49 protein-coding genes and 4 pseudogenes (2 of these 53 only partly in view) are annotated in these 57,671 nt (G+C 63.2%); 34 read left to right on the top strand and 19 right to left on the bottom strand.

From position 1 onward, the window contains the following. Positions 1-210, bottom strand: the 5' end (the start) of a protein-coding gene (gene rph, locus ACGHX3_RS16290; RefSeq protein WP_062357532.1) for a ribonuclease PH. It extends 516 nt beyond the left edge of the window; 210 of the gene's 726 nt are visible here — the first part of the coding sequence; its start codon is at positions 208-210; the stop codon falls past the left edge of the window. A 110-nt stretch (positions 211-320) separates the two neighbouring features. Here rph and ACGHX3_RS16285 point away from each other — a divergent pair, with 110 nt between their 5' ends. From ACGHX3_RS16285 to ACGHX3_RS16265, 5 genes are all read left to right on the top strand, one after another. Beyond that, positions 321-1,181 carry a YicC/YloC family endoribonuclease gene (locus tag ACGHX3_RS16285; protein ID WP_162336754.1) on the top strand — a complete coding sequence of 287 codons (861 nt, stop codon included), beginning with the start codon at positions 321-323 and terminating at the stop codon, positions 1,179-1,181. A gap of 132 nt (positions 1,182-1,313) precedes the next feature. Next, complete coding sequence (gene gmk / locus ACGHX3_RS16280; RefSeq protein WP_213605294.1) at positions 1,314-1,928, top strand: guanylate kinase; 615 nt, start codon at positions 1,314-1,316, stop codon at positions 1,926-1,928. 222 nt (positions 1,929-2,150) lie between these two features. Next, the gene (gene rpoZ, locus ACGHX3_RS16275) at positions 2,151-2,450 is read left to right on the top strand and encodes a DNA-directed RNA polymerase subunit omega (protein WP_162108735.1); all 300 of its coding nucleotides are present in this window, start codon (positions 2,151-2,153) and stop codon (positions 2,448-2,450) included. 125 nt (positions 2,451-2,575) lie between these two features. Beyond that, positions 2,576-4,747, top strand: coding sequence for a RelA/SpoT family protein (locus tag ACGHX3_RS16270; RefSeq protein WP_394695585.1), 2,172 nt, complete (start codon positions 2,576-2,578; stop codon positions 4,745-4,747). Positions 4,748-4,907: 160 nt separating this feature from the next. Then, positions 4,908-5,291: a RidA family protein gene (locus ACGHX3_RS16265; RefSeq protein WP_213605295.1), complete on the top strand. Its 384-nt coding sequence runs from the start codon at positions 4,908-4,910 to the stop codon at positions 5,289-5,291. Between the two features lie 144 nt (positions 5,292-5,435). Here ACGHX3_RS16265 and ACGHX3_RS16260 read toward each other — a convergent pair whose 3' ends face one another. Then, positions 5,436-6,473 (bottom strand): AraC family transcriptional regulator, encoded by a 1,038-nt coding sequence (locus ACGHX3_RS16260; RefSeq protein ID WP_213605296.1) that lies wholly within the window; start codon positions 6,471-6,473, stop codon positions 5,436-5,438. A gap of 119 nt (positions 6,474-6,592) precedes the next feature. Here ACGHX3_RS16260 and ACGHX3_RS16255 point away from each other — a divergent pair, with 119 nt between their 5' ends. The 9 genes and pseudogenes from ACGHX3_RS16255 to ACGHX3_RS16215 all read left to right on the top strand — a co-directional run bounded on the left by ACGHX3_RS16255 (position 6,593) and on the right by ACGHX3_RS16215 (position 21,359). After that, entirely contained in the window at positions 6,593-7,828 is a 1,236-nt protein-coding gene (locus ACGHX3_RS16255; RefSeq protein WP_213605297.1) for a parallel beta-helix domain-containing protein, read from the top strand. An 11-nt stretch (positions 7,829-7,839) separates the two neighbouring features. Next, entirely contained in the window at positions 7,840-9,012 is a 1,173-nt protein-coding gene (locus ACGHX3_RS16250; RefSeq protein WP_213605298.1) for an SO2930 family diheme c-type cytochrome, read from the top strand. Between the two features lie 44 nt (positions 9,013-9,056). After that, complete coding sequence (locus ACGHX3_RS16245) at positions 9,057-11,528, top strand: TonB-dependent receptor (protein ID WP_213605299.1); 2,472 nt, start codon at positions 9,057-9,059, stop codon at positions 11,526-11,528. Positions 11,529-11,614: 86 nt separating this feature from the next. After that, positions 11,615-12,544 (top strand): annotated as a pseudogene (locus ACGHX3_RS16240) (OB-fold nucleic acid binding domain-containing protein); the annotation flags it as partial. 140 nt (positions 12,545-12,684) lie between these two features. Beyond that, a complete protein-coding gene (locus tag ACGHX3_RS16235; RefSeq protein ID WP_155944770.1) occupies positions 12,685-15,144 on the top strand; it encodes a hypothetical protein in 2,460 nt (819 codons plus the stop codon). A gap of 614 nt (positions 15,145-15,758) precedes the next feature. Beyond that, the gene (locus ACGHX3_RS16230) at positions 15,759-17,420 is read left to right on the top strand and encodes a hypothetical protein (protein WP_155944769.1); all 1,662 of its coding nucleotides are present in this window, start codon (positions 15,759-15,761) and stop codon (positions 17,418-17,420) included. A 53-nt stretch (positions 17,421-17,473) separates the two neighbouring features. Beyond that, the gene (locus ACGHX3_RS16225; protein ID WP_056881692.1) at positions 17,474-18,013 is read left to right on the top strand and encodes a hypothetical protein; all 540 of its coding nucleotides are present in this window, start codon (positions 17,474-17,476) and stop codon (positions 18,011-18,013) included. Continuing rightward, the gene (locus ACGHX3_RS16220; protein WP_056881691.1) at positions 18,014-20,050 is read left to right on the top strand and encodes a DEAD/DEAH box helicase; all 2,037 of its coding nucleotides are present in this window, start codon (positions 18,014-18,016) and stop codon (positions 20,048-20,050) included. A gap of 70 nt (positions 20,051-20,120) precedes the next feature. Continuing rightward, positions 20,121-21,359, top strand: a complete 1,239-nt coding sequence (locus ACGHX3_RS16215; RefSeq protein ID WP_213605301.1) for a hypothetical protein — start codon at positions 20,121-20,123, stop codon at positions 21,357-21,359. A 29-nt stretch (positions 21,360-21,388) separates the two neighbouring features. Here the strand turns inward: ACGHX3_RS16215 and ACGHX3_RS16210 are convergent, their stop codons facing one another. Continuing rightward, positions 21,389-21,493 carry an SEC-C metal-binding domain-containing protein gene (locus ACGHX3_RS16210; RefSeq protein ID WP_394697314.1) on the bottom strand — a complete coding sequence of 35 codons (105 nt, stop codon included), beginning with the start codon at positions 21,491-21,493 and terminating at the stop codon, positions 21,389-21,391. A gap of 389 nt (positions 21,494-21,882) precedes the next feature. Between ACGHX3_RS16210 and ACGHX3_RS16205 the strand changes: the two genes are divergently transcribed. Beyond that, positions 21,883-22,389: a hypothetical protein gene (locus ACGHX3_RS16205; RefSeq protein WP_394695584.1), complete on the top strand. Its 507-nt coding sequence runs from the start codon at positions 21,883-21,885 to the stop codon at positions 22,387-22,389. Further along, positions 22,361-22,618, top strand: a pseudogene (locus tag ACGHX3_RS16200) (transposase); the annotation flags it as partial. The gene ACGHX3_RS16205 and the pseudogene ACGHX3_RS16200, both read left to right, overlap by 29 nt. A 9-nt stretch (positions 22,619-22,627) precedes the next feature. Here the strand turns inward: ACGHX3_RS16200 and ACGHX3_RS16195 are convergent. Beyond that, entirely contained in the window at positions 22,628-23,782 is a 1,155-nt protein-coding gene (locus ACGHX3_RS16195) for an IS30 family transposase (protein ID WP_054663587.1), read from the bottom strand. A 58-nt stretch (positions 23,783-23,840) separates the two neighbouring features. On the opposite strand from ACGHX3_RS16195, the pseudogene ACGHX3_RS16190 reads away from it, so the two are divergent. Then, positions 23,841-24,734 (top strand): annotated as a pseudogene (locus tag ACGHX3_RS16190) (IS3 family transposase); the annotation flags it as partial. Here ACGHX3_RS16190 and ACGHX3_RS16185 read toward each other — a convergent pair. Both ACGHX3_RS16185 and dmeF read right to left on the bottom strand, forming a co-directional pair. Beyond that, on the bottom strand, positions 24,713-24,832 hold the full coding sequence (locus ACGHX3_RS16185) for a DUF1289 domain-containing protein (RefSeq protein ID WP_213605398.1): 120 nt from the start codon (positions 24,830-24,832) through the stop codon (positions 24,713-24,715). The pseudogene ACGHX3_RS16190 and the gene ACGHX3_RS16185 sit on opposite strands and share 22 nt — an antisense overlap. After that, on the bottom strand, positions 24,829-25,809 hold the full coding sequence (gene dmeF / locus ACGHX3_RS16180; protein WP_056881678.1) for a CDF family Co(II)/Ni(II) efflux transporter DmeF: 981 nt from the start codon (positions 25,807-25,809) through the stop codon (positions 24,829-24,831). The genes ACGHX3_RS16185 and dmeF overlap by 4 nt, the downstream gene beginning before the upstream one ends. A gap of 53 nt (positions 25,810-25,862) precedes the next feature. Here dmeF and ACGHX3_RS16175 point away from each other — a divergent pair, with 53 nt between their 5' ends. The 15 genes and pseudogenes from ACGHX3_RS16175 to ACGHX3_RS16105 all read left to right on the top strand — a co-directional run bounded on the left by ACGHX3_RS16175 (position 25,863) and on the right by ACGHX3_RS16105 (position 40,757). Further along, positions 25,863-26,135, top strand: a complete 273-nt coding sequence (locus tag ACGHX3_RS16175) for a metal/formaldehyde-sensitive transcriptional repressor (RefSeq protein ID WP_056881807.1) — start codon at positions 25,863-25,865, stop codon at positions 26,133-26,135. A gap of 123 nt (positions 26,136-26,258) precedes the next feature. Next, entirely contained in the window at positions 26,259-26,585 is a 327-nt protein-coding gene (locus ACGHX3_RS16170; RefSeq protein ID WP_155944765.1) for a hypothetical protein, read from the top strand. A 66-nt stretch (positions 26,586-26,651) separates the two neighbouring features. Further along, on the top strand, positions 26,652-27,902 hold the full coding sequence (locus ACGHX3_RS16165) for a TolC family protein (protein WP_081420489.1): 1,251 nt from the start codon (positions 26,652-26,654) through the stop codon (positions 27,900-27,902). Then, positions 27,899-29,134 carry an efflux RND transporter periplasmic adaptor subunit gene (locus ACGHX3_RS16160; protein WP_056881675.1) on the top strand — a complete coding sequence of 412 codons (1,236 nt, stop codon included), beginning with the start codon at positions 27,899-27,901 and terminating at the stop codon, positions 29,132-29,134. The genes ACGHX3_RS16165 and ACGHX3_RS16160 overlap by 4 nt, the downstream gene beginning before the upstream one ends. Before the next feature lie 10 nt (positions 29,135-29,144). Then, a complete protein-coding gene (locus ACGHX3_RS16155) occupies positions 29,145-32,333 on the top strand; it encodes an efflux RND transporter permease subunit (protein WP_056881674.1) in 3,189 nt (1,062 codons plus the stop codon). A gap of 106 nt (positions 32,334-32,439) precedes the next feature. Beyond that, positions 32,440-33,141 carry a HupE/UreJ family protein gene (locus ACGHX3_RS16150; RefSeq protein WP_056881673.1) on the top strand — a complete coding sequence of 234 codons (702 nt, stop codon included), beginning with the start codon at positions 32,440-32,442 and terminating at the stop codon, positions 33,139-33,141. Between the two features lie 24 nt (positions 33,142-33,165). Beyond that, complete coding sequence (locus ACGHX3_RS16145) at positions 33,166-33,810, top strand: hypothetical protein (protein ID WP_056881672.1); 645 nt, start codon at positions 33,166-33,168, stop codon at positions 33,808-33,810. 120 nt (positions 33,811-33,930) lie between these two features. Beyond that, on the top strand, positions 33,931-34,191 hold the full coding sequence (locus ACGHX3_RS16140; RefSeq protein WP_056881671.1) for a hypothetical protein: 261 nt from the start codon (positions 33,931-33,933) through the stop codon (positions 34,189-34,191). Positions 34,192-34,257: 66 nt separating this feature from the next. Continuing rightward, positions 34,258-35,121: a methyltransferase, TIGR04325 family gene (locus ACGHX3_RS16135; RefSeq protein WP_081420488.1), complete on the top strand. Its 864-nt coding sequence runs from the start codon at positions 34,258-34,260 to the stop codon at positions 35,119-35,121. 39 nt (positions 35,122-35,160) lie between these two features. Continuing rightward, the gene (locus ACGHX3_RS16130; RefSeq protein WP_056881669.1) at positions 35,161-36,486 is read left to right on the top strand and encodes an MFS transporter; all 1,326 of its coding nucleotides are present in this window, start codon (positions 35,161-35,163) and stop codon (positions 36,484-36,486) included. 34 nt (positions 36,487-36,520) lie between these two features. Then, the gene (locus tag ACGHX3_RS16125; RefSeq protein ID WP_155944764.1) at positions 36,521-37,273 is read left to right on the top strand and encodes a hypothetical protein; all 753 of its coding nucleotides are present in this window, start codon (positions 36,521-36,523) and stop codon (positions 37,271-37,273) included. A gap of 164 nt (positions 37,274-37,437) precedes the next feature. Then, positions 37,438-37,803 carry a helix-turn-helix transcriptional regulator gene (locus tag ACGHX3_RS16120; protein WP_056881667.1) on the top strand — a complete coding sequence of 122 codons (366 nt, stop codon included), beginning with the start codon at positions 37,438-37,440 and terminating at the stop codon, positions 37,801-37,803. Between the two features lie 60 nt (positions 37,804-37,863). Then, positions 37,864-39,300 (top strand): annotated as a pseudogene (locus tag ACGHX3_RS16115) (FTR1 family protein); the annotation flags it as partial. Positions 39,301-39,387: 87 nt separating this feature from the next. Beyond that, positions 39,388-39,798 carry an FTR1 family protein gene (locus ACGHX3_RS16110; RefSeq protein ID WP_394697313.1) on the top strand — a complete coding sequence of 137 codons (411 nt, stop codon included), beginning with the start codon at positions 39,388-39,390 and terminating at the stop codon, positions 39,796-39,798. Then, the gene (locus tag ACGHX3_RS16105) at positions 39,795-40,757 is read left to right on the top strand and encodes an arsenic resistance protein (RefSeq protein ID WP_056881665.1); all 963 of its coding nucleotides are present in this window, start codon (positions 39,795-39,797) and stop codon (positions 40,755-40,757) included. The genes ACGHX3_RS16110 and ACGHX3_RS16105 overlap by 4 nt, the downstream gene beginning before the upstream one ends. A gap of 108 nt (positions 40,758-40,865) precedes the next feature. Here ACGHX3_RS16105 and ACGHX3_RS16100 read toward each other — a convergent pair whose 3' ends face one another. The 13 genes from ACGHX3_RS16100 to ACGHX3_RS16040 form a co-directional block, all read right to left on the bottom strand. Then, positions 40,866-41,501, bottom strand: a complete 636-nt coding sequence (locus ACGHX3_RS16100; RefSeq protein WP_162108746.1) for a phosphatase PAP2 family protein — start codon at positions 41,499-41,501, stop codon at positions 40,866-40,868. Between the two features lie 127 nt (positions 41,502-41,628). Beyond that, positions 41,629-42,012, bottom strand: a complete 384-nt coding sequence (locus ACGHX3_RS16095) for a lipid-A-disaccharide synthase N-terminal domain-containing protein (protein ID WP_056881664.1) — start codon at positions 42,010-42,012, stop codon at positions 41,629-41,631. Next, a complete protein-coding gene (locus tag ACGHX3_RS16090) occupies positions 42,009-42,743 on the bottom strand; it encodes a glycosyltransferase family 2 protein (protein ID WP_056881663.1) in 735 nt (244 codons plus the stop codon). The genes ACGHX3_RS16095 and ACGHX3_RS16090 overlap by 4 nt, the downstream gene beginning before the upstream one ends. Before the next feature lie 75 nt (positions 42,744-42,818). Then, positions 42,819-43,973: an IS30 family transposase gene (locus ACGHX3_RS16085; RefSeq protein WP_054663587.1), complete on the bottom strand. Its 1,155-nt coding sequence runs from the start codon at positions 43,971-43,973 to the stop codon at positions 42,819-42,821. Positions 43,974-44,036: 63 nt separating this feature from the next. Then, positions 44,037-45,740, bottom strand: coding sequence for a glycosyltransferase family 39 protein (locus tag ACGHX3_RS16080; protein WP_081420486.1), 1,704 nt, complete (start codon positions 45,738-45,740; stop codon positions 44,037-44,039). A gap of 63 nt (positions 45,741-45,803) precedes the next feature. Further along, the gene (locus ACGHX3_RS16075) at positions 45,804-46,544 is read right to left on the bottom strand and encodes a hypothetical protein (RefSeq protein ID WP_155944762.1); all 741 of its coding nucleotides are present in this window, start codon (positions 46,542-46,544) and stop codon (positions 45,804-45,806) included. A 22-nt stretch (positions 46,545-46,566) separates the two neighbouring features. Next, positions 46,567-46,938 carry a diacylglycerol kinase gene (locus ACGHX3_RS16070; RefSeq protein ID WP_056881660.1) on the bottom strand — a complete coding sequence of 124 codons (372 nt, stop codon included), beginning with the start codon at positions 46,936-46,938 and terminating at the stop codon, positions 46,567-46,569. Positions 46,939-47,046: 108 nt separating this feature from the next. Then, positions 47,047-48,666: a phosphoethanolamine transferase gene (locus ACGHX3_RS16065; RefSeq protein ID WP_255357667.1), complete on the bottom strand. Its 1,620-nt coding sequence runs from the start codon at positions 48,664-48,666 to the stop codon at positions 47,047-47,049. 91 nt (positions 48,667-48,757) lie between these two features. Continuing rightward, positions 48,758-49,654, bottom strand: coding sequence for a cation diffusion facilitator family transporter (locus tag ACGHX3_RS16060; protein ID WP_394695583.1), 897 nt, complete (start codon positions 49,652-49,654; stop codon positions 48,758-48,760). Between the two features lie 81 nt (positions 49,655-49,735). Beyond that, complete coding sequence (locus ACGHX3_RS16055; RefSeq protein ID WP_056881657.1) at positions 49,736-52,924, bottom strand: efflux RND transporter permease subunit; 3,189 nt, start codon at positions 52,922-52,924, stop codon at positions 49,736-49,738. An 11-nt stretch (positions 52,925-52,935) separates the two neighbouring features. Next, on the bottom strand, positions 52,936-53,973 hold the full coding sequence (locus ACGHX3_RS16050) for an efflux RND transporter periplasmic adaptor subunit (RefSeq protein WP_162108751.1): 1,038 nt from the start codon (positions 53,971-53,973) through the stop codon (positions 52,936-52,938). 10 nt (positions 53,974-53,983) lie between these two features. After that, positions 53,984-55,252 carry a TolC family protein gene (locus ACGHX3_RS16045; RefSeq protein ID WP_162108752.1) on the bottom strand — a complete coding sequence of 423 codons (1,269 nt, stop codon included), beginning with the start codon at positions 55,250-55,252 and terminating at the stop codon, positions 53,984-53,986. 54 nt (positions 55,253-55,306) lie between these two features. Next, complete coding sequence (locus ACGHX3_RS16040) at positions 55,307-55,711, bottom strand: hypothetical protein (protein ID WP_056881654.1); 405 nt, start codon at positions 55,709-55,711, stop codon at positions 55,307-55,309. Between the two features lie 152 nt (positions 55,712-55,863). On the opposite strand from ACGHX3_RS16040, the gene ACGHX3_RS16035 reads away from it, so the two are divergent. Then, positions 55,864-56,226: a hypothetical protein gene (locus tag ACGHX3_RS16035; RefSeq protein ID WP_056881653.1), complete on the top strand. Its 363-nt coding sequence runs from the start codon at positions 55,864-55,866 to the stop codon at positions 56,224-56,226. A gap of 137 nt (positions 56,227-56,363) precedes the next feature. Then, positions 56,364-57,671 carry the 5' portion of a heavy metal translocating P-type ATPase gene (locus ACGHX3_RS16030; protein WP_056881652.1) on the top strand. Its footprint extends 1,185 nt past the window's final position, so only the first 1,308 of its 2,493 coding nucleotides appear in the window; its start codon is at positions 56,364-56,366; the stop codon falls past the right edge of the window.

Here is a 57,671-nt window from a genome sequence, read left to right as displayed (position 1 = left end):
CGGCAACATGCCGTATTCCGCGGTCACCCAGCCTTCGCCCTTGCCGCGCAGGAAGCCCGGCACCTTGTTCTCCACCGTCGCCGTGCACAGCACGCGGGTGTGGCCGAAGCTGACCAGCACCGAGCCTTCCGCGTGGCGGGTGTAATTGCGCAGGATGCTCACATCGCGCATCTGGTCGGGCAGGCGGCCGCTGGGGCGGGAAAAGGACATGGGGGCATCCGCAATGAGGGGGGCGAAGTCTACCAGTCCGCCCCGCCGGGCCCGGTCCCCGGGGCAGGGGCTGCTAAGATGCGCCGCTCGTTGACCCGATGGGCTTCCACATGATCCGCAGCATGACGGCGTTCGCCACCGCCGAACGCGCCACCGACGGCGGCACGCTGGGGGCCGAACTGCGCGCGGTCAACCACCGCTTCCTGGAACTGGGCGTCCGCCTGCCGGACGAACTGCGCGTGCTGGAACCGGCGCTGCGCGAGCGCGTCGCCTCGCGCGTGTCGCGCGGCAAGCTGGACCTGACCCTGCGCCTGCGGGCGCCGGAAGGTGGCGGCGCGCTGCAGCTCAACCCGAACGTCGTGGGGCAGCTGTCGGAGCTGGCCGCGGACCTGGCCCTGCGCGTGCCCAACCTGCGCACCGAACTGACCGACCTGCTGCAGTTCCCCGGCGTGCTGCAGAGCAAGGGCGTGGACATGGAAGCGCTGCAGGCCGAGGCGCTGGCGCTGCTGGACACGGTGCTGGACCAGTTCGTCGCCGCGCGCGAGCGCGAGGGCGGCAAGCTGGTGGCGGCGATCCTGGAGCGCGTGGACGGCATCGCCGCGCTGGCGGCCGAGGTGCGCACGCTGATCCCGCAGATCCGCGCCGGCCAGCGGCAGAAGCTGGAGGCACGCCTGGCCGACGTGGCGCAGAACATGGAGCAGGGCCGGCTGGAGCAGGAACTGGTGCTGTGGCTGCAGAAACTCGACGTGGACGAGGAGCTCGACCGCCTCGACAGCCACGTGAAGGAGATCCGCCGCGTCTTCACCCAGAAGGAACCGCAGGGACGCCGGCTGGACTTCCTGCTGCAGGAGTTCAACCGCGAGGCCAACACGCTGGGCTCCAAGTCCGTCGACATCCGCACCACCAACATCGCGGTGGAGCTGAAGGTGCTGATCGACCAGATCCGCGAACAGGCGCAGAACATTGAATAAGACCGGGAATGGGGAATGGGGAGTGGGGAATGGGAGAAGCGAGAGCGCTTCCGTTCGCTATGCCTTCTGCGACGTGCGCATTGCGCTGCTTCTACAATTCCCCACTCCCCATTCCCCATTCCCGGTCCCCTGATGCGCGGAACCCTCTACATCGTCGCGGCACCCTCCGGGGCGGGCAAGAGCAGCATCGTCAACGCCGTGCTGGCGCGGGACACCGACATCGCGCTGTCCATCTCCTTCACCTCGCGCGCCGCGCGCCCGGGTGAACGGCATGCGCAGCACTACCACTTCATCAGCGCCGACGAGTTCAAGGCGATGATCCGCGCCGGCGACTTCTTCGAGTACGCGGAAGTGCATGGCGACTGGAAGGGCACCGCGCGCCAGTCGGTCGAGCCGCAGCTCGACGCCGGCAAGGACGTGCTGCTGGAGATCGACTGGCAGGGCGCACGCCAGGTGCGCGAGAAGGTGCCGGACGCGGTCAGCGTGTTCATCCTGCCGCCCTCGCGCGACGCGCTGGAGCAGCGCATGCGCAACCGCGGACAGGACAGCGAAGAGGTGATCCAGCGCCGTCTGGCCGCCGCCCGCGAGGAGATGTCGCACTACGACGAGTTCGACTACGTCATTGTCAATGACGTGTTCGACGAAGCGGTCGCCCAGATGCACGCCATCTTCACCGCCAGCCGCCTGCGCCGGGAGGCCCAGGACGTGCGCCATGCCGGCCTGATCGCGGCCCTGCTGGCGGAATAGCGCGCACCGCGGTAGAGCCGAGCTTGCTCGGCTCCGCATGCCTGGGTCGGTGGGGTCGGAGTGGAAACAGCGGAGCCCGCTCCGCTCTAAGGCGATCGGGGCCAGCAATCTCGCTTAAATCCTTGATTTGCAAGGAAAGGCTTGCAATGCCGGGGCCGGCTGCCTACAATCCCGGCCCCTTTCCGTATTCACTGGGCGGCCAGCCGGTCGCCGGGAGCCCGCATGGCCCGCATCACCGTCGAAGATTGCCTGGAAGTCGTCAACAACCGTTTCGAGCTGGTCACCATGGCCGCCAAGCGCGCCCGCCAGCTGGCCAACGGTGTGGACGCGCAGATCGACAACACCGAAGCGCAGGACAAGCCCACCGTGCTGGCGCTGCGCGAGATCGCCGCGCGCAAGATCGACAACGACCTGATCGACCGCGTCGAGAAGGCCGAGCGCGAGCGCGCCGAGCGCGAAGCGCTGGAGTGGGCCGCCGCGGAAGTGGTCGCCGACGACGACCTGTCGAAGGGCGACGACTGATCGCTTTCGACTAACGTTCCGATCGGAACGGATGATCGACGAAAGGCCCGCGCAAGCGGGCTTTTCGCGTTCCGGGGCCGCCGATCCGCGTTGCCGTGGCGACGTGACTGGCATAGTCTGGCGGCATGACTTCAGGCCGCAACGCCAAGGCGCTCCGCACCCCCGCTTCGTCGCGTGACGAGAGCGTGCCGGAGTACGTCAGCCAGTTCGAGCGGCTGGTGACGTACCTGCCGAAGGAGCAGCTGCCGCTGCTGCGGCGCGCCTGGGAAGTCGGTGCCGCCGCGCACGCGGGCCAGACCCGCAAGTCCGGCGAGCCCTACATCACCCATCCGGTGGCGGTGGCCGGCGTGCTGGCCGAACTGGGCATGGACGCCGAGACGCTGATCGCGGCGATCCTGCATGACACCATCGAGGACACGCCGCTGACCGGCGCCGACATCGCGGCCGAATTCGGCGAGTCGGTCGCGGAACTGGTCGAGGGCGTCACCAAGCTGGACAAGCTGAAGTTCCGTGACCGCCAAGAAGCGGCCGCCGAGAGCTTCCGCAAGATGCTGCTGGCCATGTCGCGCGACCTGCGCGTGATCATGATCAAGCTGGCCGACCGCCTGCACAACATGCGCACGCTGGGCGCGCAGAGCAGCGAAGCACGCGGGCGCATCGCACGCGAAACGCTGGAGATCTACGCGCCCATCGCGCAGCGACTGGGCATGAACCTGGTCAAGTCGGAGCTGCAGGATCTCGGCTTCCGCGCGCTGCATCCGTGGCGCCACGCGGTGATCGACAAGCACATCCGCAGCCAGCCGGTGATGCGTCGCGAATCCATGGCCCAGATCGAGGCCCACCTGTCGCAGCGGCTGGCGAAGGAAGGCATCGAGCATCGCCTGGTCAGCCGGGTCAAGACGCCCTGGAGCATCTACAACAAGATGCGCGGCGAAGGGAAAAGCTTCGACCGCGTGATGGACGTGTTCGGCTTCCGTGTCGTCGTCGATTCGGTGCCGGACTGCTACCACGCGCTGGGCGCGGTGCATGCGCAGTACAAGCCGCTCGACGGGCGCTTCCGCGATTTCATCGCCATTCCCAAGGCCAACGGCTACCAGTCGCTGCACACGGTACTGTTCGGTCCCTATGGTTCGCCGATCGAGGTGCAGATCCGCACCACCGAGATGGACCTGGTCGCCGAGCGCGGCATCGCGGCGCACTGGACCTACAAGTTCGGCACCGATGCGCCGAACAGCGCGCAGAACCGCGCGCACGCGTGGATCGTGGAACTGATCGACAACCAGCGCGCCGCCGGCTCGTCGCTGGAGTTCCTCGACAACGTCAAGGTCGACCTGTTCCCTGACGAGGTCTACCTGTTCACGCCGAAGGGCAAGATCCTGTCGCTGCCGCGCAATGCCACCGCGCTGGACTTCGCCTACGCGGTGCACACCGACGTCGGCAACCAGGCGGTGGCCTCGCGCGTCGACAAGAAGCTGGTGCCGCTGCGCACCAAGCTGGTCAGCGGGCAGAGCGTGGAGATCATCACCGCCAAGTCCGCGGCACCCAAGCCGCAGTGGCTGGAGTTCGTCGTCACCAGTAAAGCGCGCACCGCCATCCGCCACCAGCTGAAGCAGCTGGAGCACGAGGACGCCGTGCAGCTCGGCCACCGCATGCTCGACCGCGCGCTGGAGGACCTCGACAGCTCGCTGGAGCGCCTGCCGCAGCAGCGTCTGGAAGCCTTCCTCACCGAACACAAGTACCCGCGCCTGGAGGCCTTCCTGGCCGACGTGGCGCTGGGCAACTGGATGCCGGCGCAGGCGGCGCAGGCGCTGACTGCGTTCGCGGAACTGCGCGCCGGTGGGCACTCCAAGCATTCGCAGGAGAAGATCCTGATCACCGGCGGCGAGCGCGGCGTGGTCAGCTTCGCGCAGTGCTGCCAGCCGATCCCGGGCGACGAGATCATGGGCTACCACACCGCCGGCAAGGGCATCGTGGTGCATCGGCTGGATTGCCCCAACGTCACCGAGTTCCGCAAGTCGCCGGAGCGCTGGGTGCCGATCGCATGGGATGCCAAGGTCACCGGCGACTACGATGCCGCGCTGCTGATCGACGTGGAGAACCGACCCGGCGTGCTGGCGCAGGTCGCCGCCGCGGTCGCCAAGAGCCAGTCCAATATCGAGCGCGTCGAGTATCTGGAGCGCGACATCAACGTCGCCGTGCTGCGCTTCTCGATCCAGGTGCGCGACCGCAACCATCTGGCGGAAGTGATGCGCCGGCTGCGGCGCCTCAACGTCGTGCACGGCGTGCGCCGGCAGTGACGTAGGGCGGGCCCAGGCCCGCCGTGTTGGTGCCTGTGCTCGCGCCGACGTCGTTCGGCAGCATTGCTTTGTTGTCCAATGCCATCGCGATCCGACCGGTTGCGATGGCGGGCCTGGGCCCGCCCTACGTAGAATCCCGGTATCCACACAGGAGTCGCGCATGAGCAAGCAGATCATCCACACCGACCAGGCGCCCGCCGCCATCGGCCCCTACTCGCAGGCCGTGCGTGCCGGCAACACGGTGTATTTCTCCGGTCAGATCCCGCTGGATCCGGTCACCGGCAACCTGGTGGATGGCGACATCGCCGCGCAGGCACGTCGCGCATTCGACAACCTCAAGGCGGTGGCGGAAGTGGCGGGCGGCTCGCTCGACCGCATCGTGCGGCTCGGCCTGTACCTGACCGACCTGTCGCAGTTCGCGGCCGTCAATGCGGTGATGCAGGATTACTTCGTCGCGCCGTATCCCGCGCGCTCGACGATCGAAGTCTCGGGCCTGCCGAAGGGCGCGGCCTTCGAAGTCGATGCGGTGATGGTGCTCGACTGAGGACAGCGTATCCGTAGTGCCGAGCTCACTCGGCACCACACACTGTCCGCCGCAGGAACAAAGAGCAGCGGAGCAGGCTCCGCTTTACGAAGGCGTGGCACGGACTCTGGTGTGGAGATGAAAGGCAGCGGAGCAAGCTCCGCTCTACGCGGGTGACCGCCGCGTCTCGCTCGGCGTGTGTCCGGTCCAGCGCTTGAATGCGCGGCGGAACTCGCGCACGTCGTTGAAGCCGATCTGGCTGCCGACGCTGGCGATGGTCGTTTCCGCATCCTGCAGCAGTTCCAGCGCACGTTCGGTGCGTACGCGGTCGTGCACGGCACTGAAGCTGGTGCCTTCCTCGGCGAGCTGGCGGCGCAGCGTGCGCTCGCTCAGGTGCAGGGCGGTGGCGACGTCGGTCATCTGCGGGTTGTCGCGCAGGCGCGGCCGCAACTGGCGTTCGACCGCGGCAGTGGTCTCGCCGCGCAGCGACATCGCGGTGAGTTGCGCCCGGCACAGCGCGAGCGCCTGTCGCGAGGTCACCGGGTTGTAGCTGGCGAACGGCAGCTCCATCCAGCGCCGGTCCACCACCATGGCGTGCTGCGGCTGGTCGAAACGCACCTCGCAGCCGAACCGGTCTCCATAGCGCGCGGCGTAACGTGGCGCCGGATAGCCAAGCTCAAGCCGAACCGGATGGAATTCCGGACCCGCCAGTTCGCGCGCCAGCATCAGCGTGCTGGCGAACATCTCCTCGCACAGGAACGGCAGCAGATCGGCGGCTTCTTCCGGCGCGGTGGCGACCACGGCCAGGCTGCCGTCGTCGCGGTCCTGCATGTCCAGGTCCATCAGCGGACCGAGGTTGCGCTGGTACTCCAGCCCGATCTGCACCGCGTCGCCGAACGTCGGCGCGGTCTTCATCGCCAGCCCCAGCAGGCCGAAGTTGCCGCCGTTCTGCTTCTCGCCCATGGCCAGGCCGACGCCGTCGATGGGCAGGGTCGGCAGGGCGCGGCGGATGATCTCGCTTGCCTGGCGGTAGGACACGCGTGCCAGCGGGTCGTGGATCTCCTGCACGTTCATCCGCATGCCGGCGAACCAGCCCTCGGCGTTCACGCCGAACTCGCCGGCGAGCAGCACCAGGCCGCACAGCATGTTGGTGGGCAGGTTGGCGATCGACAGGCGATTGCCCAGTCCGGTTTTCCAGCGCATCGGAGCCCCTCCAGCTTGTCCGCTTTGCCCCCCGTAGTATGCCGCTCCCGCCCTCCGTGTCGCACCTGCCCGCACACCAGACTGCGGGGCACTACGCAGGCGTATGGGAGGGGAGACTCATGCAGCGCATCATGTCCGTGGCAGTGGCCGGCGCCTTGGCGCTCGTGGTGGGCGCCTGCCAGCCCAAGGCGCCCGAAACCGCCAGCGCCCCGGCGGCCGACGCCGGCTTCGCCGCCACCCTGCAGGAGCGCCTGCTGGATGCCAGGCCGGGCGACGTCATCGACATCCCGGCCGGCCGCCATAGCTTCGACCGCAGCCTGACCCTGCGCGCGGACGGGGTGACCATCCGCGGCGCCGGCATGGACAAGAGCGTGCTGAGCTTCAAGGGGCAGAAGGCCGGCGCCGAGGGCCTGCTGGTCAATGGCGACGACTTCACCATCGAGAACCTCACCATCGAGGATTCCAGGGGCGACGGCCTGAAGATCAGCGAGTCGTCGAACATCACCATCCGCGGCGTCAAGGTGCAATGGACCGGCGGCCCGAGCACGAAGAACGGCGCCTACGGCATCTACCCGGTACTGACGAAGAACGTGCTGATCGAGGACACCGTGTCGATCGGCGCGTCCGATGCCGGCATCTACGTGGGCCAGTCCGATGGCGTGATCGTGCGCCGCAGCCGCGCCGAGCAGAACGTGGCCGGCATCGAGATCGAGAACACCATCAACGCCGATGTCTACGAGAACGTCGCCACCGGCAACACCGGCGGCATCCTGGTCTTCAACATGCCCGGCCTGTCGCAGCAGGGCGGCAACATCCGCGTCTACGACAACAAGGTGATCGCCAACAACCACGAGAATTTCGGCGCCAAGGGCACACCGGTGGCCAGCGTGCCGGCGGGATCGGGCATCGTGATCAATTCCAACGACGACATCGAAGTGTTCGGCAACGAGATCCGCGACAACGCGACCGCCAACATCATCGTCTCCAGCGTCTATTCCACCGGCTACAAGGACAGCAGCGCCTCGCCCAACTTCGATCCGTATCCGGAGCGCATCTTCATCCACGGCAATACCCTGTCGGGAGGCGGCGATTCGCCCGACGGCTTCGACCTGAAGGCGTTGAAGGTGGCGACCTACGGGCTGCGCGGCAACTTCCCCGACGTGCTGTGGGATGGTTACTACAACAAGGACCGCGTGGTGGACGGCAAGAAGACCGGTCCGCAGATCTGCCTGCGCGACGTCAACGGCGTGGTCAACGCCGATGGCCCGGGCGGCTACAGAAATCCGAACAAGGACGCGAAGATCCATGACTGCGAACTGCCGCGCCTGCCGGCGGTCGACCTGAAGCGCGGTTGAGGCCGTCGCGCATGCGGTATCGCGTGGTGATGTGGCTTGCCGCCCTGGTAGCGTGCACGGCGCTGCCCGCGTGCAGGCAGGCACCGCAGGTGCATTTTTTCGCCGAAGGCCAGCCGGCGACGCTGGACGAGTGGGGGGTGTTGCGAGTCGAAGACGGTCATCTGCGCCTCAACGAAGGCGTGGTGCCCTACGACCTCAACACGCCGTTGTTCAGTGACTACGCGCACAAGCTGCGCACCGTGTGGATGCCGGCGGGTACATCGGCGACGTACCAGGCGGAGCAGAGCTTCGACTTTCCCGTCGGCACCATCCTCAGCAAGACGTTCTACTACCCGCTGCCGGAAGGAAAGCCGTGGGATGGCAAGTCCGTCGCGCGCACGCCGCCGTCGCAGTCGTCGCTGGAAGGCGAGGCGCTGGATCTGGCCAAGGTACGCCTGATCGAGACACGCCTGCTCGTGCACCGGGCGGAGGGCTGGGTGGCGCTGCCTTACGTGTGGAACGACGCGCAGACGGCGGCGACGCTGAAGCGCACCGGCGACCTGGTCGCGCTCGAACTCGTCGATGCGCAGGGCAAGCGCGAGTCCGCCGATTACCAGGTGCCTGACCAGAACCAGTGCGGCGGTTGCCACATCACCGACAACAAGTCGCGCAAGCTGCTGCCGATCGGTCCGAAGGCGCGGCACCTGAACCGCGACTTCGACTATGCGGGCGGCAAGGAGAACCAGCTGGCGCATCTGGTGCGCGTCGGTTACCTGACCGGCGTGCCTGCGTCGCCGCCGCGGCTGGTCGACGCCATGGATGCGCAGGCGCCGCTCGATGCGCGCGCGCGCGCCTACCTGGATGTCAATTGCGGCCATTGCCACAGCGCCACCGGCCCGGCGATCACCTCGGGCCTGTGGCTGGGTGCGCACACGCAGGACCGGCTGAAGCTGGGCTTCTGCAAGCAGCCGATCGCGGCGGGCAAGGGGACCGGCAATCGGCGCTACGACATCGTGCCGGGGCATGCGGCCGATTCCATCTTCGACTACCGGTTGGACAGCGACGACCCCGCGATCATGATGCCGGAGCTGGGGCGCTCGGTCGTCCATCGGGAAGGGGTCGAACTGATCCGCGCATGGATCGACGCGCAGGCAGGCAGTTGCGATACGGCAAGTAAGGAAAGTGAACCACCGCCGGCCACCTGAGGCCGGTTTCCGCACAACGCTTCCGGGAGGGCGTGATGAGAGTGATGCAACGGAATCTGGTCGTGGGGCTTCGGCGCGCGCTGTTCGGCGGTTGCGTGGCGCTGGGCGCGAGCGGGTCGGCCTGGGCGCAGGCGACGCCCGAAGGCGAACAGCAGGCCACCAACCTCGACACCATCACCGTCACCGCGCAGAGTCGCCAGCAGGAACTGCAGGACGTGCCGATTGCGCTGCAGGTCGTCGACCAGCAACTGCTCGATGACGTTGCGGCGGAGAACCTGGGCGACATCGACGCCTTCGTGCCGGGCCTGGTGGTGGACGCCGCCCAGCCGACCCAGCCGTCGTTCCGCCTGCGTGGCGTGGAGACCAACGACTTCGGCATCGGCACCGATCCGGCGGTCGGCATTTTCGTCGACGGCGTGTACGGCGGCCGCGGCGGTGGCGTGCTGCTGCCGTTCCTCGATGTCGAGCGCATCGAAGTGCTGAAGGGGCCGCAGGGCACCCTGTTCGGCCGCAATACCGCTGCGGGCGCGATCTCGCTGGTGACGCGGCGGCCGCAGGACGAGACCGAGGCGAGGTTGCGCCTGCGGCTCGGCAACTACGGCAAGCAGTACGTCGATGCGATGTGGAACATCCCGGTCAGCGACGTCTCCGCGTTCCGGGTGAATGCGCTGTTCAACCACAGCGACGGCTGGTTCCAGGATGGGGCCACCGGCAAGGACCTGGGCGGCGAGAACGTGTGGGCCGCGCGCGCGGCATGGCAGTTGCGCATGGGCGACAACACCACCGCGCTGCTGAGCTGGGATCACGAAAGTCTGGACCAGAACGGCCGCGTCACCACCGGCATCGTGCCGTTGCCGGCGTTTCCGCAACGGCCGCCGGTGCCGGTGGATCCGGACGATTACCTCGATCCGCGCAGGACGCCGACCTACAGCGATGCCGAGAATGCCGAGTGGCGCACGTTCGACGGCGTCAACCTGATCGTCGATCACGCGTTCACCTGGGGCAACCTGACTTCGACCTCGTCGTGGCGCGAGTACGACTCGAAGAACCAGACCGAGGAAGACGGCACCAACCGCGCCGACCTCTACATCGACTCCGTCAACACCGAAAGCAACGAGACCTTCTACCAGGAGTTCAAGTTCGCCGGCAGCACCGCGCGGCTGGACTGGGTGGCAGGCGCCAGCTATTTCAAGGAAGACGCCAGGCAGACCAGCGAGGTGAACACCAACACGACCGCGCTCGGCAGCATCCTGGCGAATCAAGGGTTCGCGGCACCGGCGGGCTTCCCGTTCGCGCCTGAAGGTACGCCCTTGCTGTTCGTCATGTCGCAGATCGGACAGGCGAACGGTTTGCCGTCGTTGCTGGGTTATGGCTGGAACGAAGTCTTCAACAACACCCTCGAGACCACGGCCTACGCGGCCTTTGGCGATGTCATCTGGCGTGCGACCGACAAGCTGAACCTGACCTTCGGCCTGCGCTACACCCGCGACGAGAAGAGCTTCAGCTGGTTCAACGGGCCGCGCAACGCAGCCGAGTTCGATGCGGTGCTGAATGCGTACCTCGGTGCCGGCATTCCGCAGATGTTCCTGGTGGATCTTCCGCCAGAAGCCGCGGCCCAGATCATGTACGCCCTCACCACCTCGGTGGCCTTCGTCGACCCACCGGCGGTCGTCAACAAAGGAATCACCAATCGCGACAAGAAGAGCTGGAGCGACTTCAGCCCGCGCTTCGTGGTGGATTACCACCTCGACGACAGGACCATGGTGTTCGGCTCGCTGGCCAAGGGCTACAAGGCAGGCGGCTTCAACGCCCTGCAGATCGGTCCGGCGTTCGAGAACGAGGATGTCTGGAACCTGGAAGCCGGCATCAAGCAGTCGCTGGGCCGCTTCGCCTGGAACGCATCGGTCTTCCACTACCGCTACGACAACCGCCAGTCGGTGCGGCTGATCGATCCCGACCCGAACAACCCGGTCGACATCCCGCGCTTCGTCTTCGATACCGGCGATCTGGAAGCGACCGGCATCGACGTCGACCTGCGCTGGAAGGTCACCGACGGCTTCACGCTGGACGCGCAGGCCGAGTGGATCGATTCCAAGTACAAGGACTACGTGACGCCGGAAGGCGTGGACCTGGATGGCGAGCCGACCGGCGAACCGCGCTTCACCGCCTCGATGGGTGCGGCGTACAAGGTCGACCTGGCCGGTCATGGCGAACTTCGCTTCTCGGCGCGGCACGCCTACCGGGGCCGCAGCCGCTGCAACGAAGGCTCGGACCTGCAGGGCGATTGCGGTGTCAATGCGCTGCTCGACATCGGTGAGGCGCGCGACCGCACCGACGTCCGCATCGGCTGGACCGCGCCCAAGGGGCACTGGAGCTGGGCGGTCTACGGCAACAACGTGTTCGACAACCAGTATGTGAAGGGGCTGAACACCTATGGCCGCGGCCCGCTCGGTGTGGTGGGCGCCACCATCACGGAGCCGCGCACCTATGGCATGGAAGTGGCCGTGAAGTTCTGAGCCGCGCGGCGACGCGTCGGACGTGGGCCCCGGCATCGTGAGGTGCCGGGGTTTTTGTTTTGCGTGGTTCCCGGCATCCTTGTGCGATGCCCGTACGTCGCGACACGCCGTCCATCGATCTTTCTGCCGAACCCCTGAGTCGTCTGCCGGGCGTCGGTCCACGCGTGGCGGAAAAGCTGGCGGTGCGTGGTCTGTTGACGATGCAGGACCTGTGGCTGCACCTGCCGCTGCGTTACGAGGACCGCACCGCGATCACGCCGATCCGGTTGCTGCAGCCCGGCGTGCCGGCGCAGATCGAGGGGCGCGTCGAAGCGGTCGAGCGCGGTTTCCGTTATCGGCCGGTGCTGCGGGTGGCCGTCGGCGACGATTCGCGCGGCACGCTGGTGTTGCGCTTCTTCCATTTCCGTGCCGCCCAGGTCGCGCAGTTCGCCGTCGGCGCGCGTATCCGCTGCTATGGCACGCCCAAGCCGGGACAGCACGGACTGGAAATCGTCCATCCCAGCTACCGTGTGCTGGGCGATGGCGACGACGCGGCGCTGGGCGAGGCGCTAGATCCGGTGTATCCGGCGGTGGAAGGCCTCGGTCCGGCGAGCATCCGCAAGCTGATCGGTCAGGCCCTGGAGCGCTTGCCTGACGAGGACAGCCTAGAACTGCTGCCTGCCACATTGCTTGAAGGCTTAGGCCTGCCATCGCTACGCAATTCGCTGCTCACCATGCATCGCCCACCACGCGATGCCGATGTCGCGGCCCTCGCACTGGGCACGCACCCCGCACAACGTCGACTGGCGATCGAGGAACTGCTGGCCCATCACCTCAGTCTCCGCCGCCAACGGTTGGCGCTGCAGCAGCACGGCGCACCGGTGCTGAAGGGCAAGGGCACGCTGGTCAAGGCCCTGGTCAAGGCGCTGCCGTTCACGCTGACGGGGGCACAGCAGCGCGTGTTCGCCCAGATCCGCGAGGACATCGCCAAGCCATCGCCCATGCTGCGGCTGGTACAGGGCGACGTCGGCACCGGAATGTTAGCATCGATGGGCGTACACAGAAGACCTTTTCGATGCAGAAGAGCTCCAATAGGCTACCAAAGCCTGAAGGAAAGAGGGCGGGGCTTACCTTAAGCGCTCAGAGTAAGCGGGGTGCCCTTCGATGGCATGTCAAGTTGTTCCTGGCGTACTTACTAGATGCCATCCAGGAGTCCTGGCGGGAAGGCGCTCGGGCGCGCCGTCCAAAAGACATCAAGGCAACGGTGGCTGTCCACACCAAATGTGGCGCGATCCAAATCCCCTTGCTTCGGCCAGCAGGTGGATGGACTGAAAAGCTTCTGGAGCGCATTCAATCCACATTGAAAGAGCAGGCTGATCTCGTGTGGGTCGGAGCTACACAGTGTTTGGAAAGCGAAGCGTTTCCCCGCTCTTCACTGAAAGCCCTGGTGACGCGTCTAGTGGGGCGGGTTTATCCGCCCTCTAGAATGGAAGCGGTGATTAAGAAGATGGAAGCATTCCTCGCAGACTATGCAATCTGCGAGAAGCGTAACGAAGCGAAAGTCTGCCATGCCAGCGCAATCATCGAACAAGCCGAAGCCCGCGGCTTCTCTAGCAGCGCGATAAGCGTAACGCCAAAGGGGCCACGAGCGCGCCTGGTTGTCATCTTCTCGCAGCTACGGCTGCGACTTCCCGGCGGCCCTGGAACCGGGGAGTGGGCGGCACTTCAAGAGAGAATGAACGCGGCCGCCGTCAAATTCAAAGCGTGCCAAGGCAACTTAGTCTTCCTCCCGACAGAGAACAACCCCCACGGACGTAGGACATACCCAGGGTACGTTGTGGACTTCGAACAACTGGGAGTTCGGCAGGGCGGCCTCTTGACGGAAGTGTTGGATGCGATGCCAACTCCCGTAAGTCATCAGTACTTCCAAAGGCTGATGCGTCACGTTGAATGGATCTGCGCGACGTCGTGCATTTCGCAAGCTAGGGTTCGTGCAATCCTAAGCTCACGATCTGACATTCTTCAGGAAGATGATCTCCAAGTTCTCACCAATGCACTGATCTCATGTTGTGATGCCCGCCCTCTAGAGCCGCGGTCAAGAAGCGGCTACCTGAGCGCGTTCCAAGAGGCCTTTCATGGCGCATTTCAATCGCTAGGAACTCGTGCGAGCAAGGTTCAACTGGATAGCACGAAGCACTGGGCGAGAAGAAGTCGCGGACTCATCAGTGAGGTTGCCGATCCTGGAGCGATATCGCCGGAGAACCGCCCTCCAATCATTCACGTCGTAGGAGGTGATGGCGCACTGAGTAGAGAGCGTGCTGCGGAACACTTGGAAGATAGGCTGAAGCGTATCGAGAATGCGTGTGACCATGCATTAGCAGAGTTCATCAACTGGCGGAAATTCATGCTTCGCGCCGGTGAGATGGGCGTTGATGACTCTTTCCGGTCCTACGTGGATCAAATGAAGGGGCTTGGTGACGGGCGAGAGGATTTCCGGCAATGGCTGAGAGGTGCTGCCACTGAGGACATTGCAAGAGTCACCTTCTTTGCCGCTCAGAAGCACGAGCTTTATCGAGAGGCTCGCGATAGGGAGCTTCGTTCGAATGTCCACCAAGGTCGCTTCAACCGCGCATTCGGACGGATCAGCGAAGAGTACCCAGAACTGGTGAACTGGTGCGGAGGTCGTTCATCACCATTCTACTCTTTTGCCATTCAAATGATCTGGTGGGTGCCACGCTGGGTTCAGTTGGCAATTGAAATGAAGATACAGATAGTCACTTCATGGAATCGCGACACGGTGAAGCATCTGGAGGCTAATGGGGTTCGTCGCGAGGGGGCGCGATTGGAGTTCCAGTCATTGAAGGGAAAAAATGGAGAGATGGAAAACGCCAGTGTGGAGCCGGTCGATAAGCTCCTTCAGGCTGGCATCGATCTTATGATTGAGCACAACGCCAACGTCGATCGCTACTGGTCTCGCGAATCGCCAGGCTTGTTTGTTACCTTCATCGAGAAAGGGGTGGGCCGTCGAGTCTTTGGGCGAGGTACAGACCATAAAATTCTGTCGAGATTCATTGCCTACTACGAGCTTCCGCACTTTACACGGGAGCAGCTTCGAAATCAGAGCGCGGGTGCTGACTATCTTAGCCATGACGATCCACATGCGACACAAGGACGCCTGGGGCACACAAGCATCAGGACAACTGCGGGCTATCTTGACGGCACCGTATTTCGGGTATTGAACTCAGCCAACATTGCGAAGTTCCAGAAGGTGCTAAGCGCCTCGATTGTGTGGGCCGCTGGTGGCGAGGATGCGGTGACAAAGAGCGGGATGCCTCTTTCGTACGTGGACAAGAGGCTGCTATTTCCCGTGAGTGACAGTGCGGTGACGGATCGTCTGATGCCGCCGGAGTGTGACGTCTGGATGGTTGACCCAGAGCAGCCTTTGGTACTGGACAAGATCAGGGTCATGCATCTCATTCGACAGAGGGCCTACTACGCACAGAACTGGCAAAGATTACGCGCTGAATCATCGGAGAGATTCTCCAAGGTCCATCTTCCACGGATCGAGTTTACAGCCGCACTCTGGGCACTCATCTCGGACTCCGAGTATGCGTGTTTGCTGGAGCAGAGGGTATGAAAAAAGGCGTGAAAGTTGACGCTGGTTTGATTGCGCCATCGCCAAACCGAGATTCAGATGAGGGCGCTTGGCCCACGGGAGTTGCACGAGATAGAAGGATTCTAAGCGATTGGAATGACCCGGTTCTACGGGTGGCCAACGGTGACAAGATTAGGCTCATCGACCTCTCCCGAATTCCGCTGCCAGCCAATGGTCCTGACGGACCCTTCTCGGAAAGCTTCACTCTTGGGAAATTTCCGCACTGGGTAGATGTTGCGCGCGCGCAATTTTGCAACGTTCTGTCAGCCGGGACCGGGCATGACGCTCTAGGTAAAGCGGTCAACTCGCTCAATCATACGTCCAGGTTTTTCGCATGGTGCGTGAAGAATCGGATCTACAAGTTGGCCGATGTGACCTTGGACGATATGAGGAGGCTGGCGCTCGAGTTGCAACCCAAGGGGTGGTTCAGCGCCCTAAACACGGAGGCCGAGCTGAGGGAGCTAGTCAGGCGCTGCGAAGACGATAAAGCCCTACTTCTGCAGGTTGCTTCATCTCATGATGGGGCGACTTGCAGCATCTCTTCGGAGCGACTCTCCTCTTACCTTGGATACGTAGTCACATCGCGGGAGTATCCGATGTTCCTCCGTAAGGAAATAGCTGGTCTGATGCAGAAGGTGACAGTCGGGGCGGAACGGAGAAGCGACGATATGCAGCCCTGGTCCGAGGCGTCGTTCAAGAACTGCTTCGGTGCACTGAATGGACTTTGCATTCTTCCCGCGACGCTTGACAGGCTGAGCTTTGAACCCTTCGCTAACGCCCGGCTTCATGCGCGCCTTGCCAACGGGATTCCGGATGGGCGGACCGCCAACTTGACGGTGGAGGATGCTGCTAAGTTGCTAGCGGAGTCGCTTGAGTGGCTTTACAACAAGGCTGATGCAGTTATCGAGCTCGTGGCGTTCTGGCGAGAGACGCTTGTTGGGACAGCATCTGAGTACAAAGGCGAGGCGAACGTCAGCACGCGCGTGAATGCAGCGATACGTGAACGATACGCAGAGCTAAAGTCGCGTGTGGACTTTCCCTATGAAGTGGCCTCGTTCACCACTGCAACCGGTGAGAGCATCTCCCTGCTGGTGAAGAATCTCTTGACGGCGGCTTTCGTCCTGATTGCCATTACGCAAGCAAGAAGAAAGAATGAGGTAGTCGGAGAGGGGAGTCGGCCATGGGGCATCTACGCGGCGTGCCTTGAGAAGATTGATCCCGATATCGATGCATATGCCCTGGACATCTACATCGAGAAGACCTGGAATGCCTGGATGAAGATGCCGGCATCAGCGCTGACGGTGCATGCAGTGGACGTGCTGACAAGATTGAGGGCCGCCGCTCTTCCCGGCGAGGAGGTCGGAACCTCGGATCAGGATAGGCGTGCCCAGAAGCTGTTCTCCTTCCCCGGCAGCGCGGCGCTTCTCGGGGATGCGAGCGCCATGTTTGGTTTTTCCTTTGACGAACACAGCGGGGAACTGTATTCGCTGGCGGGAGTTGCTGATTCTGAACGCAAGACTCACATGTTCCGACGTTTCTTTGCGCTGGTGTACTTCTATCGATGGGAACACCCCAAGTTGCAGGCCTTGTCGGAGTTCCTTGCACACTTTGATCTCGAAACGACCAGGGTCTACATCACCGACCCAGCCATGCGAGACAAGGCAGATCGAATTGAGGCACTACATCGGCACAGAGCGGATTGTTTCCCAGAGCAAGAGATGTCAGAAGCCCAGCGCCACTACGCGGATGCGCAGTTGGATGCGATGCTAACTTCCGACGGTGCCGGGGGGCCAATGACGAGGCGTGTACATCGTTGGATTCAGCGCATCTGGCGGCACGTCGAGTTTCCTGATCGCGACCCAGCGACCCTGAAAAGCGAAATCCGAAAGCAGTTTAAGAGCAGGGGGTACGCGCCAACCCCGATGTCTCATGGGGTCTGTTGGGCGGAAGAATCTGGCGCGCGGGTCGGCTTGAGAGGGCGTTGTAGCAAGGAGGGGACAATTCGTAGGGAGCTGGCAGGAGTGGATATCTGCGGCGCCTGTGTATTTCACAGTACATCGAGCTCCTTTTTGCTGAACGTGGAGCAGGATGCCAAGCGCCTGGATGAGCAGGCAGCTCTGGCAACCGACCCGCGAGAAGCGCAAGTTCTTCGCGCCACCGCCTCGTGCTCTCGAGAGCTTGTAGAGTTGGAACTGTCGCTTATCCAACGTCAGCGATGCCCACTGACCAAGCCACCAGGAAAGAAGGTGCCGGAATGAGTGTCTCTGATCAGCATGTTTCACGTCGCTTGCGTGCTCAGGCAGATCTTGCCATGAGTGCAAAGAAGGATCTCATGACGCGCTGGGCGCGTGATGGAGTTCCCGTGTGCGTCGGCTCGGAGCATCCAAAACAGCTTGAGTGGTATCCGACCAGTCTTCGGAGCTTCAGTGCCTGGGATGGTAGTCAGAACTCTGCGGCGGTCCGTGAGTCCGAACCGCTTCTTCGCAAGACGGCGTTCCAAACGCTCAAATCTAATGCCTCGCTGCATCTGGCTATCAACCAGTTGCTTCGCCAGTTGGAGGTCACAGCCGAAGCTTGTCGGAGAGCCTTGAATCCTGAGCTTGCTGTGGAAGATGCAAAGGAGAAGGCGGAGGTCGAGCGCGCTAAGCGCGCCGGAGCACTACTGGGGTATCGTCAGGCAAGAGCCGAAGTCCGCACGGCCCGGAGAGATCTCGGTGCCGAGAAGAGGGCGCACCAGGGAACCTTGGGGCTGCTAAGGGAGAAAGAGCGCGAACTGGCTCAGGCACATGAGCAAATCGCAGCGCTAACTAAGACCTTGCGTAAGACGACGAGCCTCAAGTCGGTTCGATAGATGATGCCGCCAGAACAGAGACAGCAAATCACCGCCATGTATCACCATCATGACCTCGCTCCTGGCCTGGCACTTGCTGTGGCTCTGGGTGCGGGTATAGAGCCCGCGAAGGGCTTTAAAAAGCTCCAGTCCACGGGCCTGGTGGAGCGGTGGCAGGTACCGCTCTACCTTCCGTCGCGCTATCTAGATGCGCGAGTACCCATTGAGCGCTTCTTTGGCCTTACCGGCCAGGGACAGGAAGTTGTAGTTGTGGGACGTTACGCAGGCAACATGCGTACGAAGTGGGGTGCAGGGCGCTGGGGAGGCAAGCGCAGCCCGCAAGCGCAAGGGGCACTCCTTGATGAGGAGGGGATGCAGCTACGTTTCTCGGTCTTCGGCGATGCGCGAACGCTGCAGAAGACACTCGAAGAGTCCGAGGGGCCGATCGCACTCGCGGGTACGCTTACCCAGGTGGGCGCGCATGTCTATTTGAACAATCCGACATTGCTGGATCAGAGTCTGATTGGTGCGGTAGTGCCCCACTACCCAGGCAAGGCGCGGGTGCTGTCCCTGGCCATGGCCCGTCGAGTCATGGCAGCTCTACTGCCGTCTACCATCCCCCTGTGTGCTGCAGAACTCCGAGCAAGGGCACGAGCCTTTGTGAGCGACGGGCAACTGAGAAGACTGCTGGGAAGGCCCGAAGGAACCCTAGAGGACTTGCTGGTTAGAGCCCACTTCCCTTCGTCGCCGGACGTGGGAGAGCGCGCGCAATGGCACCTTGAGCGTTTGTCAGCGCTCATCACGGTGGGGGATCTTAGGGCAGCCAAGCAGTGTCCAGTCGCGGTGAGAAAGCCGCTGGCCCTCTCGCCTTGGCAGGATCTCGCATCGCGTGCGCCTTTTGTCCTCACGCACGAGCAGGCTAGGGCGGTCGATCGCCTGACAGAGCGCTTTGGTGGGACAGAGGCGTCCTCTACCTTAATCAATGCCGATGTCGGCATGGGGAAGTCGATCGTCTACCAAATGGCGGTTGCCTCCGCTGTCCGTTCGGCTGCACGCGCGGCCGTTCTCCTGCCCAACGAACGACTGGCTGTGCAGGCTCATCAGGAGATCTGTCGTCTATTTCCTGAGTTCGATGCCGCCCTGGTTACCGGGAAGACGAATGATCGAGCGATGACGAACGCGCGTTGGCTCGTCGGAACAACGGCCCTACTGTTTCGTGACATTGGCCACTTGGATGTGTGCGTCATCGATGAGCAGCATCGCTTCTCGGTGGAGCAGCGACGTGCCTTGGTAAAGGATGGAACGCATGTTGTCGAGATCAGCGCCACTCCTATTCCTCGCACACAGGCCATGCTGCTGTACGGGAAGTTGGATGTGCTGCGATTGACGGAACGCCACAGTCCGCAAGACATCCGTACCCAGATTGTGCATCGAAACGGCACATCGGACATGGTTGAGCATCTCAGGAGCCTGCTGAATGCAGGCGCTCGAGTTCTGATCGTGTGTCCTCGGAGGGAGGAGGGGGAGGACGATGAAGGGCCTGACCTTCCATCGGTGGCGCGCGTGGCACATAAGTGGAGCACCATGTTCCCTGGATTAGTGCGCGCCCTGCATGGGGCCTCGGGTGAGGCGGATGTACACCAGGCTTTCGAAGACATGGCAACGGGCGCTGCCCGCATCTTAGTCGCCACAACCGTGGTTGAGGTGGGCTTGAACATTGCCAATCTGCGAGGCGTCGTTATCGTCCATGCAGAACGCTTTGGTCTGTCGCAGCTACACCAGTTGCGTGGGCGCTTGGCACGGGAGGGGGGAGAGGGTCACTGCTACTTGTACCTGCCCCGCGCGGTGGGTTTAGATGCAGATGTAAGGCTACAGGCGCTGGTTGATACCAACGATGGATTCGTTCTTGCCGAACACGACATGAGAATACGCGGCATTGGGGATGTCTCAGACGCCGGTGCTCGCCAGCATGGCAGCGCCGGTAGCCTTCTGATGAATCGCCAAGTAGGTATGTCCACTGTCATGGAGATCATGGAGATGCTCGGTGACGAGGACTGAAGCTTTGGTGGAGTGGGTAGGAGTCGGCACTGAGCGTTTGCCAGTCTTCTACAACGCGAAGCTACGTCTCATGGACGAGTTTCATGACTACGTGTGCTATGTCGCCGAGACCGAGGCCAAGAGTGGATCGAGCCAAGCGTACACATCCAAGGTGCAAGCAGTGTCATACGCGTTGCTGGCGTGGCTGCGATTTCTGGACGGCACAAGCGCCAGTTGGAAGGATGCCGACAATGCCAAGCTACGGGGATTCAAAGATCTTGCGCTTAAGCGGGTGAAAGCATCGGTGCGTGGCAAGGGGAAAGAGAACGCAGCAAAGCGAACGGTCAATATCCAGCTCAAGTGGATCTACCGCTACTACGCTTGGGCAGAGCGGACGGAGCGATGCGGAACGATTCTTGGGCCCGGCGAAGACGCGCCGATCAAATCGACACTCAACATGCCCTCGGCTAACAGTAAACGGAAAAGTGGTCTGGACAAGAATGCCTATCCGCTGCTGTTCGGGAGATTGGGGAATCGATCGGGTGCTCAGTACTTTGCGAGCGGCCAAGACAAAAGGAAGGTCGCGGAAGTCCTGTCCGAGGCAAACGACCCTTTCATCGCTGAGCGAAACCTCATCATTCTTGAGCTCGCATCACGTGTAGGTTGGCGTGCCGGCACAATGACGTTTCTGGAGAGCGGTGACTTTCCAACGCATCCGAATGAGAAAATGCCTGGCGATGGCGTTCCGATCCGACCCGCGATTCAGAAAGGCGGACACTCTGACTCATTTGGCGTTCCTCTAACGCTTGCTCTACGCATCTCACGATTCATTCAATGGCGAGAGCGCTGGCTGATTCAGGGGGGATGGAGTGAGAAAGAAGCGAAGGGTCGACTCTTCGTGAGTGGGAAAACCGGCACGCCCCTGGGCAACAAGACGATAACGCAGATGATTGGCTCTGCTTTCAGGAAAATTGGGGTTGAGGCCGGTCGCGGCGCGGGCGTTCACTCGTTTCGTCGCAAGTATGCAGAGGATTCCACGCGCGACGATCTTTCCTCGCGGCGCGCGGGCGGCTACTCGACCGCGATGGAGGATGTCATGCACGGCACCGCTCATAGGCTGGGGCACAGGAGCTTGTCCTCTCAAGTGGCCTATCAGCGAGCAGTCCATGCCAGTACGCATAAAGACCACACACATGAGCTGCGAACGAGCTTGGAAGAAGCCGAATCAGAGCTCGCAGTAGCCAAGGCGGAGAACGCTGCGCTGCGGGCGGAGCTATCTCGACGAGGCGCTCCTGCTAACCCGAAAGGCGGAAAGAAGAAGTTGCGATAGGGCGCACGGCGCCAGCGACTACTCGGAATTCATGGGCCGCAGCACTTCTTCCACTTTCGTCCGCTACCGCATGGGCAAGGATCATTTCGACCGATTTTTTGGTTGCCTTCTCCGCCTCGAAGCACTTGCCTCATGGCGGCATTCCGTGACACTGGCGGGACCTGTTCCTCTCGGGCCACAGCGGCATCGAGTTGATCATCCTGATGCCAAGGTTCTGCCAGTCGCATGCCGAATCTTAGCCGGGCCTGGTCTGGGGCCAGGCACAGGCCGAACCATAGGTCGGCCTTCTGCAGGTATTTTCGGCGCGTCGTCAGCACGGCCAGCCTCTGAGACGCCTCTAGGTCATTTTCCGCACTGATCAGCACCGTGAGTCCACTCTTATCCGCGAACATGAGCGCGAGGCTGTGCGGCTTGCCATCACGGGCGGCCTGCTGCGCCTGCCCGTCAATCAGCCGGTTGAGATCGGAGCGCGTACATTTTTCTTAACTTCGATGCCGCCACAGGATTCACCACGGGCTTCTCGGTGTACGGCAACTACCGCGCGCAGCGCAACTACGGCAGCGAACCCAAACCGTATGTGCCTACAGACGAGCCGAAGCAGCGTCCTGAAGCTTGGACCGTTGAACGCCGTGAGATGGATGAGGAGTTCAAAGGGCTCCAGCGGGTCATGTACTACCTCGCCGACCTGATCGACAAGGCGCAGGCCGACCCAGACCACGAGGATCTGAAGAAGGCCACCCTGCAAGTTTATTTCTGGGATGCACGCCAGTTCGAGCACTTCCGTACGGTGGTTGGCCGCCACTTGCACCGGCTTCTGGGCGATACGCGCTTGAACGGACTGGTGTGGTTGTTTCCGCCAGAGCAGGTCATCGCTCACCCCGAGTACGCGCTAACGCCGGCGGTTTCATTCGTGCGCGATGCGATCCGGCGTCTGGAGATGGACCGGCCAGCCTTTCGTAGACATCCGGTTGCCATAATTGATGGCAATGACCGAGGTGTTTATGGGCAACAGCAAGCAGTACACGGATGAGTTCCGGGCAGAGGCGGTGAAGCAGGTGATCGAGCGTGGCTTCACGGTGGTGGACGTCGCCTCCCGGATCGGTATTCCCAAGCACACGCTCTATGGATGGGTGCAGGCCGCCAGGAAGGCGACACCGGCATCCGGTGCTGCAGCAGCGCCGACCGACTCAGCCGAGATCCGCCGGCTCAAGGCCGAGCTGCGGCGGGTGACCGAGGAGCGCGACATCCTAAAAAAAGCCGGGGTGAGTTCAACCCGTCGACGCAACGGCTTGGCTCAGCTTAGCGGCTGGCGTCTGGAAGCCCAAGGTCTTACGAGGTCTTTCGTTGAGACGTCTGGCGATCTTGTTCAAGAATGCCTGCGAATGGCGGGATAGATCCGTGCCGTCGGGGAAGTACTGCCGCAGAAGGCCATTGGTGTTTTCGTTCGAACCGCGCTGCCAAGGGCTTTGCGGATCGCAGAAGTAGACCTGCGTGTCGGTCGCCACGGTGAAGTTCTTGTGGCTGGCCATCTCACCGCCTCGATCCCACGTCAGCGATTTTCGCAGCGCGGTTGGCAGTGTTTTCACTTGCCGGCTCAGCGCCGAGACGACGCTGCTGGTGTCCTTACCCTTCACTTTCACCAGCATCACGAAGCGCGAGTGCCGTTCCACAAGCGTCGCGATGTGGGAATTGTTGCTGCCCGTGATCAGATCACCCTCCCAATGCCCTGGCACGGCGCGATCTTCGACCTCCGCCGGACGCTCCCGAATCGATACCGCGTCGATAATCCCGCCGCGAGGCGTCGCGGTGGCCAGCTTTGAGTGGCGCATACGGCGACGCGTGCGCAGGTGCGCCAGGAGTTCCTTCTTGAGCAGGCCGCGCGCCTGGATGAACAAGCTCCGGTAGATCGTTTCGTGCGACACCTGCAGTGCCTGGTTGAGCGGGAACCTCAGCTTAAGCCAGCCGGCGATCTGTTCCGGCGACCACTGCTGGCCCAGCTTGCAAGCCACCAACCAGCGCAGACGAGGGTTATCGGCCAACCGGCAAGACTGTGGCCTCCGGGCTGCCTCCCAAGCGGCCTCATCGGCATGTGCGGCCCGATATCGGTCACGGCCACCATGCCGTGCCACTTCCCGGCTAATCGTCGAGGTAGGCCGCCCTAGGCTGAGCGCAATCTGGCGAAACGACTGGCCAGAAGCTAGGCATCGAGATATCTCTTCGCGGTCCATTAAGCTCAGCGACCGGGCGGATCGGCGACGTTCCCTCGGCGCGATCCCGCCTTGCGCGGCCAGAACCCCGAAAATCGAACCCGGATTCTTGTCAAAGAAGCGGGCAATGTCGCTGAGCGACTGGCCGCCCTTCCATCGTCGCCATAGATCTCGCTTCTGGGCTCGAGACATGCCGGGCCGTCCCATCCTTGCCATATCGTTCGCTCCTATCAGTGCAACTGTTGATCATGTTGCATTGACGGGTTGAACTCACCGCCGCGTACTTTGCCAAGGGGTAAGGGCGAAGTACGCGTTCATGCGTGCGCACGTCCGCGAGTTCCGTCTGGTGGCGATGTGCCGGGTGCTTGGCGTGCAGCGCAGCGGCTACTACGCCTGGCTGCGCCATGGCGCCAGCGCTCGCGAGCGCGAGGATCAGCGTCTGCTGGGACTGATCAAGCACCACTGGCTGGCCAGCGGCACGGTGTACGGCTACCGCAAGATCACCCTGGACCTGCGCGAGGCCGGCGAGCGCTGCAGCCGGCACCGCGTCCTTAGGCTGATGAAGGCAGAAGGCCTGCGTGCGCAGGTCGGGTATGGCCGCAAGCCGCGCCATCGCGGCGGCCCCGTGGGCCTGGTGACCAATGTGCTCAACCGGGACTTCACGCCAGAGGCCCCGAACAAGGTCTGGGTCACGGACATCACCTACATCCGCACTTACGAGGGTTGGCTGTTCCTGGCGGCAGTGATGGACCTGTATTCGCGCCAGATCGTGGGCTGGGCGACGGCGCCGACGATGACCAGCGATCTGGTGCTGCAGGCGCTGGTGGCGGCGGCTTGGCGGCGCAAGCCGGGCCCAGGCGTGCTGGTGCATTCGGATCAGGGCTGTCAGTTCACCAGCAGCGATTGGCAGTCGTTCCTGAAAGCGCACCGGATGGTGCCGAGCATGAGTCGTCGCGGGAACTGCCACGACAATGCCGTTGCAGAGAGTTTCTTCAGCGTCTTGAAGAAGGAGCGGATCAAGCGACGGATCTACCCGACACGCGCCATGGCAGCATCGGACGTGTTCGACTACATCGAGATGTTCTACAACCCGATCCGCCGGCATGGTTCCGCTGGCGGACTGTCACCGGTAGAGTTTGAAAGGCGCTACGCGCAGAGCGGCAACTGAGTGTCTACAGAACTCTGGCCGGTCCAAAAGCAGCCCACGCATACGTCGGTCTTCCGATCGAACTGGCAGATGTCCGTGCAAGGGGAGGGGCGGCTCATCGCGGCGTTTCACTGAGCGCGGTCCGCGCCTCGATGGTCACGTGCACGATCTCCTCGTGAATGGCCAAGGCATGCTTGAAATGATCCGGATGCACGGGATCTTCGGTCACGACCTCGGCCACACAGGCGAACTTGCCACGGCCTACCTGCCAGACGTGCAGATCGCTGATACGCGCCGGCACCGAGCCTTGCTCGATGGCTTCGCGGATTTCTTCCACTACGGGAGCATCCATCTGCGCATCGAGCAAGACCTTGCTGGTCTGGCGAATCAGGCCCCAGGCCCACACCGAGACCAGGGCCGCGCCCACTAGCCCCATCACCGGGTCCAGCCAGGCCGCACCGAAGTACATGCCACCCAGCAGCGCGATGATCGCCAACACGGAGGTCGCCGCATCGGCGATGACATGCAGGTAAGCCGAGCGCTGGTTCAGATCGTGATGGGCGCTGTGTCCGTGATCGCCATGATGCTCATGGTGATGGTGATGGTGATGGTGATCGTCGTGCCCGTGCCCGTGATCATGGTGATCCCGCAGCCACCAGGCGCACAGCAGGTTGACCGCCAGGCCCACGATGGCAATGGCAATGGCCTGCTCGTAGTGGATGGTGCTGGGGCGGAACAGGCGCTCGATGGACTGGAAGGCCATCAGGCCTGCCACACCCAGCAGCAGGATTGCGCTGGTGTAACCGCCCAGGATTTCGATCTTCCACGTGCCGAAGGCAAAGCGACGGTCCTGCGCGAAGCGGCGCGCACAGGCGTAGGCGAAGACCGACAGGCCCAGTGCCAACGCGTGGGAGCTCATGTGCCATCCATCGGCCAACACGGCCATCGAGTTGTACCACCAGCCTCCGGTGATCTCCACGACCATCATGATCAGGGTCAGGATCATGGCCCGACGCGTGTTGCGCTCGGCGAGCGGGTTGCCTTGGTCGAAGGCGTGGGAATGGCGCCGCGTAGCGGCCAGGGCATCGAGGTTCATGACGGGGCAGGGATGGGTTGCTGGATACCCCCATAGGGTATATGATCGCTTCCATGGCGCATACCCACCGCGACAAAAAGAAGCTGCTCACCCGCGTTCGCCGCATCGGCGGTCAGGTCGCGGCATTGGAGCGCGCACTGGAAGCCGAAGGCGACTGCGGTGATCTGCTGATCCAGATTGCCGCGGCTAAGGGCGCCATGCATGCGCTGATGATGGAAGTGCTCGCCGGTCATCTGAGCGAGCATGTGGTGACCGCCGAAACCGAGGCCGAGCGGGCCAAGGAAGCCGGCGCCATCATGGACTTGCTGACCCGTTATGCCCGTTGATCGCAGACCGTTGGTGGGTGCTGCTTTCCCGAACGTCTGTGCTGGACAGGCCCGTCCTTAACCCCGTAGGCTAATGCAGTGATCCGGTTTTCCGCCCGCGCCAAGAGTGTCTTGCACGTCAGCATGCTGTTGCTGCTGGTGCTGGGCGTTCTCGTGCGGCCGGCACTGAATTTCGTGGGTGAAATCCACGGGGCCGCGCATGCGGCCGAAGTCGCGAGCGAGCACGGCCACGGCCATCCTGGCGATGCCCTCGATGCCGATCACGACCAAGACCACGCCTCGGGCACGCACCTGCTGATGCACCAGGCCGATTCGGGTTCTTCCTCCGGCCTGCTCACCAGTTTCCGCCTGCCGCCCGTCGAAGTGGCTGCCTCTCAGCGTCTGCAGTGGACGCCGGCTTCTTCGCTTCCCCAGCGACTCTCTTCGCCGTTTAGACCTCCGATTGCCTGATGACAGGGCCGGCCGCCGTTAGCGCGGCCTGAGTACGTCTGTCCATCAACCAATCGGAGATGTTCCGTGAACTTGTGTTATGCATGGGTTCTGGCCTTGGCCGGAGCCTGTGGTGTTGTGCCATGGGCACACGCCACTGAACCTCTGCGCCTGCAGGAGGCGGTTTCCCGCGCCTTAGGTGCAAATCCGGCCCTAGCGGCCGAAGCAGCTCAACTCGATGCCGTCCGTGCCCGCGCCGAGCGCGAGGGCTTGGCCCCGCAGTACTTCGTCACCGGCGAACTGGAGAACGTGGGCGGTACCGGTTCACTCAGCGGAGTGAATTCGGCCGAAAGCACCTTGCGGATCGGCCGTCTGATCGAGTTGGGCGGCAAGCGCGCCGCTCGCCAGGCCTTGGGCGCTGCCGAGATCGATCAGCAGCAAACCGCTGCCGACGCCACGCGTATCGAACTGACCAGTCGCACGGCGGCCCGCTTCATCGAAGTCGCAGTGGATCAGCAGCGCCTGGACTTTGCCAACGAACGCGTTCGCCAAGCCGAGCGTACGCGCCGCGAGGTAGCAGGCTGGGTCTGGGCCGCACGCAACCCCGAGTCGGATCTGCGTGCGGCTGAAATCGTCGTGGCCAACGCAGAGCTGGATCGTGAGCATGCCGAGCACGAGCTCAGCAGCGCCCGCACCACCTTGGCCGCGACCTGGGGCGACACGATCCCGGACTTCGACACGGTGGCTGCTGATCTGACCGATCTGCCCGAGGTCGAACCGCTGGACACGCTGCTGGCGCGCTTGCCGAACACGATCGATCAGCAAGCCTTCTCGCGTGAGGCTCGCCTGGCCGAAGCCCGTCGTCGTATCGCTGAGGCGGCTCGCAAACCCGATCTGAACTTCAACGTCGGCGTGCGTCGTCTGGAAGGGCCCAGTGATCAAGGTCTGGTGATGTCGGTGTCCGTACCGTTGGGCAGCCGCACGCGGGCGGGGTACTCCATCGCCGAAGCCGACGCGCAACTGGCGGCCATCGAAGCGCGCCGAAAAGCCGAGCAGTTCGAGCGCCATCAACTGGTCTTTGAGAAGTACCAGGAACTGGGCCATGCACGCACCGAGGTGGAGTCGTTGCGCGGACGTGTGGTGCCCAAAGCCGAGCAAGCCCTGGCCTTTACCCGGCGCGGCTTCGAAGCAGGGCGGTTCTCATTTCTCTCGCTCTCCCAGGCGCAGACCACGCTCTTTGAACTGCGCGAGCGCCTCGTCGAGGCCTATGCGCGCTATCACACCTTGCTGGTGGAGCTCGATCGGCTCACCGCAACCACCCAGGACACCTTTCCATGAGTCGTCATCTCACTCTCTTGCTGTTGCCTTTGCTGTTGGTGGCGTGCGGCGGTGAACCGGCATCCAAGGCCGGTGAAGCCGCCGCTGAAGCGGCCCCGGCCAGCGGCGACTACGAGCGCGGTCCCAATCGCGGCCGCATGCTGCGTGATGGGGATTTCGCCATCGAAGTCACGATCTTCGAAACTAACGTTCCACCTCAGTATCGTTTGTATGCCTACAAAGATGGAAAGCTGATCAAGCCAAGCGAAGTGGTTCCCACCGTGACGCTCAAGCGATTGGACGGGGAAACCAATATCTTCACCTTCACGCCTGAAGACCAGTACCTGACCGGCAGCGGCCAGGTGACCGAGCCGCATTCCTTCGATGTGGAAGTCAAAGCCCAGTACGCGGGGAAAACCCATACTTGGACTTACGACTCCTATGAAGGCCGCACGACGATCCCGGCCCAAGCCGCCAAAGACGGCGGCGTGGTCGTCGAGAACGCCGGACCGGTGGTGATCCGCGAGACCATCCAGGTGATGGGCAATGTGGCCGTGGATGACAACCGGCGCGCGCAGGTCAAGGCACGCTTCCCCGGCATCGTGCGCTCGGTCCAGGTCCAGCAGGGCGATCGCGTCAAGCGTGGCCAGACGCTGGTCACGGTCGAGGGCAACGACAGCATGCGCACCTACGCCGTCACCGCGCCCTTCGATGGCATTGTGTTGCAACGCCCGACCAACGTGGGCGATGTGGCCGATACCAACACGCTGGTGGAGATCGCCAACATGTCGGATGTGTGGGTCGACTTGCGCGCCATTGGTCCGGATGCGGAAAAGATCACGCCCGGCCAGCAGGTCAAGGTCTCCTCGGCCACGGGCGGTACCAGTGCCGAAGGCACGATCGAGACGCTGCTGCCGCTGGCCACCGGCCAGACGGTGGTGGCACGCGTGACCCTGCCCAACGCCGAAGGGCGCTGGCGCCCGGGCATGGCGGTCTCGGCAGAGGTGACGGTGGCCTCGCGCGAGGTCCCGCTGGCGGTCAAAGAGTCGGGCCTTCAACGCTTTCGCGATTTCACCGTGGTCTTTGCCCAGGTAGGGGAGACCTACGAGGTGCGCATGCTCGAACTGGGCGCACGCGATGGTGAGTTTGTCGAAGTGCTTGGGGGTCTGAAACCCAACACGCCCTACGTCAGTGAGCAGAGCTTTCTGATCAAGGCGGACGTCGACAAGTCTGGCGCCAGCCACGACCACTGAGGACAGGACAATGCTAGAACGCGTCATAAGAGCCGCGATCGCGCATCGCTGGCTGGTCCTGCTGTTGGTGTTAGCCGTCAGTGCGCTGGGCGTCTGGAACTATGGGCGTCTGCCCATCGACGCCGTGCCTGACATCACCAATGTGCAGGTCCAGGTCAACAGCGAGGCGCCCGGCTACTCACCGCTTGAAGCCGAGCAACGGGTAACGTTTCCCGTTGAGACCGCCTTGGCCGGCATGGCCGGCATGCAATACACCCGCTCGATTTCCCGCTATGGCCTGTCCCAGGTCACGGTGGTGTTCGAAGACGGTACCAACATCTACTTCGCCCGACAGCAGGTCAGCGAACGGCTCCAACAAGCCGCCTCGCAATTACCCGCTGACGTGAAGCCCACGCTCGGTCCGGTCGCCACCGGTCTGGGTGAGATCTTCATGTACACGGTCGAGGCCGATGCCGGCGCCAGGAAGCCCGATGGCACCGAGTGGACATCGACCGATCTACGTACGTTGCAGGACTGGGTCATTCGCCCGCAGCTGCGTAATCTGAAAGGCGTCACCGAGGTCAACACCATCGGCGGCAATGTCCAGCAGTTCCACATCACGCCGGATCCTGCCAAGTTGCTGGCCTTCGATTTGAGTATCGATGACCTGCTCACGGCGGTGGAGCGCAACAACGCCAGTACCGGCGCCGGCTATATCGAGCGGGGCGGTGAGCAGAACCTGATCCGCATCCCCGGTCAGATCGGCGATGAGGCCGGCCTGCGTCAGGTGGTGGTGGCGACCCGCGAAGGACTGCCGCTCAAGGTGCAGGACGTGGCCGATGTGCATATCGGCTCGGAACTGCGCACCGGTGCGGCGACCAAGGACGGCCATGAGGTCGTGCTGGGTACGGTATTCATGCTGGTAGGCGAGAACAGTCGCGAAGTGGCCCAGCGCGCTGGCGAGAAGCTCAAGCAGATCGAAGCCGGCCTGCCCAAGGGCGTGACTGCCAAGGCGATCTACGATCGCACCAACCTGGTCGATCGCAGTATCGCCACCGTGCAGAAGAACCTGCTCGAGGGCGCGCTGCTGGTCATCGCGGTGCTGTTCCTGCTGTTGGGCAATATCCGCGCGGCGCTGATCACCGCGGCGGTCATTCCGGTGGCGATGCTGCTGACCATCACCGGCATGGTGCAGAACCGGGTCTCGGCCAACCTGATGAGCCTGGGTGCACTGGACTTCGGTCTGATCGTGGACGGTGCGGTGATCATCGTGGAGAACTGCCTGCGTCGCTTCGGCGAACGGCAGCACCAGTTGGGCCGTCTGCTCACCCGTGAGGAGCGATTCGATCTGGCCGCCGTGGCCAGTGCCGAGGTCATCAAGCCCAGCCTGTTCGGCTTGTTCATCATCGCGGCGGTGTATCTGCCGATCTTCGCCCTGACCGGTGTGGAAGGTAAGACGTTCCACCCGATGGCGATTACCGTGGTGATGGCGCTGACCGCGGCGATGGCCTTGTCGCTGACCTTCGTTCCGGCCGCGGTGGCCCAGTTCGTCACCGGCAAGGTCGAGGAGAAGGAAACCAAGATCATGCGCGGTATGTCGCGCCTGTACGGCCCATTGCTGGAAAAGGCATTGGCTATGCGGGTGGCGGTGGTCTCGGCGGCAGCAGTGTTGGTGGTGCTGTGCGGTGTGCTGGCCACGCGACTGGGCACGGAGTTCATTCCGAACCTGGACGAGGGTGATATCGCCTTGCACGCCTTGCGCATTCCCGGCACCAGCCTGACCCAGGCCGTGGGCATGCAGGAGCAGTTGGAGACGGTCATCAAGGCCTTCCCGGAGGTCGACAAGGTCGTGGCCAAGCTCGGTACGGCCGAGGTGGCCACCGATCCGATGCCACCCTCGGTGGCCGACACCTTCATCATGCTCAAGGATCGGGATGAGTGGCCCAATCCGCGCAAGCCCAAGGCCGAGCTGGTAGCCGAGCTGGAGAAGGCCGTTCGCGCCATCCCCGGCAACAACTATGAGTTCACCCAGCCGGTGCAGATGCGCATGAACGAGCTCATCGCCGGCGTGCGCGCGGAAGTGGCGGTCAAGGTCTTCGGCGATGACATGGCGCAGCTGGAAGCCCTGGGCTCGCAGGTCGAAGACGTGGCCAGTCGAATCGAAGGCAATGCCGACGTGAAGCTGGAGCAGGTCACCGGCCTGCCGCTGTTGGTCATCGACCCGGACCGTGCCGCCTTGGCGCGCTACGGCTTGGCCGTGGCCGACATCCAGGACACGGTGGCTGCCGCCCTGGGCGGCGCCAACGCGGGCCAGCTGTTCCAGGGTGATCGACGCTTTGACATCGTCGTGCGACTGCCCGAAGGCAAGCGCCAGGATCTGAAGGTGCTCGCTGCACTGCCGATCATGGTGCCGGCACAGCGTGATGCCAGTACTCAAGGCATGGCGTTGCCATCCTCGGTCCCGTTGGGTGCGGTAGCCAAGATCGCCATTGAGCTGGGGCCCAACCAGGTCAGTCGCGAGAACGGCAAGCGCCGCGTAGTGATCACCTCCAATGTGCGGGGTCGCGATCTGGGCTCCTTTGTCGAAGAGCTGCGCGGCAAGGTAGCCAGCGAAGTGGAGCTGCCTGACGGTTATTGGATCGAGTACGGCGGTACGTTCGAGCAGTTGATCTCGGCCAGTGAGCGTTTGACGGTCGTGGTACCCGTGGTGCTGGTCATGATCTTCGGCCTGCTGTTCATGGCCTTTGGATCGGCCAAGGACTCGGCGATCGTCTTCAGCGGTGTGCCACTGGCGCTGACCGGCGGTGTGATGGCATTGGTGCTACGCGGCATCCCGTTCTCCATCTCGGCAGGCGTGGGCTTTATCGCCCTGTCCGGTGTGGCGGTGCTCAACGGCCTGGTGATGATCACCTTCATCCGCAAGTTGCGTGAGGACGGCAAGTCCTTGCACGAGGCGGTGGTCGAAGGAGCGTTGACGCGCCTGCGGCCGGTGTTGATGACTGCGCTGGTGGCCAGCCTGGGCTTCGTGCCGATGGCGCTCAACGTCGGCACCGGTGCCGAGGTGCAGCGTCCGCTGGCCACGGTGGTCATCGGCGGCATCATCTCCTCCACCTTGCTCACCTTGCTGGTCCTGCCGGCGTTGTACCGCATGGTCCATCGCAAGGAAGAGCCGCGCGCCGAGGCGCCGCCGAAAGTCGAGCACGTTCCGAGCGCCCCGTAATCCAGTGGGGTGGGGCGCGCGTGCGCTCCACCCCCTCCTGATCCCTTCCACATACCTATAGATGCGAATGAACTCACTTCTCTACAAACCCTCCGGATGGGGCGGCATGATCTCCGCCTCCACCACGCGCACGCTGGTTCTGTTGGCGGGCCTGCTGCTGTTGTTGTTCACCGCCAACGGCGCGCTGGCCCATGCCGTAGCCGAAGGTGATAAGGGCTACATCCAGGAAATCAGCGGGGTGCACCTGCTGTCGTTTGCCTACCTGGGCGCCAAGCACATGGCCACCGGGTACGACCACATCCTGTTCCTGCTGGGCGTGATCTTCTTCCTGTACCGCATGAAGCAGATCGCCTTGTACGTCACGCTGTTCGCGGTGGGTCACTCCACCACGATGCTGTTGGGCGTGTACTTCAACGTGGGCATCAACAGCTTCCTGATCGACGCGATCATCGGCCTGTCGGTGGTCTACAAGGCGCTGGACAACATGGGCGCCTACCAACGCTGGCTGGGTTTTCAACCCAACACCAAGGCGGCCACGTTGATCTTCGGTCTGTTCCACGGCTTTGGCCTGTCGACCAAGATCATCGAGTACGACATCTCTCCCGATGGTCTGGTGCCCAACCTGTTGGCCTTCAACGTCGGCGTGGAAATCGGCCAGCTGCTGGCCTTGGGCGCAATCCTGATTGTGATGGGCTACTGGCGCCGCTCGCGCGGCTTCTGGAAGCACGCCTATACCGCCAACGTCGCGATGATGTGCGCCGGTTTCATCCTGATCGGCATGCAGCTCACTGGCTACTTCGTTTCCTAATTCAAGACATTGCGAGAACACACCATGTACAACAGCAAGCCTCTCAACACCGATCTGCCGTCCTCGCGCCAGTTGCTGCGCTCGACCATCATCGCCTTCATCGTGGCCGTCGTCCTGTTGGTCACCGTCGTGCTGCCGTCCGAGTACGCCATCGACCCCACCGGTGTCGGCCGCATGCTCGGGCTAACCGAGATGGGTGAGATCAAGGGTCAGTTGGCTGAAGAAGCCGCCGCCGATGCCGCACGTGATGCGGCCGCGGCCGCGGCAGGCGCGCCGATCTCATCGGCCGCCTCATCCGCCAGCCCCGCAGCACCGGCAGCGGCGGCAGCACCGGCCGTGGACACCACGCAATGGCGCGATCAGATGCAGGTCGTTCTGGCGCCAGGAGAAGGCGCGGAGGTCAAGTTGGCGATGACAGCCGGTCAAAAGGCGAACTTCACCTGGACCGCGCAGGGCGGTGTCGTGAACTTCGACACCCATGGCGATGGCGGTACCGGCGGCGAATCCACCAGCTACGAAAAAGGACGCGGCGTGGCCGCCGACGAAGGCGTGCTGGAAGCGGCCTTCAACGGCAGCCACGGCTGGTTCTGGCGTAACCGCAGCGAGGCCACGGTGACGATCACCCTGCGTACGGCCGGCGACTACGCCCAGATCAAGCGCGTGATGTAACCCCGTGGCGGCCAGGCGCCTTAAGCGGGTCGTGGCATCGCCTCGACCCACCGTCGCGAGCCTGGGTCCTCGCGACACCTACCCATCCTCGGCCACGCGCCGATCACGAAGGAACTGAAGATGAAAGCTCGTTCACTGTCCATTGCCGGCCTGGTTGCGCTGTCGCTGGTCTCGCTGTCGGCCCTGGCCCATCCGGGCGCGCACGACGAAGAGAAGGAAATCCCCAAGACCTGTGAGGATCTGAAGGACACCAAGCGTTTCACCGACGACTCCGCCTTCCCTGAAGTCAAGGCGCTCAAGCAGAAGTGCGGCGTGCCGGAAAAGCCGGCCAAGGCCGACGGCGCCAAGAAGCCGGCCCCGGAAGCCAAGAAGACCAACTGATCGTTCGCCGTCCCAGGCGGTCGGCTTCCCGATCGCCTTGGGACACCTTCTCTGTCGAGGTGAGGTATGTCCGCTCAATCTAGCGCAGACCAAGGGCGCATCAAGCACGCCGTGGTTCGCCTGGCACGCGAGGTGATGGAGCTGCCCGGACTCCGGCGTGTCGGCAAACCGATGTATCGACGGTATTTCTCCAAGCCCTACGAGCACGGCAATCTGTACTACGGCATCTACCGCAGCTACGAGGACGCGCTGCTCGATGCCGAGCGCCTGTCCTCGGAGGTCTTGCCCGCCAGCTACGACCTGGATCAGGTCACGATCATGTACCGCCAGCAGCTCAACCGGCTGCGTGCCTGCGACTACCCGGCGCTGTACTGGATCCATCAGCTCATTGCTGATGGCGCCAGGCGCATCTTCGATCTGGGCGGACACGTAGGCTTGGCCTACTACGGCTTTGGTCGCTACATCGACTATCCGGCCGGACTGATCTGGAACGTCCATGACCTGGACAAGGTGCTGCAGGCTGGTCGGCTGTTGTCCGCGCGACGGGATCGGTCGGGTCAGTTGCGCTTCGTCCACATTCCTGAGGTCGCCGACGGCTGCGATGTCCTGATCAGTACCGGCGCACTGCAGTACCTGGAGTACAGCCTGCCCGAGTTGCTGGACCGGCTGATCGCGCCGCCGCGCCATGTCCTGTTCAACCTCACGCCGCTGCATGCCACCCGCGAGTTCTTCACCTTGCAGAACCTGGGTGTGGCGGTGTGTCCGTATCGGGTCCAGTCCGATGCCGCGCTGGTGCAACAGATGGCCGAACGCGGCTATCAGATACGCGATCGCTGGGAGCTACCCGAGCGCCATCTGCGCGTGCCCTTCGAGCCGGACTACGAAGTGAATGCCTACTCCGGCATCTATTTCGAACGTCAGAGGCTGTAGCGATACCCGTACTGCCGCCACCACTGCTGAGGTCTTCCCATGTTGGATGTCCTGACCAACCTCACTTTCCGTAAGCTCTTTGCCGCCCAGGTCATCGCCTTGCTGGGCACGGGCTTGGCGACCGTGGCGCTGGCCTTGCTGGCCTACGACCTGGCCGGCGATCAGGCCGGGCAGGTGCTCGGCCTGGCCCTGGCCATCAAGATGATCGTGTACGTGCTGCTCTCGCCGGTCTCCGGTGCGGTGGTGCCGCCGCACCGGCGCAAGATCGTGCTGATCGGGCTGGACGTGATCCGGGCCCTGGTCGCACTGGCGCTGCCGTTCGTCACCGAGATCTGGCAGATCTACGTGCTGATCGCCGTGCTGCAGTCGGCCTCGGCGTGCTTTACGCCCCTGTTCCAGTCGGTCATCCCGCAGATCCTGCCCGATGAGGCCAAGTACACCCGGGCCTTGTCGCTCTCGCGGCTGGCCTACGACCTGGAGAGTCTGCTCAGTCCGGCCCTGGCCGCCGCGCTGCTGACGGTAATCGCGTTCCAAGGATTGTTCGTGGGCACCTCGGCCGGCTTCCTGCTGTCGGCGCTGCTGGTGATGTGGACGACGTTCCCTGTCGGTACGCGCAGCGCCAGCGCCGGTGGTCCCTACGCGCGGGCCATCCGCGGCATGAAGATCTACCTGCGCACGCCACGCCTGCGCGGCTTGCTGCTGCTCAATCTCTGCGCCGCCGCCGGCGGGGCGATGGTGTTCGTCAACACGGTCGTGGTCGCGCGCACGGTGTTGCAAGGCGGCGAGCGGGAGGTGGCCTGGCTGTTGGCCGCCTTCGGCGTGGGCTCGATGCTGGTGGCTCTGTGCCTGCCGCGCCTGCTCGATCGCATCGCCGATCGCCGCATCATGCTCTCGGCCGCCACGGCGATGACGGTGGTGCTGAGCGCGGCCACCGTGTACTGGTTCAGTGTCGGCGGCAAGCCTGCCTGGCCGGTCGTGGCGGGCATCTGGCTGCTGCTGGGCATGTCGTACGCGGGCCTGGTAACGCCCGGTGGCCGACTCATCCGTCGTTCCGGCGCCGAAGAGGATCTGCCGTTCCTGTTCGCCGCACAGTTTTCCCTCTCGCACGTGTGTTGGCTGCTGGCGTACCCGATCGCAGGTTTCCTGGGCGCCAAGCTGGGATTTGCAGCAGCGTTGGGGATTTTGTCCATGGTGGCCTTGCTGAGCGCAGTGCTGGCCCGCTGGGTGTGGAGCTCTCGTGATCCCGAACAGATCACACATACCCACGAGGAGCTGCCCGAGGGTCACGCCCATCTGGGGCAGGGCGGAAAGCAGCATGCCCACCGCTATGTCATCGACGACCTGCATTCGCGGTGGCCGCAGTGAAGGCGTACGCACGCGTCCTGTCAGGAACCGCGACGTGATCTACGCGCTGTCGGCCATCTTCATGCTGGGCGTGGGCCTGGGCACGGTCGGTGCCTTCGTGATGCCCTGGAGCGGGATGCACTTCGCGCTGGCGTGGCTGGGATCGGTGATCGGGGCGGTCTTCCTTACCTTGCTCGCGCTGCACGGATGGGACGTCAGGCTCGCGGCCACGCAGGGGGATCTGGCCTCCCTGAAACGCTTCTGGCACGCGCTGCGTCCTTCGCTAGCCGACATGCTATTAGCGGGGGTCCTGACAATCGCCGGCCTCTGGCTGGCAGGTACAGCCACCTCGCTCTCGCTGCTGCAGATCGCCGTGTCGGGTCTGCCGGTGTATCTGCTGGCCGTGGCGCGGATCGCGACCAAGCTCGGACGCCCCCATGTGGCGGCGCCCAAGACACGGGCCCTTGTTTTGTGTGCCGCGCTGCTGCTGATGAGCGTGGGCAGCCTGTACATGATTTGGCTGGTCGTCGCCGGCGATGTACCGGTGCTGGCGCAGGCCTGGGTGATCGCTCTGCAGCTGGTGAGCGCGCTGTGCTGTTACATCGCTGCCTCCAACTATCAAGTGGCGATGGCCACCGGTGAGATTCGGCGATCTCCCACCGTGATGCTGATGCTCAAGGAGCTGTCCGCGGTGGGCATGGGCGATATCGCCACGCCCGATCCCAAGGGCAAGCGGGTCACGCAGGACGCGTTGCCAACCTTCAGGAAGCGGCCGAACAAACGACCGCGACGATCGCGCAACCGATAGGCCGCATCCACGCTCCAGCGTGCTGCCGCCTCGCCAGAGCACCTTGCATCACTACGAGGAAAGGGCCAGCCAAGTAGGCCCGGCCCCAATCAAGAATGAGTCTCAGTTGACGTTTGCGGCTGTGGCCGTCATCCTAATATTTCATCATATGTTGAAATATTGAAATGAACGAGACCGCGGCGCTACGGGGATTCGGGGCCATCGCCCATGCGGATCGTCTGCGCATCGTTCGCATGCTCGTCGTGGCCGGCGCGGACGGCATGTCTGCAGGCGCGATCGCCGCCGCGCTCGATGGCGCACAACCCTCCCGGGTGTCATTTCACCTCAAGGAACTGGAGCAGGCTGGGTTAACGCTGGCTCGCCGAGAGGGCAAATCGATCATCTACAGCGCGGACTTCCCCGCGCTCTCGGATCTTGTCGCGTTCTTGATGCACGACTGTTGCCATGGGCACTGCATCTACTGCGACAAGGCGATCAAGTTGTTCGCGCAATGCACTGGACGTCCCACGGGACCTGACGAACTGCCGTGATCAGCCGCCGCCATCACGCATAGCCGCCAGCCGGCCCCTCTCCCTACTGTTGATACCTACATGACCTTTCGATCGATCGTCCTCGTGCTTGCAGGCCTGGCGGCGCTCCTGCATAGCAATGTCTCCTTTGCGTCCGAGAAGAACGTGCCCACGACGTGGCGGCTACTGGACTACATCGCCGTCGACTATCGGGAGGCCGTCCGCGAGGGCGAGGTGGTCAACGAGGTTGAGTACGCCGAGATGAAGGAATTCTCGGCGACCGCTGCCGAGGCCATCGGTCAGCTGCCCGCTAAAGCCGAATCCGCGCAGTTGAAGCAAGATGCGACTGCACTGCAGGGGGCAATCCAGGCAAAAGCTGCGCCTGAGCAGATCGCAGAGCAAGCGCGTGCGCTGGCTGCGCTCCTGGTGAAGGCCTATCCGATTCCCCTGCTTCCAATGCAATCGCCCAATTACGGACGTGGCAAGGTTCTCTACGCGCAGCTGTGTGCGGCCTGCCATGGCCCCTCGGGTGCAGGTGATGGACCCGCCGGTGCAGGCTTGGATCCCCCACCGATTGATTTCACCGATCGCGCGCGCGCCGAGGAGCGCAGCGTCTTTGCCCTTTACCAGGTCATCGACCAAGGCCTGGAAGGCACCTCGATGGTGAGCTACGCGAGCTTGCCGGTCGAGGATCGCTGGGCACTGGCGACCTACGTAGGGGCCATGGCGTATCCGGAAGATCAGGTCGATGCCGGAAAGAAGCTGATTGAAGGCGATGCGGCGCTGCGCGCCAAGCTCAACTTCGATGCCTACGTCAGCACTACGCCCGCCGCATTGGGCACAACGGTGGGATCGGCAGAACAGGCCTCAGCCATCGTGGCGTACTTGCGTCGTCATCCGGACGCCTCACAGGCACAGGATGTCAGCTCGGCGTTGGCGACCTCGCGCAAATTGCTTGAGGAGGCGATGACGGCCTACCGCGCCGGACAACCTACACAGGCCAAGGATTTGGCACTGTCTGCGTATCTGGACGGATTTGAGCCAGTGGAGCCGCTGCTGGCGGCACGCGACAACGCCTTGATGGTGAAGATCGAAGCGGCCATGGCGCGCGTGCGATCGGGTATTGCGGCCAATGTGGCTGCCGATGAACTCCAAGGCCAGGTCACGGCCCTGGACGATCTCTTCGCCCTAGCCGAACAGGTGCTAGATCAGGGCCAGACATCGGCCGTAGCCAGCTTCGTGGCGGCTTTCACCATCCTGCTCCGCGAAGGGCTGGAGGCGTTGCTGATTGTTATCGCGATGATCGCACTGCTGCGCAAAGCCGAGCGGACCGAAATGCTGCCATGGGTCCATGCAGGCTGGGTGTCGGCATTAGGGGCCGGCATCGTGACGTGGGTGCTGGCCACTTGGGTCATCTCCATCAGCGGGGCCAGCCGAGAACTGTCCGAGGGGTTCGGATCGTTGCTGGCGGCGGTGGTGCTGGTGTGGGTGGGCATTTGGATGCACGGCAAGAGCCATGCGGAGAACTGGCAACGCTACGTACGCGATAAGTTGGGTCAGGCGCTGAGCCGGAAGTCGGGTCTGTTCCTGCTGGGTCTGATCTTCGTGGTGGTCTATCGGGAAGTGTTTGAGACCATCTTGTTCTATGCCGCCATCTGGAGCCAAGGCAATGCCAGCAGCGTTATCGCTGGCGGCCTTTCGGCATCCATCGTTCTGGTCGTCATTGCCTGGTTGATGATGCGATACAGCCGGCGCTTGCCGATCGGCCAGTTCTTCCGGTACAGCTCGCTGCTGATTGCCGTGCTGGCTGTAGTGCTCATCGGCAAGGCCGTCTCGGCGCTGCAGGAAGCAGGCTACTTGCCCATCTCTTGGCTCGACGGTGGTCCGCGGGTCGAGTTGCTGGGCTTGTATCCGACAGTTGAGGGCATCGGCGCGCAGATCACCACCGCGTTGATTCTGGCTGTCGGCTTCTGGCTGGCTAATCGGCCCGCCAAATCCGAGGTAGCTGCCCCATGAATCGGGAGCTGACGCGCGAGCGGCTTGAGCACGTCCAGACGCCCATCTACTTTGTGGCGCTGGTGCTCGGATTCGTACTGGCGATGCTGGTGCCTGGCACAGAGGCGCTTGAGTCGGCGATCAACCCTGCACTGGGCGTCATGCTCTTCGTGACCTTCCTCCAGGTTCCCCTGTCGCGCATCCGGGACTCGCTGCGGAACGTACGCTTCATGGGCGCCTTGCTGGTGGCCAACTTCATCGTGATACCGATGTTGGTGGCCTTGGCCTTGCCGTTGTTCCCTGGGGATCCTCTGATCCGCATCGCGATGCTGTTCGTGCTGCTTTGTCCGTGCATCGACTATGTCGTGACGTTCTCGCACCTTGGGAAGTCTGATTCCTCGTTACTGCTGGCCGCCACACCCGTGCTGTTGATTGTGCAGATGCTGCTGTTGCCGGTGTATCTGAATCTGCTGCTAGGGGCTGAGTCCTCGAGCTTGGTAAAACCAGGACCGTTCCTGCACGCGTTCGTCATCTTGATCGTCATGCCGATGGCGCTGGCTGCCACCCTGCAAGCGCTATCTCCAAAGTTCAGCGGCATTGCGACGCTCACACGTGTAGGTGGGCTTCTTCCTGTGCCAGCCACGGCACTTGTGCTACTGATCGTCATTGCGGCTGTGACGCCCCAACTGAGCTTAGCAGTAAGCGCTGCTATGGACGCGCTACCTTTCTATCTAGCCTTCGCGATCATCGCGCCCATCTTGGGACTGGTCGTGGCACGCGCATTCAAGCTGCCAGCACCAGCAGGCCGAGCGGTCGGCTTTGCAGCAGCAACTCGCAACTCGTTGGTAGTTTTGCCGTTGGCGCTCGCCGTGCCCGACGCCTTACCGATCATCCCAGCCGTCATCGTGACCCAAACCATTGTCGAACTGGCCGCGATGCTTCTGTATATCCGTGCGATACCCCTCCTAGCCAAGAACTAGACTCGTATCGGTATCGATATCCCCGCTTCTGGACGAGAGTTGACATTCATTGAGAGTCGATATTCTTTATCCGGAATTGGCTGACATAACGTCGAAAAAGTCGTGCACTCAGCCCGCTGCACCCCGTGGTGGCTGACGATGACGCGCTCGCAGCATGAATAGACTCGCAGGCACGACCCAGCAGATCAGCGCGGTCACGACATCGTGCGAGAGAAAGTGCGCTCCCCGTAGTTGCTGACCAATGCCAAACAGAAGTCCTACAGTCATGCCCACCGCCAGCCCTGTCCATCTATGCTTGACGCGGACCTCGGCAAAGAAGAAGTACAAGGCAAGCCACGCGTATCCACTGCTAGCGTGTCCGGAGGGGAAACAGCCGCTCTTCAATGGCCTGAAGTCGAAGAGGGTGAGATAGGGGTTGCTTCCCCCCAAGCCTGCAATGCTCCACGGACAGTCCAACCCCGAGTATCGCTTCAGGATGGACACCAGCGCCGTAGAAATCGCGATCGCGGTGAACAGCCTGATCGCCGGTCCTCGCCAGCCCCGAAGGCGCGGGCGAAGGTAGGTCATGGCGATCAGGACAAGGACCGTCAGCACACCGACAGTGGTAACAGCTCGTCCGGCCTTGTGGATGATCTGCTCCGTCCAGAACCCGTTCTTGTAGCTCCACGCGTTGTCGCCCCAGGCGTAGACCCAAGAGGCCACGCGCATGTCCCACTCACCAGTCAGGACGACGGTGAGCGTCATCAGGGTGGCGGCCGGTAACAGTAGGCCCCACCAGACGTTGAAGTGAGCGGGCAGAGAGATGGGAGTGTTGGGCGGACTTGCCGCCTCTGGGACAGGCCTAGGGCGCGTGTCGAATGCGGAGACCTCCTCAGTCATTGAGGCGATCCAGCGCGCCCGCTTCACCCGGTGCTTGCTGGCCCTGGCGACCAGCCCGGTCGTGCCTTCGGTGCACGCGGATATCCAAATACAGGCTGTAGGCGGCGGTAAAGGCGGGCAGCAGGTTCTGCACGACGCCCACGGCATCTTGCTTGGAAGAGAACAGGAAGTAGCTCAAGGCCATCAGGCTGCCGCACAAGCTCATGTACCAGAACAAGCGCGGGATCACCGGCCGGCCGGCGCGTCTGGACGCCACGAACTGGACCAGCCAGCGCACGCCGAACAAGGCCGCGCCAGTCAGGCCAATGAGCTTCCAGGGCGTGGTGTGCAAGCCCGTCCAGCTCAGCCACAGGATTTCCTGGTCCATGACGCTCATGACTTGGAGCCGGCACTGAGCTCGCTGGTGGCGGTCACGTGGCTGCGCTGGATCAGCCAAGCCACGCCCATCAGGTCACGGATGCCCACCAGGGCACGGCCTAGGTTGGTGTACTTGGACTGGCCCGATCCCCGCGATCGGTGGGAGACCGGCACACTGAGGGTCTTCCAGCCGGCGCGCTGCATCAGTGCCGGCAGGTAGCGGTGCATGTGGTCGAAGTAGGGCAGGTCCAAGAAGGCAGCGCGGTCGAACAGCTTGATGCCACAGCCGGTATCGGGCGTGTCATCCCGCAGCAGCGATTGCCGGATGCGATTAGCCCATCGCGAAGCCCAGCGCTTGCTGGCCGTGTCCTTGCGCTCGGTGCGCCAGCCGGCGAACAGCCGCACCTGCGGTGACGCGGCTTGGCGAGCCGCTAGCAGTTTGAGGATATCGGCTGGATCGTTCTGGCCATCGCCATCGAGCGTGGCGATCCAGGGCGAGAACGCGTGCTTGACGCCATTGCGGATGGCGGTGCTTTGCCCACTGCGTTGATGGTGCAGCAACACCCGCAGTTCGGGCACCTCGGCTTTTAGCCAGCCGAGCACCTCGCGTGTGTCATCGTCGGAGCGATCGTCCACACAGATGATGTCGAAGGCGATCTTGCCGCGCAGGTGGTGCACCACCTCCTGCACGAGCGGGCCGATGTTGCCGCGTTCATTGAAGACGGGAATGACGACCGACAGACTGGGCATCCGGGGCAGCGACGGGCTTTGCATGGCGAAGGACTCAGTAGAAGGGCGTGCGGGAAAGGAGAAGGAGGGGTGAGTTCAACCCGTCGACGCAACGGCTTGGCTCAGCTTAGCGGCTGGCGTCTGGAAGCCCAAGGTCTTACGAGGTCTTTCGTTGAGACGTCTGGCGATCTTGTTCAAGAATGCCTGCGAATGGCGGGATAGATCCGTGCCGTCGGGGAAGTACTGCCGCAGAAGGCCATTGGTGTTTTCGTTCGAACCGCGCTGCCAAGGGCTTTGCGGATCGCAGAAGTAGACCTGCGTGTCGGTCGCCACGGTGAAGTTCTTGTGGCTGGCCATCTCACCGCCTCGATCCCACGTCAGCGATTTTCGCAGCGCGGTTGGCAGTGTTTTCACTTGCCGGCTCAGCGCCGAGACGACGCTGCTGGTGTCCTTACCCTTCACTTTCACCAGCATCACGAAGCGCGAGTGCCGTTCCACAAGCGTCGCGATGTGGGAATTGTTGCTGCCCGTGATCAGATCACCCTCCCAATGCCCTGGCACGGCGCGATCTTCGACCTCCGCCGGACGCTCCCGAATCGATACCGCGTCGATAATCCCGCCGCGAGGCGTCGCGGTGGCCAGCTTTGAGTGGCGCATACGGCGACGCGTGCGCAGGTGCGCCAGGAGTTCCTTCTTGAGCAGGCCGCGCGCCTGGATGAACAAGCTCCGGTAGATCGTTTCGTGCGACACCTGCAGTGCCTGGTTGAGCGGGAACCTCAGCTTAAGCCAGCCGGCGATCTGTTCCGGCGACCACTGCTGGCCCAGCTTGCAAGCCACCAACCAGCGCAGACGAGGGTTATCGGCCAACCGGCAAGACTGTGGCCTCCGGGCTGCCTCCCAAGCGGCCTCATCGGCATGTGCGGCCCGATATCGGTCACGGCCACCATGCCGTGCCACTTCCCGGCTAATCGTCGAGGTAGGCCGCCCTAGGCTGAGCGCAATCTGGCGAAACGACTGGCCAGAAGCTAGGCATCGAGATATCTCTTCGCGGTCCATTAAGCTCAGCGACCGGGCGGATCGGCGACGTTCCCTCGGCGCGATCCCGCCTTGCGCGGCCAGAACCCCGAAAATCGAACCCGGATTCTTGTCAAAGAAGCGGGCAATGTCGCTGAGCGACTGGCCGCCCTTCCATCGTCGCCATAGATCTCGCTTCTGGGCTCGAGACATGCCGGGCCGTCCCATCCTTGCCATATCGTTCGCTCCTATCAGTGCAACTGTTGATCATGTTGCATTGACGGGTTGAACTCACCGGACTCAGTCTTCACTGACATCGGCTGACCACGTGGCCGGAACCTCGCAGTCCGGGATCCAGGCCGTACCCGGTGCCAGAATCCAGGCGCGTCGATTGGAGGCGCCGATGTCGATGACCTGCGTTGGATCCAGGCAAGGCCCGATGGCTTCCTTGCGCAGGAACAGCCAGCGTCGTGTGGGGTCCTGCAGGAGCCAGGCGTGCGCCTGCTGCCACTGCTCCACCCAGGGCTTCTTGAAGCCGAACTCGGTAACCGATCGCTCGGCCTGGAGCAGGTGCTGTTCGCGCCAGCCGAGCATGGCCAGCTCGGCATCCAGATCGATGGTCGTTTCCACGCGCTGCATCAGTGCTTTGGCAGAACTGTCCGGACTGAGCGCCGGCATGAGCCCCACGCCATAGGTGATCCACAGCGAGGCGGTGACGGCCACCAGCGCAAGCACCACGCACCGGCGTGCGGCGAGCATCACAACCAGGCTCACGACGGTGAAGCCCAGCAGCCATCCACTGACCTGCTTGACCGTGCCCATGTCCATGCCGCGGCCGTCGAGCAGGCCATGCACGCGCTCGGGTGAGGCGGTCAGCAACCACAGCCCCAGGGCAGCGGTAACGGTGACCACTACCGACAAGTAGGACCACAGCACGGCGCGAACGCCGCGACGACGCAGCAAACCCGCCAACAAGGGAGCGGCCGCGATGGCCAGGGCGGGCAGCATCGGGAAGATGTAGACCTCGCGCTTGCCCGGGCTGGCACTGAAGAAGACCAGCACCAGCAGCGCCCAACCGAGCAGTAGCGCGTAACGCGGGTCCACGCGACGCACACGCCGCCACCACGCCGGCAGCAACCACGGCGCGAGCAGCACGCCTGGCAGCCACAGCGTGAGCATGGTCTGTAGGTAGTACCAAGCGGGTTTTACGTGGTGCCAGGCATTGGCGTAGCGGGTGCCGGTCTGCTTGAACAGCATTTCCCGCGCGTAGGTGTGCAGGGCCGGATCCGATGAGGCCGCCACCGTGGCCAGCATCGGTACCAGCCACACACCCGCGCCCAGCACAAAACCCGCAATGCCGGCCAGCACATGCACCCCTCGGTGCGAGGGCAGGAGGTGGGGCGACTTCCACCGCACCCACAGCCAAGGCACGAACACCAACAACGGCAGAAAGCCCACGCCCTTGGTGACCGTGCCCAAGCCAGCGGCGAAGGTGCCCACCATCAGCAGCCAGGGGCTGGGCTTTTCAAGCAGGTAGCGCACCAGCGCCCATAGCGAGAGCGTGGTCATGCCCACCAGCACCATGTCGATCTGCGCGCGCTTGGCTTGCAGCACGAACTGCAGGCAGACGAACAGGCCCAACACGGTGTAGTCGGTCGTGCGCTTGCCCCACAGGCGCCGGGCAATGTCGCCCGTCAGCCACAACGTCAGCAGCGCCGCCAGCAGGGAGGGCAGCAGGAACGCCACATCCCAGCTGCGCACCAAGACATAACTGGCCGCCTGCAGCCACATGAAGGTGGGCGGCTTCTCGGCGTAGAGCTCAATACCTCGGTAGGGGAACAGCCATTGGCCGGTTTCCACCATGGTCTTGGCCGCCAGCACAAAGCGGGGCTCATCCGCGGGCATCGGCTCGCGTAGCCCCAGGCCCGCCAACAGCGCCGTGATGACCAGCAGGATCAAGAGCCAGGTTTGGCCGGGAGAAAGGTCGCTAAGGGAATGACGCATCGGCGTATCGCTCGTGCAAACAGATGAAAAGGACTCAAGAACTTCAGTGCGGGATCGCGCGATCTAGAAGCGGCGTCGACGCTTTCGCCCGCCATGCGGCGGGGACGGACCTTTGCGCAAACGCGACGATGGGCTGTCGGGAGAGGACGGCCCGTTCTGATGACTGGGAAAGGGATTGCCGAGGCTCTCGATCACCGGCGATGACAGAGCGCGTGCCTGCTCGATCGAGGATCTGAACTTGGCCGCCGACACAAAGGCCGCGATCGCGGCCAGGGCCGACGTCACCCCCAGCCACGGCGCGGCGCCCTGCATGCCCGTACGGGTGGCCACGACTGATTGCAAGACAGCCGTGATCGCGAACAGGGCGCCGTAAATCACGCTCAGCACGATGCCCGTGCGTCGCCGACGCACGGGCGTGGCCTGCAGGGGTCTGGCCATCAGCGCCGACGCGATGGCGAGCGCGTAGAACGGCGCCTCCAAAGCGGCGACCACGGTGCCGGCGGTGCCCACGGATCGATAGGCGATGAGCAAGCCGAGCAACATCACCGGCGTTGCCACCAGCAACTCACGCAGTCGTGGCCGCATCGCCGCAGCGAACTCAGACAGGTACCGGCGATCGTCGCGTCTGAACGCCACCAGCAGATCCAGCGCGTGCAGCGTCACTACTACCCAGAACAGCGAGCCCACCAGCACGACGGTGCTGCTGAGGATGACGGTCAGGCCATCAGGGTGTGGAACCGACATCGCCGATTTCAGGCCCCAGCCCACAGCAAAGAGCAGTGCTCCAAAAAGTATGTACGCCATATCAACCTCCAGCCCGGTGACATCAGCTGGCCAAGATGGCCAGCCATGTCAGGGCGGTAACCGCCAACGTCATGAAAACCGCAGCCGAGCCCATGTCTTTGGCGCGGCCGGCCAGTTCGTGGTGCTCGGGGCCGTAGCGCTCGATGACTGCTTCGATCGCTGAGTTAAGTAGTTCGACCGGTAGCACCAGCAAGACCGTGGTGGCCAGCAGTGCACGCTCTACACCGGTCTCGCCCAGCAGCAGGCCCAAAGGCGCAAGCACCAGGGCGAGCACTACCTCGAGACGAAAAGAAGACTCATGCAGCCAAGCCGCACGCAGTCCTTGAGCAGACCAACGTGCCGCCATCATCAAACGCTTGGGGCCACGCGGCAGGTGGCCATAACCGTCAGCCATGGGAGACTCCTTGAGAAGAAGTGAGTGACTGCTTCAAGCGCGTGGTTCGAAGCGGCCGAAGGCCTGGCAACAGGTGCCGGGCGAGAGGTGAGGGGCAATACGGGAGCCTCATGGCGAGGCTCCTGCCGTGGTCTGGCATCCCGAAAACACATCGAGCTTCGGGTCGTAAGCCGTAGTGCTGACCTGCATCAGACCGAGCACGGAATGGAACAGGTTGTCGTGACTGATCGGCTGGCTTGCCCGACTACGCACGCACGCGGTGTTGACGCCTTTACCGCTGGCCATGCCCGGTGAAAGCCAGGCCACCATCGGCACCTTGATCTGGGTGTCCGGCGCAATGGAGTAGGGCAAGCCGTGCAGATAGACGTTGCCTTCGCCCAGCGACTCGCCGTGATCGGAGACATAGATCATCGCCGTGTCGTGCGTGGTGTCTTGCGAGAGCATCTGGATCGTCTTGGACAGGAAGTCATCCGTTTCCAGGATGGCGTTGTCGTAGGCGTTGACGATCTCTTGCCGCGTGCAGCTGCCCAGATCCGAGGAACGACAGTCAGGCCGAAACTGACGGAGTGCTTCCGGATAGCGTTTGAAGTACGCCGGCCCGTGATTGCCCAGTTGATGCAGAACCACCACCGTGTCGCCGGGGTTGTCATCGATCACATCGTGCAAACCTTGCAGCATCACCGCATCACGGCAGGCCTGGTCATCGCACAGCGAGCTCTCCGGCGGCTTGCGGTAGGACTCGAAGGACAAACCATCGCAGACGCCCTTGCAGCCGGTCTGGTTGTCCCGCCACAACGTCTTGACGCCGGCCCGCTCCAGCACGTGTAGCAGCGACTCGGAACCCACGATGTTCTCGCGGTCGTAGTTGCGCCGGCCAGCAAGGGAGAACATGCAGGGCACGGAGACTTCCGTGTTGGACCCGCACGCAGTGACGTCGCTGAAGTTGATGACGTTCAACTTCGACAGCTGAGGCGTGGTCTGCCGTTCGTAGCCGTTTAAGCCCCAGTTCTGGGCGCGCACGGTCTCGCCAACCACGACCACCAACAGGTGGGACTTGGTCGAGGGCGCGTGCGCCTGCTGCCGGGCATCGGCCGCCACGACCTGGCGCGGCAGCTTTGGGCTCCCGGCCTCTTGGCTGAGCACGCGCGTGATGGACGCCAGGTAGTTGCCCGGCGCGATCAGGTAGCGCAGCGCTTTGTCATTGCGCATCAGCGATGACAGATCCTGGAACGTCGCCATCACCCCGACGCATGCAATCAGAAACATCGCGCCCAGGAACAACGTCCGCCGCAACAACGCTCGCTTGATCGACACCCGAGGAAAGTGCACCAGCCACAACGCGGCAGCAGGCAGCACGCCCATCAACAGGACGGTTCCCAGCATGTCCCACGTCAGTAACTCGCGCGCCTCCTGCGTATCGGTTCTGATCACGTTCCGGACCATGCTCGGATCCAGATAGACCGCATACGTGCTAGCGAAGTAGGCCGCCGAAGCGGTGGCCACCAGCAGGACCGCCAGAACAGGTCGGGCAATCCAACGGTTGAGCACCAAGCCGAACAGCAACGCATGCAAGCCGACCAGGGCGGCGGTCACCCCGATGTAGAAACGCAGTTCTCTCGCGCCGCTCAGGACGCCTGATTCTTTGACACTGGCCCAGAAGGCGCCGTTTGCGGTGAACGCAAAGAAGACGGCAACCATCAGGATGACCAGCTCCAGGCTCAGCGCCACCCGCCAACGCGGACGGTGTGCGCTTGTTGAACCTCGGAGCGATGTGTCTTGGAATCGGGCGAACACCTTGCGGAAACTCGCTCGATTCCGGTCAGGCATGGCCCACCTCGCTTCTGCACGAAGTGCGTTCCACCTGCAAAGTCACATCATGGATATCGACCTGCTGCTCGATCACCCGGGAGAGTTCGACTTGGATCGTGTCCGGATCGGGCACTCCCGCCGCCAGAACGATGTGAGCCGTCAGCACGACCTGCCCAGTCCCCAGCGACCACACGTGCAGATCATGGACCTCCTGCACGGCCGGCATCTCGATAAGCCGCTTACGGATGGCCGCTACGTCCATGCCTTCCGGCACACCCTGCATCAGGATATGGCCGGCCTGCTTGAGCAGGGTCCAGGTACGGGGTAGCACCCACAGGCCGATCAACACCGCAATGATCGGATCGACCAGCGTCCAGCCCGTGACCTTGATGACAATCGCACCAATGATCACACCCACCGATCCGAGCATGTCGCTCCAGACCTCCAGGTAGGCACCCTTCACATTCAGGCTGGTGCCACTGCCGGCCCGTAGCAGACGCATAGAGATCAGGTTGACGATCAGACCCAGGGTGGCGATGACCAACATGCCCGTGGACGCAACTTCAGGCGGCTCACGAAAGCGCCCGACCGCCTCCCACAGGATGTAACCGGCAACCACGAACAACAGACCGCCGTTGATGATCGCGCCGATGGCTTCCATACGGGCATAGCCATAGGTGCGGCGAGCATCAGCCGGACGTCGACTCATACGCACCGCGATCAGCGACACGGTGAGGGCGATGACATCGGTCATCATGTGCGCCGCATCGGATAGCAGCGCCAAGCTATTTGTTACCAGACCGCCGATGATCTCGGCGATGAGGAACGTGGAAGTCAGGCCGAGCGCCCACCATAGGGGCTTCTCGTACCGGATCTCGGACGTTCCATGATCATGCCCTGTGCTCATGCGTGTTCTCCTAAGAACAGATGCAAAAGAGCGGCTAGGAACGGGGTATGGCGGCGGTGCGTACACCGCCGCCGTGCCCTGTCACGATTTCATGTGCGCCGGGGTGCGATTGAAGCGGGTGTGCACCCACCGGTAGAACACCGGCAGTACCACCAGCGTCAGCAACGTGGAGGAGATGATTCCGCCAATGACCACGGTGGCCAGCGGACGCTGCACTTCCGAACCCGCACCGACATTGAGCGCCATCGGGACGAAGCCCAACGATGCGACCAATGCCGTCATCAGGACGGGGCGCAGACGTGTGAGCGCACCTTCCCGAATGGCTTCGGCCATGGGTTGTCCGCTCTCGCGCAAGCTTCGGATGAAGCTGATCATCACTAGGCCGTTGAGCACCGCCACACCGGACAGGGCGATAAAGCCCACGCCTGCCGAGATCGACAGCGGAATTCCGCGCAGTGCCAGCGCCAGTACGCCACCGGTCAAGGCCAGCGGGACCCCGCTGAAGACGATGAGCGCGTCCTTGGCCGAACCAAAGGCCATGAACAGCAAGGCGAAGATCAGCACCAGGGTCACCGGCACGACGATGGACAGACGCTTACTGGCCGAGATCAACTGCTCGAAGCTGCCGCCGTACTCGATCCAGTACCCGGTCGGTACCGTGACCTGCTTGTCGATAGTCGACTGCAGTTCCGAGACGAAGCTACCCAGGTCTCGATCGCGAACGTTGGCGGTCACGATGATGCGTCGCTTGCCGTTTTCGCGGTTGATCTGGTTGGCGCCCTCGGAGATCTCTACGCGCGCCACTGAACTCAGCGGGACGACCTGCGCCTGCGCGGCGTTGGCCTGCGTACCCACCGACTCATCAGCCTGGTTGGCCGCGATGGCCGCCGTCAGCGAGATGGGCAATGCCGAGAGCGCGGTGGGATCCAGGCGCTGCTGTTCCGGCAGACGCACGACAATGTCGAAGCGTCGATCGCCTTCAAACAGCTGGCCCGCCACCTCACCACCGATGGCCGTGGCCACGTTGCGCTGCACGTCAGCCGGATTCAGGCCATAGCGTGCCAAGGCATCCCGATCGGGCAGCACCGAGAGCATGGGCAGGCCAGCAGCCTGTTCCAGGCGAACGTCAGCTGCACCGGGTACCTTGCGGGCGGCGGCCTCGATCTTCTGGCCCACTTCCAGCAACGTATCCAGGTCATCGCCGTACAGGTTGATCGCCACGTCCGCGCGCACGCCCGAAATCAGCTCGTTGGTACGCATTTGGATCGGCTGGGTGAACTCGTAGTTGTTGCCGGGGATCTTCTTCATCTCCGCCTCAACTTCCGCCACCAGGTCCGCCTTGAGCTTGCGCGGGTTGGGCCACTGATCACGCGGCTTGACCATCACGAAGGTGTCAGCCACCGACGGCGGCATCGGGTCGGAGGCGACCTCAGCCGTACCAATCTTCGACCACACTCGCTCCACTTCTGGGAACTGCAGCAAACGTTCTTCCACGATGCGTTGCATGCCCAAGGACTGGGTCATGCTGGTGCCGGGAATACGCATGGCCTGAAGCGCGAAGTCGCCCTCATCCAAGCTGGGAACAAACTCGCTACCCATGCGAGAGGCGAGCAGCCCACTGCCAACCAGCAGGGCGATCGCACCGATGGCCACCAGCTTGCCGCTACGCAGGCTCAGATCCAGCAAAGGTTCGTAGCGCCCACGGAACCAGCGCATCAGCCAGTTCTCTTTCTCTTCGACCTTGCCACCGAGCAACATCGCCACGGCAGCGGGCACGAAGGTCAGGGACAGGATCATCGCGCCCGTCAGCGCCAGCACCACGGTGATGGCCATCGGGTGGAACATCTTTCCTTCCACACCGGTCAGGGCAAAGATCGGCAGGTAGACGGCGGTGATGATGCCCAGACCGAACAAGCTCGGTCGGATCACTTCGGCCGATGCGCTGGAGGCCACTTCAAAACGCTCTTCCAGCGTCATCTCACGCCCGAGTTCATGCTGACGTTCGCCAAAGCGACGCAGGCAGTTCTCGATGATGATGACCGCGCCGTCGACGATCAGACCGAAGTCCAGTGCGCCCAGGCTCATCAGGTTGGCCGACACGCCACCGCGCTCCATACCGGTCAAGGTGAACAGCATCGACAGTGGAATCACCGCAGCCGTGATCAGAGCAGCTCGGAAGTTGCCTAGCAGCAGGAACAGGATGACGATGACCAGCAACGCGCCTTCGATCAGGTTCTTGGCGACCGTGGTAATCGTGCGATCCACCAGCGAGGTACGGTCGTACACCGGCGTGGCAGTAACGCCCTTGGGCAGACTCTTGGCCGCTTCCTGAAGCTTGGCGGCCGCGGCTTGGGAGACGTCACGGCTGTTGGAGCCCACGAGCATGACCACCGAGCCGAGCACGACCTCGTGGCCGTTCTGGGTTGCCGCACCAGTACGCAGTTCTTCACCGTCGGCCACATTGGCCAGATCACGAACCCGAATGGGCACACCGTCACGACGGGTGACGACGATCTTCTGAATGGCAGGAATGTCCGAGACCTGTGCCGGCACACGCACCAGGAACTGCTGGCCGTTACGTTCGATGTAGCCGGCGCCCACGTTCTGGTTGTTGGCCTGCAGGGCCGTCACTACATCTTCAAAGGTCAGGTCCAGCGAGCGCAGCTTGGCAGGATCAGGCGTGACGTGAACCTCACGCTTGAAGCCGCCCATGGTGTTGACTTCGGTCACACCCGGAACGTTGCGTAGTTGCGGACGAATCACCCAGTCTTGCAGCGTACGCAGATCGGTGGCGGTGTAGGGCGTGCCATCGGGTTTGCGGGCTTTGGGATCGGCATCGATGGTGTAGGAGAAGATCTCGCCCATACCGGTGGCAATCGGACCCAGGGTGGGTTCGATACCTTCGGGCATTTGCGCCTTCACTTGCGCCACGCGCTCGGAGACCTGCTGACGCGCAAAGTAAATGTCCGTCCCGTCCTTGAACACGACGGTGACCTGGGACAGCCCGTAGCGGGAGATCGAGCGGAAGTACTCCATCTTCGGCAGACCGGCCATGGCCGTCTCGATGGGGAACGTGACGCGTTGCTCGGCCTCCAGTGGCGAGTAACCGGCCGCTTCGGTGTTGATCTGAACCTGGACGTTGGTGATGTCGGGGGTGACATCGATAGGGATCTGACGGGCACTCCAGATGCCGATGGCGATCAAGGCCACCGTCAACGTCATGACCAGCCAGCGATGATTAATCGCGACTTTTATGATTTTTTCGAGCATGACGGTCTCCTTTAGTGCGCGTGTGTCGCGCCGGACTTTTCGATGTCCGCCTTGACCAGGTAGCTCTGGGTCACCACGATGTCCTCGCCGGCCTTCACGCCTTCCAGCACGGCCACTTGCGTGGAGTCACGATCACCCAGCTTCACCGGCCGCGCCGTGTAGGTATCGCCGTCACGCACAAACACCACGTCCTTGCCGTCCATGCTCTGGATGGCCGACTGCGGAATCACGACGCCCGCATCGCTGGTGGACATCGTGATTTGCGCCTTGACCGCGGTGCCTGGACGCCAGAAGCCATCCTCGTTGGGCAGTGCGGCACGGGCGACCAGGCTCTGGCTCGCCGTTGACGTGCTGGGCAGCACGCGTTCGATGGTCGTCGTAGCGCTGACGTTGTCGTACAGGCGACTGACCGTGACGGCCACGCCCGGACGCAGGTACTGCGCATCGGCCCCGAACACATGCAGGTCGACCCACACCTTGGACAGATCGCCGATCTCAAACAGCGGCTGGCCTTCGGCGGCTACGCCACCGACACTTCCTTGTCGACTGAGGACGACGCCGCTGATCGGTGCGGTGATGGTGTAGGTGGTGAGGCTCAGATTGCTGTGCACCACGGCCAGCGCCTGGCCTTGACGCACGGTATCGCCCACATTGGCGCGCAGGGTACGCACCACGCCGGGGTAGCGCGCAGCGACCTGGGCCACGCCGCCTTCCATCGGCGTCAGCACGCCTTGGACTTCCAGTTCGTTCTTGATGGCACCCTCACTGACTTTGGCCACTTTCACGCCACTCTTGTCAGCTTCTTCCTGCGGGATCGTGGTCTTCTCGGCACCTTCTTCTTCATGACCGCCGGCTTCCTCACCGTGGCCAGCTTCCCCTTCCTCGTGCCCGGCTTCGCCTTCGGCGCCGTGATCGTCACCCTCAGCGCTGGCCTCTTTGGCAGGCGCCGTTTTCTCTTCCGTGGCGTCCTTGGAACCACCGCAAGCGGCCAGCATCAGGACAGCGCCCAGCAGCAACGTCGGAGCTGCAATCTTTGCAACGTTCTTCATGTGGAAATCCTTATGGAGTGGTGGTGCCGCTGGCGACGATCGGCTGCCCGGTCAGGCGCTGGATCTCGATCAGGGCAGCTTGTGCATCGACGGCCACTTGCAGCTGGCGCACGCTGGCTTCCACGCGTTGCGCCTGCAGCTGCGACCACTCCAGATAGCTGATCGCACCGGCTTTCCACGCGTACTCGGCGGCCTTCTCAGCCTTCTCCAAGCGCGGGATCACGTCGGTACGCAGGCGACCGACTTCCAACCGTGCCGTGGAGTAATTGCCGTAGGCGTTGGTGAGCGCGGAGTACAGATCGATACGCAGGGACTCGCGTTCGATCGGCGTCATGGCCAGTTCGGCTTCAGCCGCCCGGATGCCCGGTGCGGCACGGCGTGCCGACCCCAGCGGAATGCTGATGCCGGCCATGAACCCCACATCACTCGTAGATCGGTTGTAGCGTCCACCGGCCTGCCACTGCAGATCAGGCGTAGCTTGCGTACGAGCCAGACGTAGCTGGGCCTCACGCACACGCTCCACGCCCGCCAACTCAGCAAGCTCGGGCGTGTTCTGCAGGTAGTCACTCAGTGCATTGAAGCTCTGCAGTTCCGGCAGCACCAAAGGATTGCCCGCGGCCACGGTGAAGCTGGGCGTGCGCTCATTCCACAGGGCCGCCAGGTTCTGGCGCGTGGCCGCTTCATCGGCAATGGCACGATCCCGATCCAGCTCGGCCGTGGCCAAGGCCGCCTGTGCGGTGAGCACGACGGACTCAGGTGACGCACCTGCGGTCAGGCGGGTACGTGCTGCATCGACAGCGCGCCTACGTTGAACAATGTCCAACTCGGCGATGCTCTTGCGCTTGGTCGCCGCGGTGACCGCCAGATAACGCCGCGCCGTCTCGGCCAGCAGGTCCAGCCTTGCCATCTCACGCTGCGGCGCCAACGTATCAATGTTGGCCAGCGCCAGGGCTTGCCGGGCGTTGAGCTTGCCGCCGCGCTCGATCACCCCAGCCAGGGTGACCGTGAGCTCGGCCTCGCTGAAACCGCGATAGTTGCCGGTGCCGAGCGTGTTTTCGATGGTTGCGCCGAGGGTCATCGGGGGCTTGAGGGCCGCCGATGCCAAGTTGGCATCCAGGACCTGACGACGTCCGTCGAAGATGCGCAGGTCAGGGTGTGTCGTGGCAACGCGCGCAATGGCGTCGTCCAACGAAAGGGTAGAAGAGGGCGCCGTCCCCGTCTGCGCGTACGCAACGGGCACGACCAAAAAGGCAGCGCACGCTGCCAGTCGCAACCACATGAGGTATCTCCGATTAGGCGAAAGAACGATGCACCGGCAAGCCGGCGTGCAGCGTTAGGCCGTAATCGGGGGACGGGTTAGGGACAGCGGCTGCAGGGAATCCAGCGGCTGGATCTCGTGCACAGGCGCGATCGCCTGAGGAGCGAGCGGATCGACCACAAGGGCGGGCGAGGGAATAGCCACCGGGTGGCCGCACGCATGGGCGCCATGGACCAGCGCGTGCAGCAGATCGCCGGCCGAACCCTCGTCCTGATCGCCGGCATCCTGATCAACCACCGCGCTGGTGGCGTCATCGCTGACATCGCAGTGCTCCGGATCGGCATGATCGGCCACGGCCTGGGCCGACTCGTGGATATCGCCCACGGCCGCCAGCACCGGATTGGCCACCACCGCGAACAACAGCAGTGCCAGCGCCGGGAGGCGCAGGAGACGGCTGAGTTGGCGCAGGGCGCGTTTCATAGTGGGGGTATGGTAGTCAGCCCATTGCGCGTTAGACAATCACGTAATTCAGAAAACAGCGCTTCTTGTTAAGGCGTTACGGTGTAACAGCGCTTGGCGGACGCGAGGGTGTTCGGTATCGTCGGGTCATTCGTGCAAGCCGGGGCCACCGAGTGCGCATCCTGACCGCCAACGCCAAAACCTGGCTCGCCTTGGGCGTGTTGTGGCTGGTCGCGGTGGCAGTGCAGGCCCATCCGGTCTTGACCCAGCTCGGGCAGTTGCATGGCCTTGAGCACCAAACCACTCATCTCAGCGCCACTCAGCACGCGCACGACGCCAGCGGCGATGTGCCCGGTGAAGACGCCAAAGGCGCACACAGCCTGTTCCATCATTCGGACGTATGCGCACACGCGGTGATTCTGCCGGACTTCCCGGCACCTGGGCCGCTCATCCCCGGTCAGGCCTATACGCCCATCGCTGCGGTCCTGGCGCTGGCCCAGCGCTCTACGCACCCCTTACGCCCACCCATCGCGTGATCGCGCGGGCGCACGCCGCCTTGGCGTAGCCCCTACTTTGGGATCGCGTGCGCCGGTCGCAACGACCGTGCTGTCGCGTGGCACTCACCTGCGCTGTGGACACTCAGGTTCATCTGCGCAGCACTGACGAGATCGATATGGATACCTCCCCTGGCAAGTTGCGCCTGGACATTCCCGTTGTGCTTCCCCACGTGCGGGATGCCGCCGATGCGTGCATCGAGCGCCTGCAGAGCGAACTGCTCGCGCGGCCCGGCGTTGACCGCGTCCACATTCGACCTGCCGAGGGGGAGGGGCCGGGCCAACTGTGCGTGCACTTCGATCCGCAGGTGATGTCGCTGGCTCGCATTCGCGAGCTGGCCCAGGCCGCGGGTGCACGCGTCACGGAAAGCTTCGGTCACGTGACCTGGACGGTCACCGGCATCGGGCATGAGCGACGCGCCCGCAACGTGGCCGAACAGATGAGCTCGGTGTTTGGCGTACTGGAAGCTCGCGCTAGCTCGGCCGGTACGGTGTACCTGGAGTTCGAGCGCGAAAAGATCGACGAGGGCGGACTGGAAGCCTCCTTGAAGCGCATGGGCGTTGCACGCGTGGCGACGGGCAAGCCGTCCCAGCATGAGGATCACGCCGGTCATACGCATGACGGCAAAGAGGGCGAGCACGGGGGGGAGAAGCACGACCACGACCACGCCGGCGGCTTGCTCGGCCCCAACGCCGAGCTGATCTTCGCCCTGACGTGCGGTGCATTGCTGCTGGCGGGCTTTCTGATCGAGAAGTTCGCCGCCTCATTGCCGGGGTGGTTGTCCACGGCCTGCTACATCGGTGCGTACGTCTTTGGCGGTGCCTACACGCTGCTCGAGGCCTACGACAACCTCAAGCTCAAGCGCTTTGAAATCGACACCTTGATGCTGGTCGCCGCCGCCGGCGCCGCCGCGCTAGGCTCCTGGGCCGAAGGTGCGTTGCTGCTGTTCCTTTTCAGCTTGGGTCATGCGTTGGAGCACTACGCGATGGGACGCGCCAAGCGCGCCATCGAGGCGCTAGCCGAACTCGCACCCGACACGGCGATCGTCATCCGCGGCGAGACCACCACCGAGATTCCGGTCGGCGACCTGCAACTTGGTGATCGGGTACTGGTGCGTCCCAATGAGCGTCTGCCGGCCGATGGGTTCCTGCTGAAGGGCAACTCCAGCATCAACCAGGCACCGGTGACCGGCGAGTCCATCCCGGTGGACAAGCGGCCGGTGGAGGATGCCGCGCTGGCACGAAGCCGGCCCGACAGCGTCGATGCGGCCAGTCGGGTCTTCGCAGGCACCATCAATGGGGCCGGCGCGATCGAAGTGGAAGTGACCAAGCGCGCCGAGGATTCCGCGCTGGCGCGGGTGGTGAAGATGGTGAGCGAGGCCGAGACACGCAAGTCGGCCACCCAGCGCTTCACCGATCGCTTCGAG

This window comes from Pseudoxanthomonas japonensis (assembly GCF_043632995.1).
Classification (GTDB): domain Bacteria; phylum Pseudomonadota; class Gammaproteobacteria; order Xanthomonadales; family Xanthomonadaceae; genus Pseudoxanthomonas_A; species Pseudoxanthomonas_A japonensis.
Note: the sequence above shows the minus strand (reverse complement) of the source record. Positions and strands in the feature narration are given on the sequence as shown.

Coding starts and splice junctions, on each gene's coding strand:
- ACGHX3_RS16145 (WP_056881672.1), top strand. CDS start 33,166: ATGTACAACAGCAAGCCTCTCAACACCGATCTGCCGTCCTCGCGCCAG.
- ACGHX3_RS16140 (WP_056881671.1), top strand. CDS start 33,931: ATGAAAGCTCGTTCACTGTCCATTGCCGGCCTGGTTGCGCTGTCGCTG.
- ACGHX3_RS16105 (WP_056881665.1), top strand. CDS start 39,795: ATGAATCGGGAGCTGACGCGCGAGCGGCTTGAGCACGTCCAGACGCCC.
- ACGHX3_RS16220 (WP_056881691.1), top strand. CDS start 18,014: ATGATGCCGCCAGAACAGAGACAGCAAATCACCGCCATGTATCACCAT.
- ACGHX3_RS16095 (WP_056881664.1), bottom strand. CDS start 42,012: ATGAGCGTCATGGACCAGGAAATCCTGTGGCTGAGCTGGACGGGCTTG.
- ACGHX3_RS16260 (WP_213605296.1), bottom strand. CDS start 6,473: ATGCGCTGGAAAACCGGACTGGGCAATCGCCTGTCGATCGCCAACCTG.
- ACGHX3_RS16230 (WP_155944769.1), top strand. CDS start 15,759: ATGTTCCTCCGTAAGGAAATAGCTGGTCTGATGCAGAAGGTGACAGTC.
- ACGHX3_RS16250 (WP_213605298.1), top strand. CDS start 7,840: ATGCGGTATCGCGTGGTGATGTGGCTTGCCGCCCTGGTAGCGTGCACG.
- ACGHX3_RS16210 (WP_394697314.1), bottom strand. CDS start 21,493: ATGAGGCAAGTGCTTCGAGGCGGAGAAGGCAACCAAAAAATCGGTCGA.
- ACGHX3_RS16100 (WP_162108746.1), bottom strand. CDS start 41,501: ATGACGCTCACCGTCGTCCTGACTGGTGAGTGGGACATGCGCGTGGCC.
- rpoZ (WP_162108735.1), top strand. CDS start 2,151: ATGGCCCGCATCACCGTCGAAGATTGCCTGGAAGTCGTCAACAACCGT.
- ACGHX3_RS16060 (WP_394695583.1), bottom strand. CDS start 49,654: ATGAGCACAGGGCATGATCATGGAACGTCCGAGATCCGGTACGAGAAG.
- ACGHX3_RS16155 (WP_056881674.1), top strand. CDS start 29,145: ATGCTAGAACGCGTCATAAGAGCCGCGATCGCGCATCGCTGGCTGGTC.
- ACGHX3_RS16285 (WP_162336754.1), top strand. CDS start 321: ATGATCCGCAGCATGACGGCGTTCGCCACCGCCGAACGCGCCACCGAC.
- ACGHX3_RS16135 (WP_081420488.1), top strand. CDS start 34,258: ATGTCCGCTCAATCTAGCGCAGACCAAGGGCGCATCAAGCACGCCGTG.
- ACGHX3_RS16085 (WP_054663587.1), bottom strand. CDS start 43,973: ATGGCAAGGATGGGACGGCCCGGCATGTCTCGAGCCCAGAAGCGAGAT.
- ACGHX3_RS16040 (WP_056881654.1), bottom strand. CDS start 55,711: ATGAAACGCGCCCTGCGCCAACTCAGCCGTCTCCTGCGCCTCCCGGCG.
- ACGHX3_RS16195 (WP_054663587.1), bottom strand. CDS start 23,782: ATGGCAAGGATGGGACGGCCCGGCATGTCTCGAGCCCAGAAGCGAGAT.
- ACGHX3_RS16170 (WP_155944765.1), top strand. CDS start 26,259: ATGCTGTTGCTGCTGGTGCTGGGCGTTCTCGTGCGGCCGGCACTGAAT.
- ACGHX3_RS16245 (WP_213605299.1), top strand. CDS start 9,057: ATGCAACGGAATCTGGTCGTGGGGCTTCGGCGCGCGCTGTTCGGCGGT.
- ACGHX3_RS16050 (WP_162108751.1), bottom strand. CDS start 53,973: ATGAAGAACGTTGCAAAGATTGCAGCTCCGACGTTGCTGCTGGGCGCT.
- gmk (WP_213605294.1), top strand. CDS start 1,314: ATGCGCGGAACCCTCTACATCGTCGCGGCACCCTCCGGGGCGGGCAAG.
- ACGHX3_RS16090 (WP_056881663.1), bottom strand. CDS start 42,743: ATGCCCAGTCTGTCGGTCGTCATTCCCGTCTTCAATGAACGCGGCAAC.
- ACGHX3_RS16150 (WP_056881673.1), top strand. CDS start 32,440: ATGATCTCCGCCTCCACCACGCGCACGCTGGTTCTGTTGGCGGGCCTG.
- ACGHX3_RS16265 (WP_213605295.1), top strand. CDS start 4,908: ATGAGCAAGCAGATCATCCACACCGACCAGGCGCCCGCCGCCATCGGC.
- ACGHX3_RS16080 (WP_081420486.1), bottom strand. CDS start 45,740: ATGCGTCATTCCCTTAGCGACCTTTCTCCCGGCCAAACCTGGCTCTTG.
- ACGHX3_RS16255 (WP_213605297.1), top strand. CDS start 6,593: ATGCAGCGCATCATGTCCGTGGCAGTGGCCGGCGCCTTGGCGCTCGTG.
- ACGHX3_RS16130 (WP_056881669.1), top strand. CDS start 35,161: ATGTTGGATGTCCTGACCAACCTCACTTTCCGTAAGCTCTTTGCCGCC.
- ACGHX3_RS16120 (WP_056881667.1), top strand. CDS start 37,438: ATGAACGAGACCGCGGCGCTACGGGGATTCGGGGCCATCGCCCATGCG.
- ACGHX3_RS16225 (WP_056881692.1), top strand. CDS start 17,474: ATGAGTGCAAAGAAGGATCTCATGACGCGCTGGGCGCGTGATGGAGTT.
- ACGHX3_RS16075 (WP_155944762.1), bottom strand. CDS start 46,544: ATGGCGTACATACTTTTTGGAGCACTGCTCTTTGCTGTGGGCTGGGGC.
- ACGHX3_RS16055 (WP_056881657.1), bottom strand. CDS start 52,924: ATGCTCGAAAAAATCATAAAAGTCGCGATTAATCATCGCTGGCTGGTC.
- ACGHX3_RS16185 (WP_213605398.1), bottom strand. CDS start 24,832: ATGAGCCGCCCCTCCCCTTGCACGGACATCTGCCAGTTCGATCGGAAG.
- ACGHX3_RS16175 (WP_056881807.1), top strand. CDS start 25,863: ATGGCGCATACCCACCGCGACAAAAAGAAGCTGCTCACCCGCGTTCGC.
- ACGHX3_RS16070 (WP_056881660.1), bottom strand. CDS start 46,938: ATGGCTGACGGTTATGGCCACCTGCCGCGTGGCCCCAAGCGTTTGATG.
- ACGHX3_RS16045 (WP_162108752.1), bottom strand. CDS start 55,252: ATGTGGTTGCGACTGGCAGCGTGCGCTGCCTTTTTGGTCGTGCCCGTT.
- ACGHX3_RS16160 (WP_056881675.1), top strand. CDS start 27,899: ATGAGTCGTCATCTCACTCTCTTGCTGTTGCCTTTGCTGTTGGTGGCG.
- ACGHX3_RS16270 (WP_394695585.1), top strand. CDS start 2,576: ATGACTTCAGGCCGCAACGCCAAGGCGCTCCGCACCCCCGCTTCGTCG.
- dmeF (WP_056881678.1), bottom strand. CDS start 25,809: ATGAACCTCGATGCCCTGGCCGCTACGCGGCGCCATTCCCACGCCTTC.
- ACGHX3_RS16215 (WP_213605301.1), top strand. CDS start 20,121: ATGGACGAGTTTCATGACTACGTGTGCTATGTCGCCGAGACCGAGGCC.